Source organism: Clostridium sp. B9 (assembly GCF_050509515.1).
Classification (GTDB): Bacteria; Bacillota; Clostridia; order Clostridiales; family Clostridiaceae; genus Sarcina.
Genome location: NZ_JBNWKA010000003.1, coordinates 3628015 through 3680000, shown reverse-complemented (window position 1 = coordinate 3680000; position 51986 = coordinate 3628015). Strand labels below are relative to the sequence as shown.

The 51986-nt window shown below is 32.0% G+C and carries 48 protein-coding genes, 4 tRNA genes, 3 rRNA genes, 3 pseudogenes and 1 other annotated feature (2 of these 59 only partly in view); of the genes and pseudogenes, 51 read left to right on the top strand and 7 right to left on the bottom strand.

Annotated features, from left to right (window positions below):
• The 6 genes from ACQZHJ_RS16640 to ACQZHJ_RS16615 form a co-directional block, all read left to right on the top strand.
• A 23S ribosomal RNA gene (locus ACQZHJ_RS16640) occupies window positions 1-2279 on the top strand; it begins 626 nt to the left of the window's first position.
• 50 nt (window positions 2280-2329) lie between these two features.
• Window positions 2330-2447, top strand: a 5S ribosomal RNA gene (gene rrf, locus ACQZHJ_RS16635).
• A 7-nt stretch (window positions 2448-2454) separates the two neighbouring features.
• Window positions 2455-2529, top strand: a tRNA-Asn gene (locus ACQZHJ_RS16630).
• Between the two features lie 2 nt (window positions 2530-2531).
• A 5S ribosomal RNA gene (gene rrf / locus ACQZHJ_RS16625) occupies window positions 2532-2649 on the top strand.
• A 642-nt stretch (window positions 2650-3291) separates the two neighbouring features.
• Window positions 3292-3367: transfer RNA gene (locus ACQZHJ_RS16620), tRNA-Phe, on the top strand.
• A 5-nt stretch (window positions 3368-3372) separates the two neighbouring features.
• A tRNA-Cys gene (locus ACQZHJ_RS16615) sits at window positions 3373-3447 on the top strand.
• Between the two features lie 124 nt (window positions 3448-3571).
• Here ACQZHJ_RS16615 and ACQZHJ_RS16610 read toward each other — a convergent pair.
• On the bottom strand, window positions 3572-4450 hold the full coding sequence (locus ACQZHJ_RS16610) for a S66 peptidase family protein (protein WP_430486604.1): 879 nt from the start codon (window positions 4448-4450) through the stop codon (window positions 3572-3574).
• 90 nt (window positions 4451-4540) lie between these two features.
• On the bottom strand, window positions 4541-5485 hold the full coding sequence (locus ACQZHJ_RS16605) for a magnesium transporter CorA family protein (RefSeq protein ID WP_430486603.1): 945 nt from the start codon (window positions 5483-5485) through the stop codon (window positions 4541-4543).
• 278 nt (window positions 5486-5763) lie between these two features.
• Here ACQZHJ_RS16605 and ACQZHJ_RS16600 point away from each other — a divergent pair, with 278 nt between their 5' ends.
• A complete protein-coding gene (locus tag ACQZHJ_RS16600) occupies window positions 5764-6261 on the top strand; it encodes a hypothetical protein (protein ID WP_430486602.1) in 498 nt (165 codons plus the stop codon).
• 37 nt (window positions 6262-6298) lie between these two features.
• On the opposite strand, the gene ACQZHJ_RS16595 is transcribed toward ACQZHJ_RS16600, so the two are convergent.
• Window positions 6299-7468, bottom strand: a complete 1170-nt coding sequence (locus ACQZHJ_RS16595) for a M20 family peptidase (protein ID WP_430486601.1) — start codon at window positions 7466-7468, stop codon at window positions 6299-6301.
• Window positions 7469-7623: 155 nt separating this feature from the next.
• On the opposite strand from ACQZHJ_RS16595, the gene ACQZHJ_RS16590 reads away from it, so the two are divergent.
• From ACQZHJ_RS16590 to ACQZHJ_RS16550, 9 genes are all read left to right on the top strand, one after another.
• Window positions 7624-7800, top strand: coding sequence for a sigma factor G inhibitor Gin (locus tag ACQZHJ_RS16590; protein ID WP_430486600.1), 177 nt, complete (start codon window positions 7624-7626; stop codon window positions 7798-7800).
• 17 nt (window positions 7801-7817) lie between these two features.
• Window positions 7818-9242: an aminotransferase class I/II-fold pyridoxal phosphate-dependent enzyme gene (locus ACQZHJ_RS16585; protein ID WP_430486599.1), complete on the top strand. Its 1425-nt coding sequence runs from the start codon at window positions 7818-7820 to the stop codon at window positions 9240-9242.
• Window positions 9243-9476: 234 nt separating this feature from the next.
• Window positions 9477-10067, top strand: coding sequence for a guanylate kinase (locus ACQZHJ_RS16580; protein ID WP_430486598.1), 591 nt, complete (start codon window positions 9477-9479; stop codon window positions 10065-10067).
• 21 nt (window positions 10068-10088) lie between these two features.
• The gene (locus tag ACQZHJ_RS16575) at window positions 10089-10244 is read left to right on the top strand and encodes a hypothetical protein (protein WP_430486597.1); all 156 of its coding nucleotides are present in this window, start codon (window positions 10089-10091) and stop codon (window positions 10242-10244) included.
• A 135-nt stretch (window positions 10245-10379) separates the two neighbouring features.
• On the top strand, window positions 10380-10709 hold the full coding sequence (locus ACQZHJ_RS16570; RefSeq protein WP_430486596.1) for a cyclic-di-AMP receptor: 330 nt from the start codon (window positions 10380-10382) through the stop codon (window positions 10707-10709).
• Window positions 10710-10731: 22 nt separating this feature from the next.
• Window positions 10732-11655 (top strand): DNA polymerase III subunit delta', encoded by a 924-nt coding sequence (locus ACQZHJ_RS16565; protein WP_430486595.1) that lies wholly within the window; start codon window positions 10732-10734, stop codon window positions 11653-11655.
• A 2-nt stretch (window positions 11656-11657) separates the two neighbouring features.
• Window positions 11658-12563: a PSP1 domain-containing protein gene (locus tag ACQZHJ_RS16560; RefSeq protein ID WP_430486594.1), complete on the top strand. Its 906-nt coding sequence runs from the start codon at window positions 11658-11660 to the stop codon at window positions 12561-12563.
• 171 nt (window positions 12564-12734) lie between these two features.
• A complete protein-coding gene (locus ACQZHJ_RS16555; RefSeq protein ID WP_300346563.1) occupies window positions 12735-12905 on the top strand; it encodes a DUF362 domain-containing protein in 171 nt (56 codons plus the stop codon).
• A gap of 146 nt (window positions 12906-13051) precedes the next feature.
• Window positions 13052-14722: a Mur ligase family protein gene (locus tag ACQZHJ_RS16550; RefSeq protein WP_430486593.1), complete on the top strand. Its 1671-nt coding sequence runs from the start codon at window positions 13052-13054 to the stop codon at window positions 14720-14722.
• 40 nt (window positions 14723-14762) lie between these two features.
• On the opposite strand, the gene ACQZHJ_RS16545 is transcribed toward ACQZHJ_RS16550, so the two are convergent.
• Entirely contained in the window at window positions 14763-15416 is a 654-nt protein-coding gene (locus ACQZHJ_RS16545) for an MBL fold metallo-hydrolase (RefSeq protein WP_430486592.1), read from the bottom strand.
• Window positions 15417-15617: 201 nt separating this feature from the next.
• Between ACQZHJ_RS16545 and ACQZHJ_RS16540 the strand changes: the two genes are divergently transcribed.
• The 8 genes and pseudogenes from ACQZHJ_RS16540 to ACQZHJ_RS16505 all read left to right on the top strand — a co-directional run bounded on the left by ACQZHJ_RS16540 (window position 15618) and on the right by ACQZHJ_RS16505 (window position 23368).
• Entirely contained in the window at window positions 15618-16073 is a 456-nt protein-coding gene (locus tag ACQZHJ_RS16540; RefSeq protein ID WP_430486591.1) for a CtsR family transcriptional regulator, read from the top strand.
• Window positions 16074-16094: 21 nt separating this feature from the next.
• Window positions 16095-16631, top strand: coding sequence for a hypothetical protein (locus ACQZHJ_RS16535; RefSeq protein WP_430486589.1), 537 nt, complete (start codon window positions 16095-16097; stop codon window positions 16629-16631).
• On the top strand, window positions 16600-17616 hold the full coding sequence (locus ACQZHJ_RS16530) for a protein arginine kinase (RefSeq protein WP_430486588.1): 1017 nt from the start codon (window positions 16600-16602) through the stop codon (window positions 17614-17616). The genes ACQZHJ_RS16535 and ACQZHJ_RS16530 overlap by 32 nt, the downstream gene beginning before the upstream one ends.
• Window positions 17617-17639: 23 nt before the next feature.
• Window positions 17640-20084 carry an ATP-dependent Clp protease ATP-binding subunit gene (locus ACQZHJ_RS16525; RefSeq protein WP_430486587.1) on the top strand — a complete coding sequence of 815 codons (2445 nt, stop codon included), beginning with the start codon at window positions 17640-17642 and terminating at the stop codon, window positions 20082-20084.
• Between the two features lie 77 nt (window positions 20085-20161).
• On the top strand, window positions 20162-20509 hold the full coding sequence (locus ACQZHJ_RS16520; RefSeq protein WP_430486586.1) for a hypothetical protein: 348 nt from the start codon (window positions 20162-20164) through the stop codon (window positions 20507-20509).
• A 222-nt stretch (window positions 20510-20731) separates the two neighbouring features.
• On the top strand, window positions 20732-21670 hold the full coding sequence (locus ACQZHJ_RS16515) for an NAD(P)/FAD-dependent oxidoreductase (RefSeq protein ID WP_430486585.1): 939 nt from the start codon (window positions 20732-20734) through the stop codon (window positions 21668-21670).
• 2 nt (window positions 21671-21672) lie between these two features.
• Entirely contained in the window at window positions 21673-21906 is a 234-nt protein-coding gene (locus ACQZHJ_RS16510; RefSeq protein WP_430486584.1) for a glutaredoxin domain-containing protein, read from the top strand.
• A gap of 12 nt (window positions 21907-21918) precedes the next feature.
• Window positions 21919-23368: pseudogene (locus tag ACQZHJ_RS16505) on the top strand (NADP-dependent glyceraldehyde-3-phosphate dehydrogenase).
• A 137-nt stretch (window positions 23369-23505) separates the two neighbouring features.
• Here ACQZHJ_RS16505 and ACQZHJ_RS16500 read toward each other — a convergent pair.
• The gene (locus ACQZHJ_RS16500; protein ID WP_430486583.1) at window positions 23506-23733 is read right to left on the bottom strand and encodes a glutaredoxin family protein; all 228 of its coding nucleotides are present in this window, start codon (window positions 23731-23733) and stop codon (window positions 23506-23508) included.
• 122 nt (window positions 23734-23855) lie between these two features.
• A complete protein-coding gene (locus ACQZHJ_RS16495; RefSeq protein WP_430486582.1) occupies window positions 23856-24023 on the bottom strand; it encodes a hypothetical protein in 168 nt (55 codons plus the stop codon).
• Window positions 24024-24222: 199 nt separating this feature from the next.
• On the opposite strand from ACQZHJ_RS16495, the gene ACQZHJ_RS16490 reads away from it, so the two are divergent.
• The 4 genes and pseudogenes from ACQZHJ_RS16490 (at window position 24223) to disA (ending at window position 28374) form a co-directional block, all read left to right on the top strand.
• Window positions 24223-24945, top strand: coding sequence for a GntR family transcriptional regulator (locus ACQZHJ_RS16490; RefSeq protein WP_430486581.1), 723 nt, complete (start codon window positions 24223-24225; stop codon window positions 24943-24945).
• On the top strand, window positions 24942-25667 hold the full coding sequence (gene nagB, locus ACQZHJ_RS16485; RefSeq protein ID WP_430486580.1) for a glucosamine-6-phosphate deaminase: 726 nt from the start codon (window positions 24942-24944) through the stop codon (window positions 25665-25667). The genes ACQZHJ_RS16490 and nagB overlap by 4 nt, the downstream gene beginning before the upstream one ends.
• A 260-nt stretch (window positions 25668-25927) precedes the next feature.
• A pseudogene (gene radA, locus ACQZHJ_RS16480) lies at window positions 25928-27291 on the top strand (DNA repair protein RadA).
• A gap of 18 nt (window positions 27292-27309) precedes the next feature.
• Complete coding sequence (gene disA, locus ACQZHJ_RS16475) at window positions 27310-28374, top strand: DNA integrity scanning diadenylate cyclase DisA (RefSeq protein ID WP_430486579.1); 1065 nt, start codon at window positions 27310-27312, stop codon at window positions 28372-28374.
• 38 nt (window positions 28375-28412) lie between these two features.
• Here disA and ACQZHJ_RS16470 read toward each other — a convergent pair whose 3' ends face one another.
• On the bottom strand, window positions 28413-28814 hold the full coding sequence (locus ACQZHJ_RS16470) for a DUF1573 domain-containing protein (RefSeq protein WP_430486578.1): 402 nt from the start codon (window positions 28812-28814) through the stop codon (window positions 28413-28415).
• Between the two features lie 313 nt (window positions 28815-29127).
• Between ACQZHJ_RS16470 and ACQZHJ_RS16465 the strand changes: the two genes are divergently transcribed.
• From ACQZHJ_RS16465 to rpsG, 23 genes and pseudogenes are all read left to right on the top strand, one after another.
• Complete coding sequence (locus ACQZHJ_RS16465; RefSeq protein ID WP_430486577.1) at window positions 29128-30237, top strand: PIN/TRAM domain-containing protein; 1110 nt, start codon at window positions 29128-29130, stop codon at window positions 30235-30237.
• Between the two features lie 13 nt (window positions 30238-30250).
• On the top strand, window positions 30251-30928 hold the full coding sequence (gene ispD, locus ACQZHJ_RS16460; protein WP_430486576.1) for a 2-C-methyl-D-erythritol 4-phosphate cytidylyltransferase: 678 nt from the start codon (window positions 30251-30253) through the stop codon (window positions 30926-30928).
• A 359-nt stretch (window positions 30929-31287) separates the two neighbouring features.
• Window positions 31288-33000 carry a proline--tRNA ligase gene (locus tag ACQZHJ_RS16455; protein ID WP_430486575.1) on the top strand — a complete coding sequence of 571 codons (1713 nt, stop codon included), beginning with the start codon at window positions 31288-31290 and terminating at the stop codon, window positions 32998-33000.
• A gap of 107 nt (window positions 33001-33107) precedes the next feature.
• Window positions 33108-34508, top strand: a complete 1401-nt coding sequence (cysS, locus tag ACQZHJ_RS16450) for a cysteine--tRNA ligase (protein ID WP_430486909.1) — start codon at window positions 33108-33110, stop codon at window positions 34506-34508.
• 243 nt (window positions 34509-34751) lie between these two features.
• Window positions 34752-35162, top strand: a complete 411-nt coding sequence (locus ACQZHJ_RS16445; protein WP_430486574.1) for a Mini-ribonuclease 3 — start codon at window positions 34752-34754, stop codon at window positions 35160-35162.
• Window positions 35163-35177: 15 nt separating this feature from the next.
• Entirely contained in the window at window positions 35178-35915 is a 738-nt protein-coding gene (gene thyX, locus ACQZHJ_RS16440; RefSeq protein WP_430486573.1) for an FAD-dependent thymidylate synthase, read from the top strand.
• 21 nt (window positions 35916-35936) lie between these two features.
• The gene (rlmB, locus tag ACQZHJ_RS16435; protein ID WP_430486572.1) at window positions 35937-36818 is read left to right on the top strand and encodes a 23S rRNA (guanosine(2251)-2'-O)-methyltransferase RlmB; all 882 of its coding nucleotides are present in this window, start codon (window positions 35937-35939) and stop codon (window positions 36816-36818) included.
• Window positions 36819-36833: 15 nt separating this feature from the next.
• The gene (locus ACQZHJ_RS16430) at window positions 36834-37343 is read left to right on the top strand and encodes an NYN domain-containing protein (RefSeq protein WP_430486571.1); all 510 of its coding nucleotides are present in this window, start codon (window positions 36834-36836) and stop codon (window positions 37341-37343) included.
• 82 nt (window positions 37344-37425) lie between these two features.
• Window positions 37426-38073 (top strand): RNA polymerase sporulation sigma factor SigH, encoded by a 648-nt coding sequence (sigH, locus tag ACQZHJ_RS16425; RefSeq protein WP_430486570.1) that lies wholly within the window; start codon window positions 37426-37428, stop codon window positions 38071-38073.
• An 82-nt stretch (window positions 38074-38155) separates the two neighbouring features.
• Window positions 38156-38231 (top strand) — tRNA-Thr (locus ACQZHJ_RS16420).
• A 66-nt stretch (window positions 38232-38297) separates the two neighbouring features.
• Window positions 38298-39491, top strand: a complete 1194-nt coding sequence (gene tuf, locus ACQZHJ_RS16415; protein WP_430486561.1) for an elongation factor Tu — start codon at window positions 38298-38300, stop codon at window positions 39489-39491.
• A 181-nt stretch (window positions 39492-39672) separates the two neighbouring features.
• Window positions 39673-39822, top strand: a complete 150-nt coding sequence (rpmG, locus tag ACQZHJ_RS16410; RefSeq protein ID WP_003482374.1) for a 50S ribosomal protein L33 — start codon at window positions 39673-39675, stop codon at window positions 39820-39822.
• Window positions 39823-39873: 51 nt separating this feature from the next.
• On the top strand, window positions 39874-40098 hold the full coding sequence (gene secE, locus ACQZHJ_RS16405) for a preprotein translocase subunit SecE (RefSeq protein WP_430486569.1): 225 nt from the start codon (window positions 39874-39876) through the stop codon (window positions 40096-40098).
• A gap of 37 nt (window positions 40099-40135) precedes the next feature.
• Window positions 40136-40657 (top strand): transcription termination/antitermination protein NusG, encoded by a 522-nt coding sequence (nusG, locus tag ACQZHJ_RS16400; RefSeq protein WP_430486568.1) that lies wholly within the window; start codon window positions 40136-40138, stop codon window positions 40655-40657.
• Window positions 40658-40731: 74 nt separating this feature from the next.
• Window positions 40732-41157: a 50S ribosomal protein L11 gene (gene rplK, locus ACQZHJ_RS16395; protein ID WP_003452181.1), complete on the top strand. Its 426-nt coding sequence runs from the start codon at window positions 40732-40734 to the stop codon at window positions 41155-41157.
• 57 nt (window positions 41158-41214) lie between these two features.
• A complete protein-coding gene (gene rplA, locus ACQZHJ_RS16390; RefSeq protein WP_430486567.1) occupies window positions 41215-41904 on the top strand; it encodes a 50S ribosomal protein L1 in 690 nt (229 codons plus the stop codon).
• 57 nt (window positions 41905-41961) lie between these two features.
• Window positions 41962-42087 (top strand) — a sequence feature (ribosomal protein L10 leader region).
• Window positions 42088-42121: 34 nt separating this feature from the next.
• A complete protein-coding gene (rplJ, locus tag ACQZHJ_RS16385; RefSeq protein ID WP_430486566.1) occupies window positions 42122-42622 on the top strand; it encodes a 50S ribosomal protein L10 in 501 nt (166 codons plus the stop codon).
• Window positions 42623-42680: 58 nt separating this feature from the next.
• A complete protein-coding gene (gene rplL / locus ACQZHJ_RS16380) occupies window positions 42681-43046 on the top strand; it encodes a 50S ribosomal protein L7/L12 (protein WP_003452170.1) in 366 nt (121 codons plus the stop codon).
• A 301-nt stretch (window positions 43047-43347) separates the two neighbouring features.
• The gene (rpoB, locus tag ACQZHJ_RS16375; protein ID WP_430486565.1) at window positions 43348-47046 is read left to right on the top strand and encodes a DNA-directed RNA polymerase subunit beta; all 3699 of its coding nucleotides are present in this window, start codon (window positions 43348-43350) and stop codon (window positions 47044-47046) included.
• Between the two features lie 79 nt (window positions 47047-47125).
• Window positions 47126-50661, top strand: a pseudogene (gene rpoC / locus ACQZHJ_RS16370) (DNA-directed RNA polymerase subunit beta').
• A gap of 112 nt (window positions 50662-50773) precedes the next feature.
• Window positions 50774-51013 carry a ribosomal L7Ae/L30e/S12e/Gadd45 family protein gene (locus tag ACQZHJ_RS16365; protein ID WP_430486564.1) on the top strand — a complete coding sequence of 80 codons (240 nt, stop codon included), beginning with the start codon at window positions 50774-50776 and terminating at the stop codon, window positions 51011-51013.
• Window positions 51014-51071: 58 nt separating this feature from the next.
• Complete coding sequence (gene rpsL, locus ACQZHJ_RS16360; protein WP_003452165.1) at window positions 51072-51452, top strand: 30S ribosomal protein S12; 381 nt, start codon at window positions 51072-51074, stop codon at window positions 51450-51452.
• 160 nt (window positions 51453-51612) lie between these two features.
• Window positions 51613-51986, top strand: partial view of a 30S ribosomal protein S7 gene (gene rpsG, locus ACQZHJ_RS16355; RefSeq protein ID WP_430486563.1) — the 5' portion only. Its footprint extends 97 nt past the window's final position; 374 of the gene's 471 nt are visible here — the first part of the coding sequence; it begins with the start codon at window positions 51613-51615; its stop codon lies off the right edge, out of view.

The following is a 51986-nucleotide window of genomic DNA, read 5'->3' as shown; positions in this document are numbered from 1 at the left end:
TATGTAGCAAGGTTAAGTACTTAAGGTACGGAGCCGAAGGGAAACCGAGTCTGAATAGGGCGACTAGTTGCATGCCGTAGACCCGAAACCGGGTGACCTATCCATGGCCAGGTTGAAGCGAGGGTAAAACCTCGTGGAGGACCGAACCACGTTGCTGTTGAAAAAGCATGGGATGAGCTGTGGATAGCGGAGAAATTCCAATCGAACCCGGAGATAGCTGGTTCTCTCCGAAATAGCTTTAGGGCTAGCGTCGAGTATGAGTAGTGGAGGTAGAGCACTGAATGGGCTAGGGGGCATAGCGCTTACCGAACCTTATCAAACTCCGAATGCCACATACTATGAGCTCGGCAGTCAGACTGCGAATGATAAGATCCGTAGTCAAAAGGGAAACAGCCCAGATCGTCAGCTAAGGTCCCAAAGTGTAAGTTAAGTGGGAAAGGATGTGAGATTTCTAAGACAACTAGGATGTTGGCTTAGAAGCAGCCACTCATTAAAAGAGTGCGTAATAGCTCACTAGTCGAGAGATCTTGCGCCGAAAATGTAACGGGGCTAAACTTACCACCGAAGCTACGGGCTTGAATTTAATTCAAGCGGTAGGAGAGCGTCGTAATCGGGCTGAAGTCGTACCGTAAGGAGCGGTGGACTGATTACGAGTGAGAATGTTGGCATCAGTAGCGAGATGTGGGTGAGAATCCCACAGGCCGAAAACCTAAGGTTTCCTCAGGAAGGTTCGTCCGCTGAGGGTTAGTCGGGACCTAAGCCGAGGCCGAAAGGCGTAGGTGATGGACAACTGGTTGATATTCCAGTACCACTACCATCGTTATTATCGATGGCGTGACGCAGGAGGATAGTGTGTGCTAGCTATTGGATGCTAGTCTAAGCACTTAGGCAGTGAAAGTAGGCAAATCCGCTTTCATAATGCTGAGGTGTGATGGGGAAGGTTCCACGGAACCGAAGTACATGATTCCACGCTGCCAAGAAAAGCGTCTAGAGAGAGAAGTAGTGCCCGTACCGCAAACCGACACAGGTAGGTGAGGAGAGAATCCTAAGGCCGGCGGAAGAATTACAGTTAAGGAACTCGGCAAATTGACCCCGTAAGTTCGCGAGAAGGGGTGCCTACGAGAGTAGGCCGCAGAGAATAGGCCCAAGCAACTGTTTAGCAAAAACACAGGTCTCTGCTAAAGCGTAAGCTGATGTATAGGGGCTGACGCCTGCCCGGTGCTGGAAGGTTAAGGGGAATACTTAGCGCAAGCGAAGGTATGAACTTAAGCCCCAGTAAACGGCGGCCGTAACTATAACGGTCCTAAGGTAGCGAAATTCCTTGTCAGGTAAGTTCTGACCCGCACGAATGGCGTAATGACTTGGGCACTGTCTCAACTGTAAATCCGGCGAAGTTGTAGTGCGAGTGAAGATGCTCGCTACCCGCGATTGGACGGAAAGACCCCGTAGAGCTTTACTGTAGCTTAGCATTGAGTTTTGGTATTGTCTGTACAGGATAGGTGGGAGACTAGGAAACTAGGGCGTCAGCCTTAGTGGAGTCATCCTTGGGATACCACCCTGACAGTACTGAAATTCTAACTGGCGGCCATGAATCTGGTCACAGGACATTGTTAGGTGGGCAGTTTGACTGGGGCGGTCGCCTCCTAAAAAGTAACGGAGGCGCCCAAAGGTTCCCTCAGAACGGTCGGAAATCGTTCGAAGAGTGCAAAGGCAGAAGGGAGCCTGACTGCGACACCCACAAGTGGAGCAGGGACGAAAGTCGGGCTTAGTGATCCGGTGGTACCTCGTGGGAGGGCCATCGCTCAACGGATAAAAGCTACCTCGGGGATAACAGGCTGATCTCCCCCAAGAGTCCACATCGACGGGGAGGTTTGGCACCTCGATGTCGGCTCGTCGCATCCTGGGGCTGAAGTAGGTCCCAAGGGTTGGGCTGTTCGCCCATTAAAGCGGCACGCGAGCTGGGTTCAGAACGTCGTGAGACAGTTCGGTCCCTATCCGTCGCGGGCGTAGGAAATTTGAGAGGAGCTGTCCTTAGTACGAGAGGACCGGGATGGACTGACCTCTGGTGTACCAGTTGTTCCGCCAGGAGCACAGCTGGGTAGCTAAGTCGGGAATGGATAAACGCTGAAAGCATCTAAGCGTGAAGCCAACCTCAAGATGAGATTTCCCATAGCGTAAGCTAGTAAGATCCCTTGAAGAACACAAGGTTGATAGGTCGGGGGTGTAAGCATGGTAACATGTTCAGCTGACCGATACTAATAGATCGAGGGCTTGACCAAATTATAGTATTAATTATGTGCAATTTTGAAAGAACAATCTTTCTAAATCATCTGGTGATGATGTTCTTTAGGGTAACACCCGTTTCCATTCCGAACACGACGGTTAAGCCTTTAGAAGCCAATGGTACTGCACGGGAGACTGTGTGGGAGAGTAGGTGGTCGCCAGGTCTAATATTCCTCGATAGCTCAATGGTGGAGCACTCGGCTGTTAACCGATAGGCTGGAGGTTCGAGTCCTCTTCGAGGAGCCAAATCTAGTGATGATGCGTTTTAGGGTAACACCCGTTCCCATTCCGAACACGACGGTTAAGCCTTTTACGGTCGATGGTACTGCACGGGAGACTGTGTGGGAGAGTAGATGGTCGCTGGGTAAGATAAAGCTTGAATTTTATATTCAAGCTTTTTTATTTTGTTTAATTATAAATATCCACAGGAAAATAAATATTTAAAAGTTTATATTTTTCTGTGGATATTTTATTTTTGAAATTTATCCACAGGATTTATTGTGAAAATAATTAATGGTTCATTTGTGGATAACTTTTAGGATTGTTTTATACACAGAATAAATAATGAAATTCTAATAATTATTAAATTAATCTTTTAAAGTATATTTATAGTAAATAACCTTTCAAAATGATAGCTACTAATAAATATAAAACTTATTGTTTAAATAAAGATCATAAAAGTGTTATTAAACTTTTTTTATAAAAATACATTAACATGTGTAACAAATCTTTATTTAGTGAATAAAATAAATTATATATTTAGATTGAGTTAGAAATTTAAAAGAGTTAGTATTTTGGTTTAATAAGAATTACTTTATTAAATCAAATTAATTATTTAAATATAAATCGAGTTTTTATTTAATCCAAATTGTATTTTTTAGTAGATATTAATCGAATAAATATATTTTTATAAAAAAAGATATAAAATTTTTAAAAAATGTATTGACAGAATATCCATATATCTATATAATTAATACTTGTGAAGAGCATTTGTTCTTTAGGTGGTAAGGCTCGATAGCTCAGTCGGTAGAGCAGAGGACTGAAAATCCTCGTGTCGCTGGTTCGATTCCTGCTCGAGCCACCAGTTATGGCGCTATAGCCAAGTGGTAAGGCAGAGGTCTGCAAAACCTTTATTCCCCGGTTCAAATCCGGGTGGCGCCTCCATAAAAAACCTCAGTATATATACTGAGGTTTTTGCTTTGTAGCAAATTTACATATACACACTAAATTTTATTCCAAACACTAAAGATTAAGTGGATTTATCATTGATAAATCCACTTTTTTTATTTTAATATTTTATTTTAATACTTTCTTTTGATGGATCAAATATAAAGGAACCGCCTATAGGCAGTGTTAGATTAGGATAATCATGTCCGAAAGGGACTCCTATAATAATAGGTTTATTATAAGGTGTTAATATTGAAAGAATAGTTTCTAGAGTTTTAGGATTATAAGGTGTAAAATGACCAATTAAAAAGCCTTTACATGAATCTAATTTCTTAGATAGTTTTAATTGCATTAAAGCTCTATCTATAGCATAGTTTTCTTCATTTATATCTTCTAGCATTAGTACCTTATTTTTGGTGCTTATTTCATATGGAGTTCCTATAGAACTACAAAGCATAGTAAGGTTTCCGCCGCATAGAGAAGCTCTAAAGGGTGCTGGGTTTATTATTTTGAATTCATTGGTGGATATATCTATTAAATTACTATCATCTGTTAACATTGATAGTAAACTTTCTTCTGTTGATTTATCTGAGGTTATTTTTGAATTTATCATTGGACCATGAAATGTCGTTAATCCTGTTTTTTGAGAAATGCTATTTAATAGTACTGTGAGATCACTAAATCCACAAAGTATTTTAGGGTTTTTCTTTATTATGTTGAAGTCTAAGTAAGGCATCATTTTTATACAACCATATCCACCTCTATATGATATTATAGCCTTTACATCTTTATCTTCAAACATTTCCATTAAGTCTTTTGCTCTTTCCTTATCTGGAGCTGAAAGATATTCTTGCTTCTTTCTTAGATTTTTTCCTTCTTTAATTTTAAATCCTAGATTTTTAAATGACGATATATTATAGTTTATTACATCATTTTTATCACCGCTAGCTGGTGCAATTACACCGATAGTATCTCCTAATTTTATTTTTTGAAGCTTCATAAATTTCCTCCTAAAAAAATAGAGAGCAAATTTGCTCTCCTTAGTTTACAGTTCATTATATGCGCTTATTTTTCTATGTTTACTAAAAAACTAAAACATATCTTTTTTATATAATATGAATGCTATAAATGCACAAAGTGCTATTGAGAATGTCATAACTATATAGAATCCATATGGATGATTTAGTAGTGGCATATAGGCAAAGTTCATTCCGTATATACCTGATATTACAGTTAGGACAGACATTAGTATTGTAACTGAGGCTAATACCTTCATAACTATATTTAAGTTATTAGAAATTACAGATGCAAAGAAATCCATTGTGCTTCCTAATATATTACTGTATATATCAGTCATCTCTATTGCCTGCTTATTTTCGATTATAACATCCTCTAAAACATCCTTATCTTCTTCATATCTTTGAATAACATCTAGTTTAAGCATTTTTTCTAGGGTTATTTCATTTGATTTTAATGAAGTTGAGAAATAAACCAGAGATTTACTCAGAGAATGTAGTTGAACTAACTCTCTATTTTTCATTGATTTATGAAGACGCTTCTCTATCATTATACTTTTTTTATCTATTTGTCTTAGATATAAAAGATAGTAAGTGGAAACTCTATTTAGAATTTGTAGAATAAATCTTGATTTCTTAAATGAATAAAAATTTCTTACCTTATTTGAGGTAAAGTCTGTTAGAACTTTACTATTTTTTAGACATACAGTTATCAATTCATTTTTTGTATGTATTATTGCTAGTGGGTAAGTATCATATGTTAAAGAGTTATCCTCCATTTCTGTAAAAGGAATATCGACTATTATTAATATAACATCACCTTCTATATCTATACGAGATGTTTCTTCATCATCTAGAGGTGCTCTTAGAAAATCTATTGGCACTCCAGTTTTCTTTGCAATAAGAAGTAATTCTTCTTGTGAAGGTGCTATTATATTAATCCAACAACCTGGTTCAAGGGAGTCAATTTTCTTTAAAGTTCCATCTGTTTCATTTAAAGATTTATATATTTGAATCATTTTACCCCTCCCAAAGTAGTGAGTTATTTTGTGTTCAATTACCATTAAACAAGTTATTAAGAATAAAATCAAGAGAAATATATTAATTAATTAATTAATATATAATCAAGTAACTTTTAGAAAAAGAGAGGTACAAGCAATAGGTTTAGCATAAACTTAAAATATGATGAATTAAGAATAAAATTAATAGAATTTTGACTTTATGCTGGTAGATTTAATCTATGAAAATTAGTATAATGTGATTTGTTTATAATATTAAAAGTCGGGGGATTTTTAAAATGGGCACTATGCACAAGGAAGTAATTACAAAAAGAAGAGATGTGGCTATAGTCATTAGTATCATTGCTCTAAGTCTAATTATTAGTTTATCTAATGTTATTGGAAACATTAAGTTTGATTCTTTTAATGCGGAAATCATAACTGATCCAATATTTTTATTATTAACATTAGTTATATTTTTTAGAGAATATAGAAAATGTAAGACAAGCTATAGATATTCTATTGTAGCAAATCAATTAATGATTCACAAAATGAAAGGTAATGAGCAAGAAACATTAGAAAATGTTAAGATAAATAATATTGTTTATTTAGGAAAAGATAATTCTAAAAAGGCAAAAGAATTTAAAACATCATCTTGTAAGAAATATGTTTGTAGTTTATTAGATATGACAGGACATTATTGTTGTATTTATAAAAAAGAAGATAAATATTACAAATTCTATTTTAAGCCAAGTAAAGAACTTGTAAATAAATTAGAAAAAAACTTAGCATGTTAATTTTTATAAAGAAAAGAGAGTCGAAAGACTCTCTTTTTTAATATGGTTTTTCTTTAGAAAGATTAAATGTTTCTTTTATTTCTGATAATAGGAAATCACTTTCTATTAAATCTAAAGCTGTTGATATTAAGGCATATGAAGCTGAAAGTGCTTTATCTTGAGCAAATTCTGTTATTGTAGCATCTGCAAATGCCTTAGTTCCATATTCTATATTTACATTATCTATTATATTGACATATGGATGAATACATGGAACCTTATGACTTACTGCTCCTAGAGAAAGACCAGCATTTATATCACGAGGTTTTCCTATATTTATTATTCCATTCTCTTTTAAGTTGTGAGTATATAATCTATTTAATATTTGGTTTGATAAAAGTTCCTCACTCGGTGGTTCGTAAAGACATACAGAGGCCTCTAAATTCATAGAGTCAGCAACACAGCAAACAATATTTCTTATTTTTTGTTCTATGCATTTAGCTATTTCGGTATTTTGAGCCCTTATGTATAGTTTACCTTCTGATTCTGTTGGTCTTAGAAGTGGAGTAACACCACCCTGAGATAATATTGAGTTTATACTTGCTTTATTACAAAGTCCTTTAGATAAAGAGTTTATTATATTAAAAGTAAGCATTATACCATCAAGGGAGGTAAAGCTGTCAAAATCTAAAAAGCTTAATCCATCATTACCTTTAAAAGTTACTTTAAGAGGAATAATAGCTTTAGAAGTACCACTTTCAGAGGTAACAAGATCAGGATGAACAGTTAAAACTACATCTATATCATCGAATACACCTTGTCTAACAAATGTGGCTTTAGTTCCACCAAGATATTCTCCAGGACATCCTATTAAAATTACAGTTCCACCAGACTTTTCTATAACTTTACTAAGTCCTAAAGCACTTGTAACAGAAATAGTTGTAAGTAAATTATGACCTGTAATATGCCCTCCTTTAGATTTTATGGCATCATATTCGCATAAAAAGCATATTTTAGGGTAACCATTTCCTTTTTCAGCATAGAAAGCAGTATCTAAGTCTAAGAATCTTTCAAAGACAGTAAAATCTCTTTCTCTTAGGAAATTACTTATATATTTACAAGCGTCATATTCTTTATAACTTTCTTCTGGATTATCATGCAGAAATTTGCAAAGATTATATAAGTCTTGCTTTTCTGTAGATAAATAAGAAATAACTTCTTGTCTCATCGAAAAAACCTCCTAAATTTTTATAGCTTTAGTTTGTGCTACAATAAGAAAAATATTTATTTTTATTTACTTAAATATTTTTTTAGCATAGTATGTATAGAAAGCTACTATTTGGAAAGAAATATAGAAAACAAGAATTTTAAGGAGTGTTATCTATGAGTAAATCAATTTGTATAATTTGTGGAAAAGAAGGCTGTGGTATAATGATACGTGGTAAACTTATATGCACAGAGTGTGAAAAAAAAGCTATAAGTTGTGATATTAATAGTGATTTTTATGAATTCTATAAAAATAGATTAAAAGAAGAAGTTTACAAGAAAAAATTAGGATAAAAGAGGAGAGGATAGCGTTGAAAAATATTCCTATAATAAACGGAATATCAGAGTACTTAAAAGAAGAAATAATACCTTTCTCAATGCCTGGTCATAAAATGGGAAGAGGTTTTAAAGATATAAAAGAGATTCTTATAAATGGAGATTTAACTGAAGTTGATGGATTAGACAACCTTCAGCATCCAGAAGGAATAATAAAAGAAGCTGAGGATAAGCTTACTGAGTTGTATAAAAGTAAAAGAAGCTATTTTTTAGTAAATGGAAGTACATGCGGAAACTTAATAATGATATTTTCTTTATTTAAAGAAGGAGATAAAATTCTTGTAGAAAGAAACTGTCATAAGAGTATAATGAATGGAATAATAATGAGAAAGTTAAAGCCTATTTTCATAAACAATATATTTCATTCAAATCTTAAAGCACCAGTAGGAATAGATTTAAATCATTTAGAAAAGCAAATAAGTAAAAATAAAGATGTAAAAGGAATTGTATTAACTTATCCAAATTACTATGGTGTTGGAGTTAATATAGAAAAAACTATAGAAATAGCTAAAAATGCTAAGCTTAAGATAGGAATAGATTCAGCACATGGAGCGCATTTTGGATTTAGCAAATGCTTACCGAAAAGTGTACAAGAACTTGGTGCTGATATAGTTATAATGAGTGCTCATAAAACTTTACCAAGCTTAACTCAAACAGCATGGTTGCATGTTAATGATGAAAAATTTATAGAGGAAGTTGAGTTTTATAAAAATATATTTATGAGTACAAGTCCTTCATATATGTTTATGATGAGCCTAGATTACTCAAGAAACTTCTTAGAGGTTTATGCTGAAGAGGCTTATAAAAGCTTAGAAAAAATAATAGAGGATTTTAAAGAAGAGATAAAAGATATACCATATCTTAAAATTTTAGACAAAACTCTATTATTAAATGGATTAGAAAAAAACATTAAAATTAATGATATTAAAATAGATGAAAGCAGAGTTGTTATAAACTTAAAAGAAAACTTAAATGGAAATAAACTTTTAGACTATTTAAGAGAAAAGAAAATTCAATGTGAGATGAGCGACAATAAAAACGTGGTTTTAATACCATCACCTTTTAATACTAAAAATGACTTTGATGTTTTAGCAAAAGCTTTAAAAGAATGTAATACTAAATGTTTAGAGGATGAAGAAGTTGACTTTTACTTGACAGATTTGCCTAAAAAAGAGTTAGAACCATTTGAAGTCTTATATAAAGAGTATGAAAGAATTGAAATAGATAAAACTTTAAATAAAATTGTAGCTGAAAATATAGTTCCATATCCACCAGGAGTTCCTATGCTTATTACTGGTGAAGTAATAGAGGAAAAACACATAAAGCTTTTAAAAGAGTATATGAAAAATGGTGTAGATATAATAGGAATAAAGGATAATAAAATAAAAGTAGTTAAATAGAGATTAAAATCCAATTAGAATTTACTAATTGGATTTCTTATTTATATTAGATACTATTTTAAATTAATACGGATTTTAATATATATTAATATATTTTAAAAATAAGAAGTTTTTATTATATTTTCAACAAACTGCATAGAGTTAGTTTATATCAACTTTTATATATGAAAATTTGTTATAATAATTTTGTTGTACTTTAGATAAATTAATTAGTTTATATAGATTGGAGTAATTATGGGTAAGATATTTTGCGTAATTGGTAAGAGTGGTTCTGGTAAGGATACTATCTTAAAAGAAATAAATAGAATAGAAGGATTAGATCTGAAAACTATAGTTACATATACAACTCGTCCTAAAAGAAATAATGAGACTGATGGAGTTGAATATTTTTTTATAAATAAAGAGCAGTTGGATACTTTTAAAGATGAAGGAAAAATAATTGAATGTAGAGTTTATAATACTGTTCACGGAGATTGGTATTATTCAACAATAGATGATGGACAGATAGATTTAGAAAATAATAATTATATAGTTATTGTAACTTTAGAGGCATACTCAGAGTTTAGAAAATATTTTGGAGATGAGAAACTATTTCCACTATATATAAATCTAGATGATGGAGTTAGGTTAGAAAGAGCTTTAATAAGAGAAAAAGAGCAGAAGGAACCTAACTATAATGAGATGTGTAGAAGATTTTTGGCTGATAGTGAAGACTTTAGTAAAGAAAATTTAGAAGCAAATAAGATAACTAAGTATTATGATAATTATGAACTAGAAAAGTGTATAGAAGATATTGTAGAAGACATTAGAAAATATTCAAAGTAGTAATATGTGGGGGTGGAGAGAATGAAGGATGCTTTAAAGTTAACTTTATTAGGATTTTTAATAATCTTAATAGCAATATATTTAGCTGTTTCAATGGATAATTCAGATATGGTAAGTAAAGTTTTTGCTATAATTGGAGTTATTATTTCTGGAATTGGAATAAAAAAGATAAAGTAACTTTTTAATAAAGGGTTAATTATGAAGCTTATTAACTTAAACTGCTTATAAGATTTGGTTAAGTATAATAATTAATGATATAATTATCTAAAATATATTTTTGAAATTTAGGGTAGAGAGTAAGGAGGGCGTACTATGAAATTAGTGATATCTATAGTTCAAGATGATGATGCTTTAGATTTAGTAGATGCGTTAAATGAAAAAGGTTATAGCGTAACAAAATTAGCTACAACGGGTGGATTCTTAAAATCAGGAAACACTACGCTTTTAGCTGGAGTTCAAAAAGAGAAGGTTGATGACGTAATAAAAATAATAAAGAATATATGTGAAACTAGAAAAGGAGTTGTTAGTGCTCCAACAACAGTTTCAGAACCAGCAGGAGTATATATTCCATATCCAATGGAAGTTCAAGTAGGTGGGGCTACTATATTCGTTGTTGATGTAGATAAATTTGTGAAGATTTAAAGTAAGAAAGGAAAGTGCAGAAATGATAGGTCACAATAAAATTAGAGATAGATTTAATAAGAGTGTAAGCAAAAATGCACTTTCCCATGCTCATTTAATTATAGGTGAGGATGGAATAGGGAAAAGTCTTTTAGCTAAAGAATTTTCATATAAGATTTTAGGAATACCACCTCAAAATGAGCATGTAGATATTGTTCATTATAAGTCGGAGAAAGCATCTTTCGGTGTAGACTTAGTTAGAAGTATTATATCTGAGGCTAATAAAAAGCCTTATGAAGGTGATAGAAAAGTAATCATAATCCATGATGGAGAAAAGCTTACTGTGGCAGCACAGAACGCTTTATTAAAAACAATAGAAGAACCACTAACAGGGATTTTCATAATAATTTTAAGTAAAGATATTGATTCAATATTAGAGACTATAAGATCAAGATGTCAGATACATAGATTAGCACCTCTAAGTAGAGATGAAATAAATTTATATATAGAAGATAAGTATAGTAATATTGATTCAGAATTAAATAGAACTCTAATATCTTTCAGTGAAGGGATACCTGGAAGAGTAGATAAGTTTATGAGTGATGAAATTTTTAAGGATATTAGAAATACAGTTATAGAAATGCTAAAAGATATAGGTAATGGAAAGATTGATGTACCTATTAAATATGCAGATAAATTTTACAGCATGAAAGGGAATGAGCGTGAAGTTTTAGAGACTATAACTATTTTTGCAAGAGATTCAATTGTATTTAAAGAAATAGAAAATAACTTGTCCATTATCAATGGAGATAAAATAGAGGATATAAGAGAAATTGCAAGTAATTTATCTTATAATAAATTAAATAGAATAATAAAAGTAGTTAATGAGGCCAGAAATAATTTAAAGAGTAATACTAATCTATGGTTAACACTGGATAGCATGTTGATTAGTATATTGGAGGAATAAAGATGATTGAAGTAATAGGAGTCAGATTTAAAAAAGCTGGTAAAATATATTACTTTGGACCTAATGGTATAAAGATTAAAAAGGGTCAAAATGTAATTGTTGAGACTGCAAGAGGCGTTGAATTTGGTGAGTGTGTAATTGGAATAAGAAAAATAGAAGAGGAAGATATAGTTGCACCTTTAAAATCAGTGCTTAGACTGGCTACAGAGGAAGATATAAAAAAACATAAAGATAATAAAGCCAAAGAATCAGAAGCTTTTGAAATATGCTTAAAGAAAATAGAAGAGCATAAGCTTGTTATGAAATTAATAGATGTTGAATATACTTTTGATAATAATAAGGTAATATTCTACTTTACAGCAGAAGGAAGAGTAGACTTTAGAGAATTAGTAAAAGATTTAGCAACTATATTTAAAACAAGAATAGAGCTTAGACAAATAGGCGTTAGAGATGAGGCTAAAATGATAGGTGGACTTGGACCATGTGGAAGACCACTTTGTTGTTCAACATTCCTTGGAGATTTTGCTTCAGTTTCTATAAAGATGGCTAAGGAACAGAGCTTATCACTAAATCCAACAAAGATTTCAGGAATATGTGGAAGACTTATGTGTTGTTTAAATTATGAGCAAAACACATATGAGGAGATAAGAAAAGAACTTCCAAGGGTAGGGTCAATAGTTGAAACTGAGCTTGGAAAGGGAGAGGTTGTAGCTAACAACGTATTAAAAGAGTTAGTTAGAGTTAAGCTTCCAAGAAAGAATGAAGAATTCTTACAAGAATTTAAGATGTATGATGTAAAATTAATTTCTGGGGGATATGAGGGAGAAATTGAAGATACTCATATTAAACTAGAGGTTATTGATGAAAGTGATAAGGCATTAATTAAAAATTTAATTAAAGAGAACTAGCTCTATTTCAAGTTTTGTAATGATATTATATCTAATTTAATATTAATTCTAAATTTAGTATAATAATCTAAATATGTTTAAAACAGATATTATAATACTTTAAAAATTAATAGAAATGTGATAATATAAATATGGTATTTTAATACCAAACATTTTAGGAGGTGTTTTATTATGGCATATAAAATATTAGACACATGTGTAAGCTGTGGAGCATGCGCTGCTGAGTGTCCTGTAGAAGCAATATCACAAGGAGATACTCAATTCGTTATAGATGCTGATACTTGCATCGATTGCGGAAACTGCGCTAACGTTTGTCCAGTAGGATCACCAGTTGCAGAATAATATTATTTAAAGATCATCTTAGGATGATCTTTTTTTTTGCAGTCTTAAGGCTGCTTTTTTTATGTTTAAAATTAATTAAATAAGAAATTTATTGAATAAATATAGGCAGGTCATGGAAAAATAGAGTGGTAATAATGGTAGGAAGGGTGAATATTTTGAAACTTATAGATTTAAAAGTACTAGAGGGAAGAAATATTAAAGGTGATGGGAGATTAATCTATATTAATATAGGAGAATCGGAAAGAAAAAGGCTATATTGGCTCATAAATGATTATGAATTTATCTGTAGACAGATGAATATAGAAGGAAATTTGAGAGAAGTAATATATAATGAATTCGGTGGTGAAGCATGGCTTACTTATTTACATAAGGAGCTATCTGTATTTATTATTGAAAGTTTAGTTAGTGGAATGAGTGCAGATGACTTGTTAAATGAAGCTGTTTCAAAAAGAGAAGAACTTTGGGAGTATGAACTTATATATAAATGTAATAAAGAAGATATAGACTTTTTTAAAGTAAAAAATAATTCAGTAGTTATTGGCTACGGTGTTAACTCAAAAGTAATAACTAAAAAAGATTTTGAAGAAGAAAATTATGATTTAACTCTTAAAGATTATGGGGATATTCCTATAGTATCTATTACGGGTACTAATGGTAAAACATCAACGTCAAAATTAATATATAATACTTTTAAAAATTTAGGATACTTTACAGGATTAGCAAGCACTGGAGCTATTATTATAAATGATGAAGTTATAAAAAAAGGAGATACTACAGGATTTTATAGTGCTAAATCAGTTTTAACAAATCCTGATGTTGAAGTTGGAGTTTTAGAGACAGCTAGAGGTGGAATTTTAAGAAAAGGATTAGGATTTAAGCGCTCAAAGGTTGCTATAATAACTTCACTAACAGAGGATCATATAGGATCTGAAGGGATAAATACTTTAGAAGATTTAATGGATATTAAACTTATAACTGTGAGAGAAGTTGTACCAGATGGAAAAGTTGTTATAAAATCTGATAATAATCTCTATGACATATTGCAAACCAAGGATAATTTAGTGCTATTTAATTCTGAGAGAAATGAATGTATTGAAAGGCATATAGCTAATGGAAAAGAAGCGTGGTATGTTAAGGATAATGATATAGTCTGGTTTAATGGTGAAGAAGAAGTTAAAGTAGCGCCTATTAATGAGTTTAAATTTACTCATGGTGGTAAATCTAAAGCTAATATAAATAATGTTATTTCAACTTTGATAGCAGTGTTTGCGATACATAATAATTTAAAAGAAGTAGTCAACGCATTAAAGGTTATAGAGTGTGATGTCAATACTAATTTAGGAAGACAAAATATATTAAATATAGGAAAGTTTGATATGTTGTTGGACTATGGACATAATCCAGAAGCTTTTTCAGAAGTTTATTTTTTAGCACAGTCCTTAAAAAAAAGAAAGATAATTTCAATAATATCATCACCAGGTGATAGACTAGATGATTACATAAAAGAATTAGGAAGAATTACTGGACAAAATTCAGATTTGGTTATTATAAAAGAAACCTTTGATAGACGAGGAAGAAGTCCACTAGAGATAACTAATTTATTATGTGCTGGAATAAAAGAAGTAAATGATAAGGTGGAGTGTCTTTCTATTATTGATGAAAAGGAAGCTGTGAAAAAAGCTTTATTAAGTGCTAAGGAAGGAGATCTTATTGTTAACTTTAGTCAGCATTTGGATGTGATAATTCCAGTTATAAATGATTATTTGAAAAGTTTAGGTAAGGAAACAATAGATGTAGATTTAGAAGGGTTTCATTAAAATAAAAAACTTATTAAGCTTTGACTTAATAAGTTTTTTTCTATAATGCTTCTTCTTTTGAAATGTTTAGAATAATAATTTTTTGATTACAAGGAATAGTTTCTTTACTTAAAGACAATAAATCATTATGTTCCATGGCATAACCTTTCATTTTCATAAGAAAATTATCAAGTGTGTTTAAGTAGAAACTAAGATTTTGAGTTTTGTAATGCATGGGAATTATTACTCTTGGGTTTATATCATCTATAACTTTTATTAGATTATCTATAGATATTGTTAGGTGCTCACCAACTGGGACAAAGAGTACATCAATATGTCCTAAGTTATTTAGGGTTTTTCTTGATAGGATATGTCCTAAATCTCCTAAGTGGCAAAGGCTTATTCCATCACAGATTATTTTGAAAATGAAGTTTTTATCTCTTTTTAGACCACAACAATCATCATGAAATGAATGAAATGAATTTATTTTACAGAAGGTATTTTGATAGTCTACAAAGTCGTTTAATACTTTAGCATCTTCATTTATATAGGATGTACAAGAATGGTCAAAGTGCATATGGCTTATGGTTACAATGTCTACATCCCCTTTGTATGGTATGTATCCAATATCTAAATCAAATGGGTCCATTAATATTCTTTTACCTAATTCAGTTTTTATTAAGAAGCAAGAATGACCAAACCAATAAATATTCATTTTAATCCCTCCAATGAAAATTATTTATATTGTTGACACATATAATAAAATTAAACATAAAATATTAAAATAAATTTATTTAATTTAGATATTAATAAAAGAATTATTGAATAGATATATAGATTTGATTAAGTAGCTTAAATGTATTAATATAGATTGTATATTAAGGTCAGTAAAGGTCAGATTTAAGGAGTGATATATATGGCTAAATTATCTGATTCAATAGAATACTTTTTAAAAGAACTATTAGAAAAGACAGATGATAACAATTTAAGAATAAGAAGAAATGAGTTAGCAGATAAATTTAATTGTGCACCATCTCAAATAAATTATGTTTTAACAACAAGATTTACTTATGAAAAAGGATACTTAATAGAAAGTAGAAGAGGTGGTGGTGGATACATTGTTATAAAAAAAGTAATCCACGAAGTTCATGCAGATAGAAGAGATTTAATCTATGATGAGATTGGTACAGGAATTACATATCATAATGCAGCTGCAATCATAGATAGTTTATTTGAACATAATATTATAGATGATAAAACAGCCAATCTTACAAAAGTTGCAATAAATGATAGAACCCTTCAGAATTCTAAGAATATAAATGAAACAAGGGCAGATATTTTTAAGGCTATGCTTATGGTATTGTTGAAGTAATTTTATGGGGAGTTGAGGAGTTTGCTTTGTGAGAGGTGTAATAAAAATGAGGCTACTATACAATTAGTTAAGGATACTGATAATGGAAAAGAAAGTATAATGCTTTGTGATAAATGTGCGGTTGAAATAATGAATTCATCTTTGGAAGAGGAAATTACTTTAGATGATTTTTTGATGGATTTAAATAGTTATATAGAAGCTACAGAAAGTTTGCTTGAAATAGATGATGAAAGGTGCATAAGGTGTGGAACTGAGTACTGTGACTTTGAGGATACAAGGTTGCTTGGGTGTGAAAAATGCTATGAAAGTTTTAGTGTGAAAATAAGTGACTACTTTAGGTGGAAACAAGCTGGTAGAAAACATAGAGGAAAAACTCCTAAAAGCTTAAATTTATATTTTCAAAGTTCTGAACTTTTAATGCTAGAAGAACAACTTAAACTTAATATAATAAACGAGGAGTATGAAGAAGCAATTGTTACTAAAGAAAAGATACATGATTTGAAAAAAATTATGGAGGGAGATAGTAATGATGATTCAATGGATAAGTCCTCAGAGTAATAATAGTGTAGTTATAGCATCAAAGGTTATATTGTTTAGAAATTTAAAAGGAATTAAGTTTGCACAATTTTTAAATAAGGGTGAGAGCAAACAAGTTATAGATAGGGTATTAAACGCATTGAAGAAAAAGAACATTTTGGATAAATGTTATACTTCAAGATTAGATGAAGAAAAATACTTGTTAGAGTATGAGAAAGAGAATTTTGGAATTGCAAGAGATTTTATAAATATATCAAATATGGCTTTGATTACAAGTGAAAGTGGAAATTTTAGTATATTATTGAATGAAGAAGAACATATTGGGATAGAATCTACAAAGAGTGGATTAAATTTAAAGGAAGCTTATACTAATGTAGATAAATTAGATGATTTAATTGATGAAGAACTAGATTATTCATTTAGTGAAGAGTTTGGATATTTAACTTCAAATGTTAAAAAGGCAGGCACTGGATTGATAGCTAAGTCAATTATACATTTGCCTATATTAAGTCTTAATAATTGTATAAGAGAAATAAGAGAAAAACTATTAGATGAAGGAATTTCAATAAAAAGCACATATAGATTAGGAAGCAAAGAGGTTGGAAATATCTACGAGATAACAAATTTAAAGACTTTAGGATTAACAGAGATAGAGATACTAGATTCTATTACATCAATTACAAATAAAATTGTTCTTCAAGAAAAAAACGCAAGAGAAAAACTATTTAAAAATGGAGACCTAGAAATTAAAGATACTATCTTTAGAGCTTTGGGAACTCTTAAAAATGCATATATCATAGATATAAATGAAGCACTAAGACTTCTTTCATATGTAAGGCTTGGAGTAGAGACTGGGATCATAGAAGGAGTTAACTTAGAGGTTATAAATTCAGCAATGGTGGGTATTCAACCTGCAATAATAAATAAAACTTTAGAAACAAAGCTAAATATACAAAGTCTTAAAATAGAGAGAGCTAAAATTATTAGAAATGCTTTAAACACATAATATAGGGTATTGGGAGGTAAAAGATGCGTCTTGATAATTTTAATGAAAATTCCAAAATAGTAATCAATAAGGGAAAAGAAAGTTCACTAATGCTTAAGCATGGATATATGGGTACAGAACATTTATTAATAGGTTTAATTAATGAAAATGGACAATGTTCTAAAGTTTTGGAAGAAAATAATATAACTGAAGAAAAGGTGCTAAGTTTTATTAAATTATATGTTGGAATTGGAGAAGTAAATTATAGTTTGGATGAGGTTCCTTTTACGCCTAGATGCAAAAGAGTTTTAGATAAAAGTATAGAATTAGCAAAGGATGCTGGTCATGGCGATTCAAGACCAGAACACATATTGATGGCTTTAATAAAAGAAAATGATGGCGTAGCTAATTTGATAGTTAGAAAAATAGTAAAAGGTGAACTTAAAGACATAACAGATAAAATAAGCAATATACTTGGCAGACTTCCAAGTAAGGAAAGTAAAAGTGTTAAAGAAAAAGAGAAAATAAAAAGAAAAGATACTCCTACGTTAAATATGTATGGAATAAATTTAATTGAGAAAGCAGAGAAAGATAAATTAGATCCTGTAATAGGAAGACATGATGAAACTCAAAGACTTTTAGAAATTCTTTGTAGAAGAATGAAAAATAATCCTTGTTTAATTGGAGAACCAGGTGTTGGTAAAACAGCTGTAGTTGAAGGATTAGCTCAGAGAATTATATTAGGAGAAGTTCCTGATATGATTAAGGATAAGAAAATATATACTTTAGATGTAACTGCCATGCTTGCCGGAGCTAAGTATAGAGGTGAATTTGAAGAGAGATTAAAAAAAGTATTAAATGAAGTTAAAGATGCAGATGATATAATTCTTTTTATAGATGAAATGCACAATATAGTTGGAGCTGGTGGAGCAGAAGGCGCAATAGATGCTTCGAATATATTAAAACCAGCTTTAGCAAGAGGGGAAATCCAATGTATTGGAGCAACTACAACGGATGAATATAGAAAAAACATAGAAAAGGATTCTGCATTAGAAAGAAGATTTCAACCCATAGTAGTTAATGAACCTAGCAAAGAAGATTCATTATTAATACTAAAAGGTGTAAAGGATAAATATGAAACTCATCACAATGTTAAATTAACTGAAGAGGCAATAGAGGCTGCAGTTAATTTATCACATAGATATATAACAGATAGATTTTTGCCAGATAAGGCAATAGATTTAATTGATGAGGCTGCTGCTAAAGTAAGAATAGAAAGTATGTCTACTCCTCCGAACTTACAAGAAAAAGAGGATGAGATTTTAAAAATAAGAAAAGAAAAAGAAGAGGCTATAAAAATTCAAGATTTTGAATTAGCAGCTAAACTTAGAGATGATGAGGGAATTTTAAAAGAAGAATTAGAAGAGGAAATAGAACTTTGGAGAGAAGAAAATGCTTCAAAGGTTTATATAGTAGATAAAGAGCATATAGCCAAAGTTGTTTCAAAGTGGACTCAGATTCCAGTTGAAAGATTAACGGAAAAGGAATCTAGCAAGTTATTAAAATTAGAAGAGAAGCTAAGCCAAAGAGTTATTGGTCAATTAGAAGCTATAAAGACTATTTCTAAAGCTGTTAGACGGTCAAGAGTAGGATTAAAAGATCCTAAAAGACCAATTGGATCTTTTGCATTCTTAGGTCCAACAGGTGTAGGGAAAACAGAGCTTTGCAAAGCTTTAGCAGAAGCTATGTTTGGTGATGAAAATAAGTTTGTTAGATTAGATATGTCTGAATATATGGAAAAGCATGGAGTTTCTAGGCTTATAGGAGCCCCTCCTGGGTATGTAGGGTATGAAGAAGGTGGTCAACTTACAGAAAAGGTAAGAAGAAATCCTTATTCAGTAATACTTTTTGATGAAATAGAAAAAGCACATCAAGATATATTCAATGTTCTTCTTCAAATATTAGAAGATGGTGTCTTAACCGATGGTAAGGGAAGAACTGTAGACTTTAAAAATACAATAATAATAATGACATCTAATATAGGTGCTGATAAGCTAGATAAGAAAAATGCTGTTGGATTTAGTGCTTTAGAAGATAGAGAAAGAAATTATGATAGCATGAAAAACTTAATGCTAGATGAGTTAAAGAGAAGCTTTAAACCTGAATTTGTTAATAGATTAGATGATATCGTTGTATTCCATAGTTTAGAGAAAGAGCATTTGATAAAAATAGTTGATTTAATGATAGGGTCATTAAAGGATAGACTAAATGAGTTAGAATTATCATTGAATTTCTCTAATGAGTGTAAGGAATTTTTAGTTAAGAAGGGAACGGAACTAAAATATGGAGCTAGACCACTTAGAAGAGTAATAACTAAATATATAGAAGATAAGTTAAGTGAAGAACTTTTAAGTGGAAATATATTGAAAGGAAATGAAGTAGATGTATTTCTAGAAGATGATATTGTAAAATTTAAGAAAACTATTTGATTATAATGTATAATAAGGTTATATATGGTAGAATGTATATAACCTTATTTTTATTATTGTGGTTTGGGGGAGTTTGTATGGAAGTACTATTTATAGTATTAGGGTTAATAGCTTTTGGGGTAGCATTCTATGTTTGGAAAAATGAAAAGCTAGAATTATTTAAAATTGAAGAAGCGGCTATGATTAATATGACAGAAAAAGATAAAAGTGATGTAATTAAGAGTTTATCATCACCAATTGCTTTGTTAGGTGTTTTACTTATCTCTTTGGCTATTAATGCAGATAAATGGGGACTATCCTTTGTATTAGTAGTAATAGGAATAATAGGTTTGTTTATTGTTGTAGAAAAGAGAACTATTAATGGAATTAACACTACATTTAAAGCTAAAAAACTAAAAACAAAAATAAATAAGAAAAGAAGATAAAATTTGGCTCTATTGTATTCTAAATCACAGAATATTGTAGAGCTTTTTTGATAGAATTAAAATAAATATTAATAATCTGTTATAAATAATAATAATTATTGTTGAAAAGTTATTAAACAAGGAGTATAATAATAAAAAAACAGGTACCCTTAGGGGGTATATCGAATAATATAATTATATAATAGAAATAATAAAATTAACCTTATATAAGGATGTGTTAGTATGGGAAAAGATATTAAAGAAATTGATGTTATAGTAATTGGAGCTGAACCAGCAGGATTAACAGCCGGTATATATGCTTCAAGGGCAAATTTAAGTACTTTAGTCTTAGAAGATAATATTGTTGGAGGGCAAGTTAAATCAACTTATACAGTTGAAAATTACCCTGGCTTTACAGAAATATCAGGAAATGAACTTGGAGATAGAATACAAGCACAAGCAGAAGCTTGTGGAGCAATAATAGATGAATTTGATTTTATAGAGAATGTTATTTTAAGAGATGATGAAAAAATAGTTGAAACAGGGGATTATATTTATAAACCTAAGGTGGTAATAATAGCTACAGGAGCTACTCCAAGAAAGCTACCAATACCAAATGAAGCAAAATATTTAGGTAAGGGTGTTCACTATTGTGCAGTATGTGATGGAGCTGTTTACAAAGATGAGGTGGTAGCTGTTGTTGGTGGTGGAAACGCAGCTTTAGAAGAAGCTTTATATTTATCAAATATCGCTAAGAAAGTAGTGGTTATTAGAAGATATGATTACTTCAAAGCAGAAGGAAAAACTTTAGAGGCAGCAACTAATAAAGAAAATATAGAAATAATGTACAATTGGGATTTAGTTGATGTTGATGGAGGAGACTTTGTTGAAGTAGCTAAAATCAAAAATACTAAGACTGGTGAAGAAAAAGAAATAGCTATCAATGGAGTATTTGCTTATATAGGAACTGAACCTAAGACAGCTATGTTTAGAGAATTTATAAATATTAAAGATAATGGCTATATAGTAGCTGATGAAAATATGAGAACTAACGTAAAAGGTGTATATGTAGCTGGTGACGTTAGAGAAAAAATGTTTAGACAAATAACTACAGCAGTAGCTGACGGTACAATAGCAGCTTTACATGCTGAAAAATATATTGCTGATATGAAGGAGAGATAATTATGGTAAAAGTATATTCAGTAGCTTGGTGTGGACCATGTAATAAATTAAAAAAATACCTAGAAAAAATAGGTGTCGAATATGAGACAATAACAGTTGCAGATGGAAAAGAAGATAGAAATGAAGTTTTAGAAGTTTCAGGTCAAAGATCAGTACCAGTAGCAGTTATTGGTGACGAAGTTATCGTAGGGTTTGATAAACAAAAAATTGATGATGCTGTAGCAAAATTAAAGTAGAAGGTGTTAACTATGAATACTAAGGAAAATGTGTTTTATAATTTCATGGGTGGAGATTTCTATAAGAATGAAGCGGATAAATTTATAGATATAAAATCTCCATTAGATGGAAGTCTTGTAGGAAGAGTTCAAAGTCTTTCAAAGGAAGATGTTGATATAATAATAGAAAATGCTGAAAAAGCTCAAAAAGAGTGGAATTTAGTTCCTCTAAATGAGAGAGCACATGTTTTATATAAAACTGCTGATTTATTAGATGAACATAAAGAAGAATTAGCAGAAATAATGATAAGAGAAGTTGCAAAAGATAAAAAGAGTGCTTTATCAGAGGTTACAAGAACAGCTGATTATATAAGATTTACAGCTGATGCAGCTAAGAGTATGGATGGAGAAAGTATACCATCAGATAATTTCCCTGGATTTAATAGAAGTAAAATATCTGTGGTAACTAGAGAACCTTTAGGTGTTGTTTTAGCTATATCTCCATTTAATTACCCAGTTAATCTTTCAGCTTCAAAAATAGCACCTGCTATAGTAGCTGGTAATAGTGTAGTATTAAAACCAGCTACTCAAGGAAGTTTATCAGCTTTATATTTAGCTAAAATATTCCATGATGCAGGGCTGCCAGGAGGAGTTTTAAATACTGTAACTGGTAGAGGAAGTGAAATAGGAGATTACTGTGTAACCCATAAAAAAATAGATTTCATTAACTTTACTGGAAGTACTGAGATTGGTAGAAGAATATCACAAATAACAGTTATGAAACCATTGCTTATGGAACTTGGAGGAAAAGATGCTGCCATAGTTTTAGAAGATGCAGATTTAGACTTAACTGTAAGTAATATAATAGCTGGTGGATATTCATATTCAGGACAAAGATGTACTGCTGTTAAAAGAATATTAGTTATGAATTCAGTGGCAGATAAGTTAGTTGAAAAATTAAAAGAAAAGATAAGTAAATTAAAAATGGGAAATCCATTAGAGATAGAAGATGTAACAATAGTTCCTCTTATAGATAATAAGGCAGCTGATTTTGTAATGGAACTTATAGATGATGCTAAAGAAAAAGGTGCTAAGTTAGTTTGTGGTGGTGGAAGAGAAGGAAACTTAATTGAGCCAACATTATTTGATAATGTAACTACAGACATGAGATTAGCTTGGGAAGAACCATTTGGACCAGTTTTACCAATAATAAGGGTTGAAGATAAAGATGAGGCTATAAAGATAGCTAATGCATCTAAATATGGATTACAATCATCAGTATTTACTCAAAATATAAATGAAGCATTTTATATTGCTGATAAGTTAGAGGTTGGAACAGTTCATGTTAATAACAAGACTGAGAGAGGGACCAGACCACTTCCCATTCTTAGGTGTTAAATCATCAGGTATGGGTACTCAAGGAATAAGATATTCAATTGAGGCTATGTCTAGACCAAAGGCTACAGTAATAACAATAAGATAATAATTATTTAATTATAGAATAGCGTTTTGTAATCATTAATAAGAAGCTATAGATAGAGTAATCTATTTATAGCTTCTTATATTTTTATAATTAAAATATAAAAAAGAGAGGCTTTTTTAACCTCTCTTTTATTTTAATTATTCATTTAATGCTGTATCTATAGCGTTTTTATCAAAGCCAACAATTATAGTTCCGTTAATATCTAAAACAGGAACGCCCATTTGTTTGCTCTTTTTAAGCATATCTTCTCTAGCTTCCATATTAGTTTGAACGTTTAAATCTTCGAACTCAACGTTTTTTGATTTAAGATATTGTTTTGCTTTTACGCACCATGGACAAGAGTCTGTTGAATAAACCTTTACCATATTGATCATCTCCTATGTTAAATAAAATTCTTATCTTAATTTCATTTTTATAATATTATTTTAATAAAAATTTATGTATAAAATATGTGATTTGAATCAATTTTGCAAAATTAATTTAAAAGTTATTTTATTTGATTATCATCTAAATGATCATTAAAGATTAAATTATCTATTGTATCTTGGGAATGGTTACTCATAAAAGATGATAAATTTGTAAGTCCAGCACTTTGTGAATGTAATGGATTTTGTGAAACAGTAGAATTATTATTGAATTTATCTTTAATATTCAAAAGAATCCCTCCTAGCTTTTTATCTTATTATTTGATAAAAAAGCTATGTATATTCATTATTATTTATAAAAGTGGAAAATATTTTATAATAAATGATAAAATAAAACATAGACTAAATATAAAATATTTTAAAAAAGAATGTATAGTGGTCTAGACAAGTGAAAACCATTTGAGTATAATTTAATTAGGAGGAGAAATCATGATAGATAAAAATAGTCCAATACCGGTCTATTACCAATTGAAAGAAATGATAAAAGAAAAAATATCAAAAGGTATATGGCAAGTAGGACAATGTATAGCAAGCGAAAGAGAGTTAACAGAAACTTACGGTGTAAGTAGAATGACTGTCAGACAAGCTTTAGGAGAATTAGTACAAGAAGGACTTCTTGTTAGAGAAAAAGGAAAAGGAACTTTTGTATGTGAACCTAAAGTAAAGCAAGAAGATATGATGAGTTTCTCGGATATTATAAAAAGAACAGGAAGAAAGTTAATAACTAGAGTTTTAGAATTTGAAGTTATAAATACTCCTGATGAATTAGTTGATACTTTTGATGTTGATAAACTTTATAAAATAAATAGATTAAGAATAGTTGATGAAGAAGTTGTAGCAAATGAAGTTGTTTATATTCCTTGTGAATATTGTGGATTTGTTACAAAAGAAGATTTAGAAGGTTCTCTATTTAAGCTGTTAGAAGATAAAGGATACATAATTGAAAGTACAGAATCATCTTTGGCTGCTGTTATTATGGATGATGAATTAAAGAGATTATTTAATGTTGATAAACAGGTACCTCTTTTAAAAAGTCATAATACAGCATTAAATTCAGAAGATGAAATAATTTATGTTGAAGACGCAATTTATAGATCAGATAAATATATACTAGAGATTAATATCTCTAAAAGAGAGGGGAAGTTAAAATGAGATTAATTATTACTAAAAATTATGAGGAAATGAGTAAGGTTGCAGCAAATGAGATGGCAGAAAGTATAAAAGCAAACCCAGAAATTGTTTTAGGGTTAGCAACTGGTGGTACTCCAGTGGAAATGTACAAAAACCTTATAAAAATGTACAATGATGGAGAATTAGACTTCTCAAAAGTTACAAGCATAAACTTAGATGAGTATGTTGGTTTACCAGGAGATCATGATCAAAGTTATAGATACTTTATGAATACTAACCTATTCAATCATATAAACATAGATAAGAGCAGAACTTTCGTACCAAATGGATTAGCAGCAGATGTTGCTGAAGAGTGTAAATCATATGATGCTAGAATTCAAGAAATGGGTGGAATAGATGTTCAATTATTAGGATTAGGAGCTAATGGTCACATTGGGTTCAATGAACCAGGTGAAGAGTTAAGTGTAGGAACTCATTTAACAGATCTTAAAGAATCAACAATAGAGGCTAATGCTAGATTCTTTGATTCAATAGAAGATGTTCCAAGAGAAGCTATAACAATGGGGCTTGGTGGAATAATGAAAGCTAAAAAGATTATGGTTATAGCTAGTGGAGAAGGAAAAGCAGAGGTTGTTAAAGCTATGATGAGTGGAAAGATAACAACTGAGATTCCAGCAACTATGTTACAAATGCACAGCAATGTAGTATTAATAGTTGATGAAGCAGCAGCTTCATTATTATAATAGTTATTACTATCTCATGAATTAATATAAAGAACTGTCCGATATTAAAGAGTGAATTTCTTTGAAATTACGATTTAACTAACGGGCAGTTTTTATTATTATTTAAAATAATATTATTAAAAACTTTTATATTAATCTTTTTAAGAAAATAGTAATAAATAAGTATGTGATTAGTTATAATGATATGATATGATTATTTAAGGATATATTAGGAAATAATTAAAACTAAAAGAAAAACGAAGAAATATGGAGTTGGTAAAGTGGCAAAAGTTAGAAGTATATATGTATGTCAAAATTGTGGGTATGAATCGCCAAAATGGATGGGGAAATGTCCAGAATGCAATAATTGGAATACTTTGGTTGAAGAGATTAGAGATACTAAAAGTGCTCAAGTTTCAGCAAAAGTAGAAAGGCAGATTGGTGAATTAAAAAAAATAAAAGACATTAAATCAGGGGAAAAAGAGAGATACGATACGGGGATAGGAGAACTTAATAGAGTTTTAGGTGGAGGACTTGTTAAAGGGTCACTTACACTTATATCTGGAGATCCTGGTATTGGTAAGTCAACTTTACTTTTACAAACAGCCAATAATATTTCAAAAAAATATGGGAAAGTTCTATATGTATCTGGAGAAGAGTCAGAAGAGCAAATAAAAATAAGAGGTGATAGATTAGGTGTTGACGCAGAGGAACTTTTATATTGTTGCTGAGACAAATCTAGATATAATAGAAGCATATATAGATAAACTAAGCCCAGCTTTTATAATAATAGATTCAATACAAACTATTTATAGAGATACAGTTTCTTCGGCTCCTGGAAGTGTTTCACAGGTAAAAGAGTGTTCAAATGCTGTAATGAGAATTGCTAAAGGGAAAAATATACCTTTATTTATTGTTGCTCATGTAACAAAGCAAGGCGATTTAGCAGGAACCTAGAGTTTTAGAACATATGGTAGATACAGTATTATCATTTGAGGGAGAAAGAACTGAAGAATTTAGAATTTTGAGAACTATGAAAAATAGATTTGGAACTACAGCTGAAATTGGTGTTTTTGAGATGAGAGGAGAAGGGTTAATGCAGGTTTATGATCCTTCAAGTATGTTCTTAGAGGATACTAATTTTAACCAAGAAGGTTCTGTTGTTATTGGAGTAATGGAGGGTACTAGACCTATTCTTGTAGAAATACAATCATTAGCTTCAGAAACAAAGGCTGTTATGCCAAGAAGAACCTCTGTTGGAGTAGAAAATTCAAGACTTAGTTTAATATTAGCAGTACTAGAAAAGAAATTAAGAGTTCCTTTTTATAATACAGATGTTTATGTAAATGTAGTTGGAGGGCTTGAAATAGAGGGCACTACAGCGGATTTAGGTATTGCTATATCATTAGTATCATCAGTGAAAGCAACTGCTGCTAAGTTAGAAAAGCTTGTTGTTGTTGGCGAAGTTGGATTAACTGGAGAAATAAGACCTATAGCAAACTGTGACAGAATAATAAATGAAGCTGAAAAAATGGGCTTTTTAAACGCAGTTGTTCCATATAGAAGTTTAGAGAAATTAAAAGGTAGTAAGCTTAATCTTATAGGAGTTAAAACTGTAAGAGAAGCAATTGGAAAGATATTTTAAATGGATAGGTGTGAGTAAATGAGAACTGTACATGATGATGGTTTAAAGAAAATATTAAAATTAATGAGTCCTGGTACTTCTCTAAGAGAGGGGCTAGACAACATATTAAGAGCTAAGACAGGTGGGCTTATTGTTCTAGGAGATAATGAAGAAATATTAGATTTAGTAGACGGTGGCTTTAATATAAATTCAGAATATAGTCCTGCGTATATATATGAATTAGCTAAGATGGATGGTGCATTAGTGTTAAGTTCAGATAGAAAAAGAATACTTTATGCTAATGCTCAACTTATGCCAAATCAATCTATAAGTACATTTGAAACAGGAACGAGGCATAGAACTGCTCAGAGAGTTGCTAAGCAAACTAACAAGATAGCTATAGCTATATCTCAAAGAAGAAATATTATAACTGTTTATAAAGGTGATATAAAATATGTATTACGAGATAGTGGGGTAATACTAAGTAAGGCTAATCAAGCTATACAGACTTTAGAGAAATATGTAGCTGTTTTAGAGAGAGTAACAAACAATCTTAATATACTTGAGTTTCAAGATTTAGCTACACTTTTTGATGTTACTACTGCTATACAACGAACTGAAATGGTAATGAGAATAGTTGAGGAGATAGAAGGTTACATAATCGAGTTGGGTAATGAGGGTAGACTTATATCAATGCAACTAAATGAATTAGTAAGAAGTATAGAGCAGGATGGAGTGCTTCTTATAAGAGATTACTGCTATGACAGAATGGAATATAAGGATGTTTATAAAGAAATTCAAGAGTTATCATCTGAAGATTTATTAGATTTGGATATAATAGCTAAAGAATTAGGTTATGTGGGAAAATCATTAATTGACACATTGGTGTCACCTAGAGGGTATAGAATATCAAATAAAGTACCTAGAATACCTTCAAATGTAATAGAAAATCTTGTTGGACATTTTGGTAAGCTTAAATATATTCTTGAAGCTGGTAATGAAGATTTAGATCAAGTTGAGGGAATTGGAGAGGCAAGAGCGAGAGCAATAAAAAATGGGCTAAGAAGAATAAGAGAACAAGTAGCTTTAAATAAGAATTTATAATAAAAAAGAAGTGCCATTAATGTGGCACTTAACATTTATTATCTGAAAGTAAATTTACCTAAGGTATCCATCTTGTTATATTCTTTTAACAAGATATCAAATAGGTTTAAATCTAAGGCGTTACAAAGAGATGTTAAGTAGAATAGGTTATTACCTAGTTCTCTTTCGATAACTTCTCTGCAACTTTCACATAAGCTTCCTTTTATATGGGAGCTTAGGCAAGGATTTAGTTCGTCTAAGGATATGTCATTATCCTGTAGCATACTTTGTTTCTTAGCACAAATTTCTATGCAGCCGCAATTTGTAACAGCTTTACAGATAGCTCTGTTTGCTCTTGATTGTGATTCTTGATATTTACTCAATATATCTAATATGCTTTTGTGTCTCAGTAAAGAATTATTAACGCTATTTTGAAAATCGTCAAAAATTACGTCCTTCATAGTGTTTCACTCCTTATATACTAATCTTTGACCCTATAGTTAATTATAGAATTTTTTGGTTATAATTGTCAAATGATTTAGGTTGTAAAACCAAATATATGTTAAAAACTAATTAGCTTGTTAACTTGAGTATAATATAAATCAAATCTACTAAAATTTATAGGGGGTAATTTCTTAAATGTAATAATTGAAGAATATTTTGTAATTATTACGATACTTTAGTATGGTATAATTAAGTAAATATATTATAAATATTTTACAACTATGAATGATAAATTTTAAACATGTCAATAATTATATAGGAGGTGAGTTTGTGATAAAAAAACTTTTTAGAGTGATTTTTACTATTTTAGGATTATTGATTGGATATGTTTTAGCAGATGGATTAAGACAAAGTACATTAGGTAGGTCATATCTAACAAACATTTTTTTACTGGTATCATTTTATGTAATTTTAGTTGTTGTTTTTGGAATTATTTTATTTATTCTTTCTCCATATATTTATAAGTCAATAAGAAAACTTATAACATTTATAGAAAAGAGTATATCTAGACTATCACCAAGTGAAATAATATTTGGTGCTGCTGGTGCTATTGTGGCATTAATACTTGCTTTAGTAATAACATTACCTTTAAGTAGTTTCTTAAGTGGGTTAGTGAATGATGTGTTAGGTCCAATAGTATCTGTAATCATAAATGTAATAGCTATGGTTATAGGTGCAGATATAGCTGTAAAGAAGAGAGAGGATATCTCAGGTTATTTTGAAAATTTCAAAAAAGGTCAATCAAAGGAAAAGAAAGCTAAAAATGCTCAAGCTAAGAAGAGTGGTGCTACACCTAAGGTGTTAGATACATCTGTAATAATAGATGGAAGAATATTTGATTTATGCCAAACAGGATTTATTGAAGGTTCTTTAGTAATACCAACTTTTGTGCTTGATGAGTTAAGACATATATCTGACTGTTCAGATTCTTTAAAAAGAACAAGAGGAAGAAGAGGATTAGATATATTAAATAAAATACAAAAAGAGCTTTCAATAGAAGTCGAGATGTGGGAAGGAGATTTCCCAGAAATCGCAGAGGTTGATATAAAATTACTTAAATTAGCTCAGAAATTAAATGGTAAAGTCGTAACAAATGATTATAACTTAAACAAAGTAGCTGAATTCCAAGGAGTACCTGTATTGAATATTAATGAGTTAGCAAATGCTATAAAACCAGTAGTATTACCAGGAGAAGAAATGACACTTACTGTTGTGAAAGATGGAAAAGAATCTGGACAAGGAGTTGCATATCTTGATGATGGTACTATGATAGTTGTAGAAGGTGGAAGAAAGTACATGGGTAAAGAAATTACTGTTGTAGTAACTTCAGTCCTTCAAACAGCCGCTGGCAGAATGATTTTTGCTAAGTCTAAATCTTAAGGAGATTTAGTTTATGGGGAAGATAGTTAGTGTAATATTAGCTGGTGGAAAAGGCAAAAGAATGGGTGCTGAAGTTAGTAAGCAATTCATCGAAGTAAATGAAAAGCCGATAATATACTATACTTTAAAAACTTTTGAAGAATGTAAAGAGATTGATGAAATAGTGCTTGTATTACCTAAAGATGAGGTTGATTATTTTAAAAGTGAAATACAATCAAAATTTGATTTTAAAATATCAAAAATAGTTGAAGGTGGTAAGGAAAGACAAGATTCAGTTTATAATGCATTGAGTGTATTAGAGGATTGTGATGTTGTTTTAATACATGATGGAGCAAGAGCTTTTGTAAGCAAGAGGATAATACAGGATGGTATAAAGTATGCTAAAGAGTTTGGAGCAGCAGCTCCAGGAGTTACTCCTAAGGATACAATAAAGGTTAAAGATGAAAGTGGATTTTCAGTAAGTACACCAGATAGATCATCATTAGTAGCTGTTCAAACACCTCAATGCTTTAAGTATGACTTAATAAAAAAAGGTCATGATAAAGTTAAAAAAGATGGATTAATAGTTACGGATGATACTATGATAATAGATATTTTAGAAGAAGATGTTTATCTTTATGAGGGAGATTATAAAAATATAAAAGTAACTACTCCAGAAGATTTAATATTAGCAGAAGCATTTATTAAATAAGACACATAAGATAAATGATCAGTATATTGACATGTTATTTTTATAAGGATATAATTTTATAAGATTTAAGAAAATTTAATAGTTGTAAAGACTGTGAAAAAGATTAGTAGAAACGCTTATACAGAGAGAAAATCCAAGGCTGAGAGATTTTCAACTAGTTTTGAACCTACTTTGGAGTCGTAGCAAAAAACTAACCGGGTTTAATACCGTTAACAATGAAGAGAGTACAAATTTAGGTGGTACCGCGAAATACAAGCTCGCCCTAATGTTTTTTAGGGTAGAGCTTTTTTTATTTTCTTAAAAATGTAATTTAAAATAAATATTAAGATTATAACAGCTTAATGAGGAGGTAATATACTATGAAAATGTCAAAAATGTTAGTAGGAACATTAAGAGAAGTTCCAGCAGATGCTGAAATAGAAAGTCACAAGCTTATGTTAAGAGCTGGTCTTATGAGAAAGATGACTGCTGGGGTTTATAACTACATGCCTTTAGGGCTAAAAGTTATAGAAAATGTTAAAAATATAGTAAGAGAAGAAATGAATGCTGCAGATGCTCAAGAATTCTTAGCATCAGCTTTAATACCAGCTGAGTTATGGCAAGAATCAGGAAGATGGGATGCTTATGGAGCAGAGATGTTTAGATTAAAAGATAGACATAACAGAGATTTCTGCTTAGGACCAACTCACGAGGAAGTATTTACAGATATCGTTAGAAATGAAATAAAATCATACAAGCAATTACCATTAAATCTTTACCAAATACAAACTAAGTATAGAGATGAAAGAAGACCAAGATTTGGAGTTATGAGATCAAGAGAGTTCATAATGAAGGATGGATATAGCTTCGATAGAAATCAAGAAGGTTTAGATGTAGCATACGAAAAAATGAGAGAAGCATACGTTAATATATTCAATAGATGTGGATTAGACGCTAAGGCTGTTGCAGCTGATTCAGGTGCTATTGGAGGATCAGGTTCAGCAGAGTTCATGGTTAAATCAGATGTAGGAGAGGATGATGTAGTATTCTGTACAGCTTGTGATTATGCAGCTAACATAGAAAAAGCTCCATCAACTCCTGAAAAGGCTGAAGAAGAAGCATTAATGGAAGTAGAAAAAGTTGAAACACCAGCTGTTAGAACAATAGATGATTTAGCTAAATTCTTTGAATGTTCTCCAAAGAGAATAGCAAAAACTTTAATATTCCAAGCTGATGATAAAGTTGTAGCTGTAGTATTAAGAGGAGATAGAGAAGCTAACGAAGTTAAGATAGCTAATGCCATAGGTGAAGTTGCAGAATTAGAAATGGCTAGTGAAGAGGCTGTTAAAGAGGCTACTGGAGCTGCTGTTGGATTTGCAGGTCCTGTAGGAATAAAAGTAGATATGTTATTAGTTGACCAAGAGGTAGCTAATATGTATAACTTTATAGTTGGCGCTAATGAAACTGATATGCATCTAAAGAATGTAAACTACGGAAGAGACTTTGAGGGAGTAGTTGGAGATTTCAGAAACGTAACTATAGGAGAAAAATGTCCTGTATGTGGAGAAGAAATAACTATTTCAAGAGGAACAGAAGTTGGACACATATTCAAGCTAGGAACTAAGTATTCAGAGGCGATGGGGGCAACATTCATAGATGAAGATGGAAAAGCTAAACCATTCATCATGGGATGCTATGGAATAGGTATTACAAGAACTGTAGCTTCTATAATAGAACAACACAATGATGAGAACGGAATAATATGGCCACTAGAAGTTGCTCCATATCATGTTTCAGTTATACCAGCTAATGTTAAAAATGAAGAGCAAGCTACTAAAGCAGAAGAAATATATAATACTTTAAGAGCTATGGGAGTAGAAGCTTTACTTGATGACAGAAAAGAAAGAGCTGGAGTTAAATTCAAGGATTCAGAACTTATGGGAATTCCAATGAGAATAACTGTTGGTAAAATGATAGGTGAAGGACAAGTAGAATTTAAGCTTAGAAATGGTGGAGAAGTTGAAACTATCACTATAGAAGAAGTTTACGATAAAGTAAGAGATGAATTTAAGAAAGCAAATTTATCTTTATAATTTATAAGATTAACGGAATTGTATATAATTAGAATATAATAATTAAAACTCACCTTATATTTTGTAAGGTGAGTTGCTAATAATTTAAGGTAGGAGGGTCAAATATGATTAAAGTTTATAACACTTTAAACAAACAAAAAGAAGAATTTATTCCTTTAACGCCAGGAGAAGTTAAGATGTATGTTTGTGGTCCTACTGTGTACAACTTTTTCCACATTGGAAATGGTAGAACTTTTATAGTTTTTGATACTATAAGAAGATATTTTGAGTACAGAGGATACAAGGTTGATTTTGTTCAAAACTTTACAGATATAGATGACAAGATGATTAAAAAGGCTAATGAAGAAGGAACTACTGTAAAGAATATTGGTGATACTTATATAAAAGAGTACTATCAAGATGCAGATGCTTTAAATATAGAAAGAGCTACTGTTAATCCAAGAGCTACAGAGTTTATTGGAGAAATAATAAAGTTTGTAAAAGGCTTAGTTGATAAGGGATACGCATATGAAGTAGATGGAGATGTTTATTTTTCAACTAAGAAATTCCAAGGCTATGGAAAACTATCAGGTCAAAACATAGAGGACCTACAATCAGGTGCTAGAATAAGAGTTGATGAGAGAAAGAAAGATCCAATGGACTTTGCTATATGGAAAGCTCAAAAACCAGGAGAGCCAGCTTGGAACAGTCCATGGGGAATGGGAAGACCTGGATGGCATATAGAATGTTCATGCATGGCTAAAAAACTTTTAGGTGAAACTATAGATATTCATGCTGGTGGAGCAGATTTAACATTCCCACATCATGAAAATGAAGTTGCACAAAGTGAAGCATTAACTGGAAAACCATTTGCAAGATATTGGTTACATTCAGCTTTTGTTAATGTAAATAATGAAAAAATGTCTAAATCATTAAATAACTTCTTTACAGCAAGAGAAATATTGGAAAGATATGATGCTGATGTTATAAGATTTTTAATGTTATCAGCTCATTATAGACAACAATTAAACTTTAGTGAGGACTTATTAGAGTCAGCTAAAGCTTCTGTTGAGAGAATATACAATGCTATAGGAAACTTAGAAAACTTAATTGATGAAGTTTCAAGAGAAGAAATGAATGATAAGGAAAAAGCTTATTTAGAGTCATTAAACAAATATAAAGAAAAATATATTGAAAAAATGGACGATGACTTTAATACTGCTGATGCAATAACTGCTATATTTGATTTAATAAAAGATACAAATACAAATATAACAATAGATTCATCAAAGGAATTATCTGAAAAAGCTTTAGAGTTAATAAGAGAATTAGGATTACCTTTAGGAATGCTTCAAAAATCAACTAAAGGTGCAGCACTTGCAGAAGAAGTTGAATCTTTAATAGCTCAAAGACAACAAGCTAGAAAAGATAGAGACTTTGCGTTAGCTGATAAGATAAGAGATGACCTAAAAGAGAGAGGTATTGTTTTAGAAGATACTCCTCAAGGTGTAAGATGGAAGATGATATAGTTCTAAGTAATAAACTTGCAGAAGAAACTTCTTTTGCAAGTTATTATTTTAATTAAATTTATCTTGTAACTAATAAAGTTAAGGTGTAATATTTAAAAAACTGGGATTGAAAATTAAAAGTTAATTCTAAATTTAATATAAGAATTTAAGAAAAAGTAAATTTGAATTAACTTATGATTTATAGTTTAATAGTTTTAAATGATATAAGTTTTTATATAAACCTAAACAAAAGGAGATATAATATTGAAGAATTTATTATATAGAGAGTTTTCAGAAAAGGAAGCTAGAATGTTAAATCCACTTCAGTTAGCTTTAATTGGAGATGGCGTTTATGAAGTTTTCATAAGAAATTATATATTAAGTGAAAATGCCGGTTTATCAGCTCATAAAATACATGTTAAGGCTATACAGTATGTTAAAGCTAAGGCTCAAAGTGACATAATAAATACATTAGAGAGTGAACTAAATGAAGATGAACTTTATATTTTCAAAAGAGGTAGAAATGCTAAATCAGCAACTGTACCTAAAAATGCAAATGTTAGAGATTATAGAAATGCTACAGGCTTTGAGGCTTTAGTAGGATATTTATATTTAAGTGGTCAAGAAGAAAGATTAAATGAATTCCTGTTAAAGTGTATAGAAGTTGAACTTTAGAGGGGAGAATTATAAATGTTAAAAGTTAAGTTATTACAACACACACCAGAACCAGAAAAGACAATAGCAGCAGCAGCTAAGTTATGTTATAGTCCAGTAGGTGTAGATGATATATTAGAAAATTTAACTGATGAGAATACAGATAAATTTTTAAATATGCTTATGTCATATGGACATATGTCACCAATAGAGCATGTTTCATTTACTTTTGCTGTAGAGGGAGTTTCAAGAAGTTTAACTCACCAGTTAGTTAGACATAGAATAGCATCATATTCTCAGCAATCACAGAGATATGTTAAGTTAGATCAATTTGAATATATAATACCACCAGCTATAGCAAATGATGAAGTAGCTAAAAAACTATTTATAGATCAAATGGTAGGAGCTCAAAAAGCTTATGATGAAATAGTTGATAGATTAAAAGCTAAATACATAGAAGAAGGTATGGGAGAAAGACCAGCAGAGAAGAAAGCAATAGAAGATGCAAGATATGTTTTTCCTAATGCTTGTGAAACAAAGGTTGTATTCACAATGAATGCTAGAAGTTTAATGAATTTCTTCCATCATAGATGTTGTGATAGAGCACAATGGGAAATAAGAAACATGGCAGAACAAATGGTTGGAGAAGTTAAAAAAGTAGCTCCAATATTATTTAAAAATGCTGGACCAAGCTGTGTAGCAGGACCATGCCCAGAAGGAAAAATGTGCTGCGGAAAGCTTAAAGAAATGAGAGAATTATATCTTAGTAAATAAGGATTTTAAGGAGAGAACAAAATGACAAAATCAGAAAATAAATATAGACAATTAACTCGTAAGCAAAAATATGCTTTAGAAAGAGAACAAAGAGCAAGAGAAGAAAAGTATTCAAGAAATAACAGAAATGTTAGAAATGATGTTCAAGAATCAGAATTCCAAGGAAGAGAAGATCTAGTTGAAGGAAGAAATGCTGTTATAGAATTATTAAAATCAGATAAGACTATAGAGCAAATATTTATAGCTAATGGAAAAATGGAAGGTTCAATAAACAAGATATTAGGATTAGCTAAGGATAAAAAAATAGTTGTAAAAGAAGTTGATAGAAAGAAACTAGATTTAATGAGTGAAACTGGAGTTCACCAAGGTGTAATAGCTCAAATAACACCATTTAAATACAGCACAGTTGAAGAGATATTAGATTTAGCTAAGAGCAAAAATGAGGATCCATTTATAGTTATATTAGATGAATTAGAAGATCCACATAACTTAGGATCAATAGTAAGAACTGCTGAATTATGTGGTGCTCATGGAATAATAATACCAAAGAGAAGAAATGTTGGCGTAACTGGAACTGTTTATAAGGCTTCAGTAGGAGCTATAGAACATATGAAAATAGCTAAAGTTACAAATATAAACAATGCAATAGAAGAATTAAAAGCTAAAAATATATGGATATACGGAGCTGATATAGCTGGAGAAGAGTATAGCTATGAGACAAACTTCAAAGGTGCTTGTGGAATTATAGTTGGAAGTGAAGGAAGAGGAATGTCAAACTTAACAAAGAAAAAGTGTGACAAGTTAGTTAAAATTCCAATGGTTGGAAAAATAAACTCTTTAAATGCTTCAGTTGCAGGTGGTATAATGATGTATGAGGTTTTAAAATCAAGATTAATAAAATAGAAGAAGAGTGATAGAATGAGAGTTATATTTATAGATGGCTATAATGTTGTAAATAGCTGGCCTAATTTAAAAAAGGCAAAACAATATAGCTATGACATAGCAAGAACAGAGCTAACAGAAATGCTTGAAAACTATGCTGCTTTTAACTCTTGTAGAATATACTTGGTTTTTGATGCACATAAGGTTGCTGGGAATATAGAAAGTAAAGAGGTATCAGGTAATATAATTACTGTCTTTACAAAAGAAGGCGAAATCGCTGATGCGTATATTGAGAGAATGGTAGACGAACTTGGAAGAAAAGTAGAGGTTTTTGTTGTTACATCAGATAGATTAGAGCAACAGACAATATTCCAAAGAGGGGCAGTTAGAATGTCATCTATAGAATTCTACAATGAGGTATTAAAAGTTCAGGATAATATCAGGAAAAAGGCAGAGAAGAATAGAACCGAAAATGGTAAAAATTTTTTAGGTGATACCTTAGAAAAAAGTGTGTTAGAAAAGTTAGAAAAAATGAGAAGAGGGTAATATTGACTAAGTCAAATATAAATCTTATAATTTATTTGTAATTTATTGGGATATGAGGTTTTTATCTGGGGGTGTAGAGAATATGGGGATTACTTATGATTTAGCTAAACTTGATAATTACGAAGAGTTTAAGGATCTAGCAGATAAAGAAATTGTTATACTAGCTAAAAATGGTGAAATTAGAGCTCAAGAATATATAATAAGTAAGTATGAACAGTTTGTAAGAGCTAAATCAAAATCATATTTTCTTATAGGAGCAGATAAAGAAGATATTTATCAAGAGGGAATGATAGGGCTTTATAAAGCTATAAGAGATTTCAATCCAGAAAAGTTTGTTTCTTTTAGAAGTTTTGCAGAATTATGCGTTACTAGGCAAATAATAACAGCAATAAAGACTGCAACAAGGCAAAAACATATCCCACTTAACACTTATATTTCTTTAAGTAAGCCAATATATGAAGAGGAATCAGATAGAACTCTTTTAGATACAGTAGTTGGTATAACTATAACTAATCCAGAATCATTAGTCATAGGTAAAGAAGAGGTTGAAAATATAGAAAGTGCCATAAATAGTGTGCTTTCCGAGTTAGAATTAGAAGTGTTAAATTCATATTTGGATGGAAAATCATATCAAGAAATTGCCTGTGATTTGGATAGAGAAGCAAAATCTATAGATAATGCTTTGCAAAGAGTAAAAAGAAAGCTTGAAAAATGTTTGAACATTAAGTAAGCCAATTATCCAAAAGTATTGACAAAGAATTTTATTAGTAGTAAAATTTTTATGGCATAGGTAAATTAAATGAATGTAAGGTGCTCACGTAGCTCAGTCGGCAGAGCGTCGCCTTGGTAAGGCGGAGGTCGTCGGTTCAATCCCGATCGTGAGCTCCAATCCAAAATAAGGAAAACACAACACGCTAGGTAGAGTTTATTTGAATTTTAAAGGAGGAATTTGCAATGTCAAAAGCAAAATTTGAAAGAAGCAAACCACACGTTAACATTGGAACAATCGGTCACGTAGACCACGGTAAAACAACTTTAACAGCAGCTATAACAACTGTTTTAGCTCAAGCTGGTGGAGCAGAAGCATTCAAATACGATGAAATAGATAAAGCTCCAGAAGAAAAAGAAAGAGGAATCACAATCAATACAGCACACGTTGAGTACGAAACTGCTAACAGACACTACGCTCACGTTGACTGTCCAGGACATGCTGACTACGTTAAAAACATGATCACTGGAGCAGCTCAAATGGACGGAGCTATATTAGTATGTTCAGCTGCTGATGGTCCAATGCCTCAAACAAGAGAGCACATCTTATTATCATCAAGAGTTGGAGTTGACCACATAGTAGTATTCTTAAACAAAGCTGATATGGTTGACGACGAAGAGTTATTAGAGTTAGTTGAAATGGAAGTTAGAGAGTTATTAAGCGAGTACAACTTCCCAGGAGACGATATCCCAGTAATAAAAGGATCAGCTTTAGTAGCATTAGAAAACCCAACTGACGAAGCTGCAACAGCTTGTATCAGAGAGTTAATGGAAGCAGTAGATAGCTACATTCCAACACCAGAAAGAGCAACAGATAAGCCATTCTTAATGCCAGTAGAGGACGTATTCACAATCACTGGTAGAGGAACAGTTGCAACTGGAAGAGTTGAAAGAGGAGTTCTACATGTAGGAGACGAAGTAGAAATAATCGGATTAACTGAAGAAAGAAGAAAAACAGTTGTTACAGGAATCGAAATGTTCAGAAAGTTATTAGATGAAGCACAAGCTGGAGATAACGTAGGAGCATTATTAAGAGGAATCCAAAGAACAGACATCGAAAGAGGTCAAGTTTTAGCTCAAACTGGAACAATCAACCCACACAAAAAATTCGTAGGTCAAGTATACGTACTTAAAAAAGAAGAAGGTGGAAGACATACTCCATTCTTCGATGGATACAGACCACAATTCTACTTCAGAACAACAGACGTTACAGGATCAATCAAATTACCAGAAGGTATGGAAATGGTTATGCCTGGAGACCACATCGACATGGAAGTTGAATTAATCACTGAAATCGCTATGGATGAAGGATTAAGATTCGCTATCAGAGAAGGTGGAAGAACTGTAGGTTCAGGAGTTGTTACTTCAATAATCGAGTAGTTTTAAGCAAAATAACATAATTTTATCATAATAAGGACTGGGTTACATGACCTAGTCCTTTACATAGCCAACATTTGTTGACACCTGTGTATATTTATGATAATGTATTTTAGTAATTAACTAGCAGTGTATTGGTAGATAGAACTACTTTTAATATACAACAAAACTGGAGGTGCTGAACGTGAGAGTAAAAGTAACTTTAGCATGTACTGAGTGCAAGCAAAGAAACTACAACACTATGAAAAATAAGAAAAACGATCCTAATAGAATAGAGATGAAAAAATACTGCAAGTTCTGTAAGACTCATACTCTTCACAGAGAAACTAAGTAGTGTTTGAATTAAAAAAATTCTAATGCATTATGGTGTTAAGGATGTGAATTTATGGCTGCAAAGCAAAATGTAAATGAAAAAAGCAGAGGCTTTGGAATAACAAAGTTCTTTAGAGGGGTTAAGGCAGAAATCAAAAGAATAACTTGGCCACCAAAAGAAGAAGCTAAAAAGGCCATTATTGCAGTAATTGTATTTACTGTAATTTCTATTGCGCTAGTTGGCGGAATGGATTTTGTATTTAAGAACCTCTTTGAGTTAGTGTTTGGACTTAAATAATATAAAGGAGGTTTGGTGATTTATTCACCGGTATGATATGAGTGATAGAGCTAGATGGTACGTAGTACACACATATTCAGGATACGAAAACAAAGTAAAAGCAAATCTTGAGAAGACTATAGAGAACAGAAACTTAGAATCTCTAATCTTAGACATACAAGTTCCAATGGAAGAGTGTGCTGAGGAGAAAGATGGTAAGATAAAAGTTACTCTAAAGAAAAAATTCCCAGGATATGTTATAGTAAACATGGTTATGACAGACGAATCTTGGTATGTCGTAAGAAATACAAGAGGAGTAACTGGCTTTGTAGGTCCAGGGTCAAAACCTGTTCCACTTACCGATGAAGAGGTAGATTCTATGGGAGTAATGAAAACTGCTATGGAAATCGACTTGGAGGTAGGAGAAACTATAAACATTATTTCAGGAGCTTTAAGTGGCTTTGCTGCTGTAATCCAAGAAATAATTGTTGAAAAAGGCAAAATAAAAGCCTTAGTAGATATGTTCGGAAGAGAAACTCTTGCTGAACTAGATTTTAATCAAGTAGAAAAATTAGATTAAAAATCAGACTAACGTCTCGATCAAGTGGGAGGGCGTAAGTCCGATAATTACCACAGTATAGGAGGAATAAACTCATGGCTAAGAAAGTAACAGGAATGATAAAACTTCAACTTCCTGCAGGAAAAGCAACACCAGCACCACCAGTAGGACCAGCTTTAGGTCAACACGGTGTAAACATAATGGGATTCTGTAAAGAATTCAACGCAAAGACTGCTGATAAAGCTGGCTTAATAATACCAGTTGTAATAACTGTATATCAAGACAGATCATTCAGCTTCATATTAAAAACTCCACCAGCTGCAGTTCTTATTAAGAAAGAATTAGGCTTAGAAAGTGGATCAGGTGTTCCAAACAGAACTAAAGTTGGAAACATCACTAAAGAGCAAATCAGAAAGATTGCTGAATTAAAAATGCCAGACTTAAATGCTGCAACAATCGAAACTGCAATGAGCATGATCGAAGGTACTGCTAGAAGTATGGGTGTAGTAGTAGTAGAATAATTTTTTCAAATCGGTGGGAGGTAATGACCGCTAATACCACAAAGGAGGATTATATTAATGGGAAAGAAATATATTGAAAGTTCAAAATTAATAGATAAAAATGCATTATATACTCCAGCAGAAGCTTTAGAGCTTGCTGTTAAAACTGCAAAAGCTAAATTCGATGAGACTATCGAATTACACGTAAGATTAGGTGTAGACCCAAGACATGCTGACCAACAAGTTAGAGGAGCTGTTGTTCTTCCACACGGAACTGGTAAAGATGTTAAAGTTTTAGTTTTCGCTAAAGGTGAGAAAGCTAAAGAAGCTGAAGCTGCAGGAGCAGATTTCGTTGGAGCTGACGAATTAGTACAAAAAATTCAAGGCGAAAACTGGTTTGACTACGATGTAGTTGTTGCTACTCCAGATATGATGGGTGTAGTTGGTAGATTAGGTAGAGTATTAGGACCAAAAGGTTTAATGCCAAACCCAAAATCAGGAACAGTTACATTTGACGTAGCTAACGCTATAAAAGAAATCAAAGCAGGTAAAGTTGAGTATAGAGTAGATAAAACTGCTATAGTTCACTGCCCAATAGGAAAGAAATCTTTCGGAACTGAGAAGTTAGTTGAAAACTTCACAGCTTTAATGGATGCTTTAGTAAAAGCTAAACCAGCTGCTGCTAAAGGACAATACTTAAAATCAGTTTCAGTTTCAGCTACTATGGGACCTGGAGCTAAAGTTAACCCAGCTAAAGCTTTAGATTAATTTTAATAAAAATGCTTGACATAAGGTTAAGCAGATGTTAAAATAATTTTTGTTGAAAAAAGTGAATGAAAGTTTCCGTAGACAGTAGGTACTGTATGGTATAACGTAAAACAACCTACCGAGGACATTATATTGTATATAATAGTCTTCCTATGTCTACGGGAAGACTTTTCTTATTATATAAAGCAGTTAAATAAACTGTGAGGAGGTGGACACAGTGAACAAAAACAGACAATTAAAAGAAGCTAAAGTTGCAGAGATCAAAGAGAAATTAGAAAAAGCTCAATCAGTTGTACTTGCTAGCTACCAAGGTTTAACAGTAGAACAAGATACAAACTTAAGAAAGAACTTAAGAGAAGCAGGAATTGAGTATAAAGTTTACAAAAACACACTAGTTACTCTAGCTGCAAAAGAATTAGGTTTTGATGGAATAGTTGAATACTTAGAAGGTCCAGTTTCAATAGCATTCGGTTACGAAGATGCTACTGCTCCAGCTAGAATCCTTAACGATTTCGCTAAGGAAAACAAAAAGCTTGAGTTAAAAGCTGCTATAGTAGAAGGAACAGTTTACGATAAAGAGCAAACTGAGCAACTTGCTGCTATACCTTCAAGAGAAGTTTTACTTGCAAAACTTCTTGGAAGTATCAAGTCACCAGTATCAAATTTTGCATACTTATTAAGTGCAATAGCAGACAAAAAAGAAGAATCTGCTGAATAATTAATAAAAATAAAACAAATTTAAAAAAAACAGGAAAGAAAATTCGGAGGTGCGAATCATGACAAAAGAGCAAATCATAGAAGCTATAAAAGAAATGAGTGTTTTAGAATTAAACGAGTTAGTTAAAGCTTGTGAAGAAGAATTCGGAGTAAGCGCTGCTGCTCCAGTTGCTGTTGTAGGCGGAGCTGCTGCAGGTGCTGCTGCAGAAGAAAAATCAGAGTTTGACGTAGTATTAACAAACGCTGGTGCTAACAAAATAAAAGTAATCAAAGCAGTTAGAGAATTAACTGGATTAGGATTAAAAGAAGCTAAAGAAATAGTTGACGGAGCTCCTAAGACATTAAAAGAAGCTGTTGCTAAAGAAGAAGCTGAAGACATGAAAGCTAAATTAGCTGAAGTTGGAGCTGAAGTAGAGCTTAAGTAATTAAAGCTTAATTAAAATATTAAAAGAGGTACTGAGTAGTGCCTCTTTTTTTTAACTCATAAGATTGAAGAATAAAAAAAGTTAAAGTAAATTTTTTAAGAATATTGACAACGGGTATTGCCTATGATACCATAAGTAAATGTACTATTGTGTAATAGTATAAAGTTGAATATGAATTTTATGTATACTACAGGAAAAAATGGGTATACTAAAAAGATGATATTGTATGTAATCCGAAAGCATAGGTCCCTAGGGAAAGTATGCTTTTGGCTATTTTAGTTTATACAAGGGGTGAAAGTTGATGGTACATCCTGTCCAAGTTGGAAAAAGAACGAGAATGAGCTTTGCAAAAGTCAAAGACGTGGCTGAAATGCCAAACCTAATTGAAATTCAATTAGATTCTTACAAATGGTTTTTAGATGCAGGACTTTATGAAGTTTTCGATGATATTAATCCTATCTCAAACTTCACTGGGAATCTTGTACTTGAGTTTGTAGGATACACTTTAGACATGGATAACATAAAATATTCAGTTGAAGAGTGTAAAGAAAGAGACACTACTTATGCAGCACCGCTAAAAGTAGCTGTTAGACTTCAAAACAAAGAAACTGGAGAAATAAAAGAACAAGAGGTATTCATGGGAGATTTCCCATTAATGACAGAGCAAGGAACTTTTATAATTAATGGTGCCGAAAGAGTTATTGTTTCTCAGTTAGTAAGATCACCAGGTGTTTATTATAATTTCAATATAGACAAAACTGGTAAAAAGCTGTTTTCAGCAACTGTTATACCTAACAGAGGTGCTTGGTTAGAGTATGAAACAGATTCAAATGATGTTATCTATGTAAGAATAGATAAAACAAGAAAACTTCCTATAAGTATATTAGGAAGAGCTATGGGCTTTGGAAGCGACCAAGAACTTTTAGAGTATTTTGGTGAAGAAGAAAGATTCAAAGCTACTATAGAAAAAGATAATACTAAGACTAAAGAAGAAGCATTATTAGAAATCTATAAGAGATTAAGACCAGGTGAGCCACCTACAGTTGATAGTGCAGTTAGCTTAATAGATTCTTTATTCTTTGATGCTAAGAGATATGACTTATCAAGAGTTGGTAGATACAAGTTTAATAAAAAGCTTGCAATCGGCTTAAGAATAGCTAATCAAATAGCAGCAGAAGATATAATAGATGAATTAACTGGCGAAGTTTTAGTAGCAAAAGGTGAAAAAATTTCAAGAGCTAAGGCTGAAGAAATCCAAAGCAAAGGAATAAATTCAGTTGATGTTCTAGTTGAAGACAGAGTAATTAGAGTTATAGGTAACCACTTTGTAGATATACATAAGTGTGTGGACTTCGATTTATCAGATTTAAATATCAGAGAATTAGTTCACTACCCAACATTAAGAGAAATCTTAGATAACTATTCTGATGAAGAAACTATCAAAGAAGAGATCAAAAAGAATATAACAAGACTTATTCCTAAGCATATCGTTAAAGATGATATATTCGCTACTATAAGTTACCAAATTGGTTTAGCTTATAACATAGGATATAAAGATGATATAGATCACTTAGGAAATAGAAGATTAAGAAGTGTTGGAGAGCTTTTACAAAACCAATTCAGAATTGGTTTATCAAGAATGGAAAGAGTAGTTAAAGAGAGAATGACTATTCAAGACCAAGAGGCTATTACTCCTCAACAATTAATCAACATAAGACCTGTAGCAGCTGCTATAAAAGAATTCTTCGGAAGCTCACAGTTATCACAGTTCATGGATCAAACAAACCCATTATCTGAGTTAACTCATAAAAGAAGATTATCAGCTCTTGGACCAGGAGGTCTTTCAAGAGAAAGAGCTGGTTTCGAGGTTAGAGACGTTCACCACTCTCATTATGGTAGAATGTGTCCTATCGAGACTCCAGAGGGACCAAACATAGGTCTTATAAACTCATTAGCTACATATGCTAAAGTTAATGAGTATGGATTTATAGAAACACCTTATAATGTTGTAGATAAAGAAACTGGTAGAGTTACTGGTGAAATAAGATACTTTACAGCAGATGAGGAAGACCAATACCTAGTAGCTCAGGCTAATGAACCATTAGATGAAAATGGATACTTCATAGATAAAAAAGTAACTGTTAGAGCTAAAGGTGAGGTATTAGTTGTTCCAAGTAAGGATGTTGACTTAATGGACGTTTCTCCAAGACAGCTAGTATCTGTTGCGACTGCAATGATACCATTCTTAGAGAATGATGACGCATCAAGAGCCTTAATGGGATCAAACATGCAACGTCAGGCGGTTCCATTATTAAAACCATACGCTCCAATCGTTGGTACAGGAATAGAATACAGAGCGGCAGTAGATTCAGGAGTTCTTCCTAAAGCTAAAAATGCTGGTGAAGTAGTTTATGTAAGTGCTAATGAAGTTAGAGTTAAAAGAGAACTAGATGGTGGTGTTGATACTTACAGACTTCTTAAATTCAAGAGAAGTAACCAAGGTACTTGCATAAACCAAAGACCTATAGTTGCTAAAGGTGATTGGGTACTTAAAGGTGAAGTATTAGCAGACGGACCTTCAACTGATTTAGGAGAAATAGCTTTAGGTAAAAACATAAGAATGGGATTCATTACTTGGGAAGGATATAACTACGAGGATGCTATGCTTATCTCAGAAGAGTTAGTTAGAGAAGACGTATTTACATCAATCCATATAGAAGAGTATGAGTGCGAAGCTAGAGACACTAAGTTAGGACCAGAAGAAATAACTAGAGACATACCAAACGTAAGTGAAGATGCTCTAAAGGACATAGATGAAAGAGGAATAATCAGAATCGGTGCTGAAGTAAGATCAGGAGATATCTTAGTTGGTAAAGTAACACCTAAGGGAGAAACTGAGCTTACTGCTGAAGAAAGATTATTAAGAGCTATATTCGGTGAGAAAGCTAGAGAAGTTAGAGATACTTCATTAAGAGTTCCACACGGAGAAGCTGGTATCATAGTTGATGTTAAAGTATTTACAAGAGAAAACGGAGATGATTTATCACCTGGAGTTAATGAACTTGTAAGATGTTACATCGCTCAAAAAAGAAAAATATCTGTTGGAGATAAGATGGCTGGTCGTCATGGTAATAAAGGGGTTATCTCAAGAGTATTACCAGAAGAAGATATGCCATTCTTACCAGATGGTAGACCACTACAAATCTGCTTAAACCCACTAGGGGTTCCATCTCGTATGAACATCGGTCAGGTACTAGAAGTTCACTTAGGATGGGCAGCAAGTGCTTTAGGATGGCACATTGCTACACCAGTATTCGATGGTGCTACTGAGACTGATATAGAAGACTGCTTAGAAAAAGCTGGTTACAATAGAAATGGAAAGACTCCTTTAAGAGATGGTAGAACTGGTGAAGAGTTTGATAACGAAGTAACAGTTGGTATCATGTATATCTTAAAACTTGCTCACTTAGTTGATGATAAGATTCACGCAAGATCAACAGGACCTTACTCATTAGTAACTCAGCAGCCACTTGGTGGTAAGGCACAATTCGGAGGACAAAGATTCGGAGAGATGGAGGTTTGGGCATTAGAAGCATACGGTGCTGCTCATACTCTTCAAGAGATACTTACAGTTAAGTCAGATGACGTTGTAGGTAGAGTTAAGACTTACGAAGCTATTGTTAAAGGTGAAAACATACCTGAGCCAGGTGTGCCAGAATCATTTAAAGTTCTTATTAAAGAGCTTCAAGCTTTATGCTTAGACGTTAAAGTTTTAAATGATGACAACCAAGAGGTTAAATTCAAAGAATTAGCTGAAGATGAAGAGCCAGAAGTATTAGAAGTTAATATTGAAGGTACTGAAGACTCAACAACTGAAGTTAAAGAAGAAAAAGGGGAAGCATACATCCCAGCAGAAGAAATTGAAGAAGAAATAGACTATGAAAACATAGACTTATTAGACTTCACAAGTGATTTAGACATAGAAGATGATTTTAACTAGGATATAAAGTGTTCCCTTACTCTTATGAGTAAGGGGATATTTAAAAATTCACATTAAACTATGAAGGGAGGACACACCCTTGTTCGAATTAAATAATTTTGATGCTTTACAAATCGGGTTAGCATCTCCAGAACAAATTAGAGAGTGGTCTAGAGGAGAAGTAAAGAAACCTGAAACTATTAACTATAGAACATTAAAACCTGAGAGAGATGGATTATTCTGTGAAAGAATATTCGGACCTATAAAAGACTGGGAATGTCACTGTGGAAAATACAAAAGAGTTAGATATAAAGGTATTGTTTGTGACAGATGTGGTGTTGAAGTAACTAAATCTAAGGTTAGAAGAGAGAGAATGGCTCATATTGAGCTAGCTGCTCCGGTATCTCATATATGGTATTTCAAAGGAATACCTTCAAGAATGGGATTAATTCTTGATATGTCACCTAGAGCTTTAGAGAAAGTTTTATACTTTGCGTCATATATAGTTATAGATCCAAAAGAAACTTCATTATTAAAGAAGCAACTTCTTAATGAAAAAGAATATAGAGAAGCGTGTGACAAATATGGTGAAGAGAGCTTCGTAGCTGGAATGGGTGCTGAGGCTGTTAAAACTTTATTATCAGAAATAGACTTAGAAAGAACTGCTGCTGAGCTTAAAGAAGAATTAAAGCAAAGTACAGGTCAGAAAAAAGTTAGAATAATAAGAAGATTAGAAGTTGTAGAATCATTCAAATCATCAGGAAATAAACCTGAGTGGATGGTAGTAGATGTAATACCAGTTATACCACCTGATTTAAGACCAATGGTTCAATTAGATGGAGGTAGATTCGCTACTTCAGATTTAAATGATTTATACAGAAGAGTTATAAACAGAAATAACAGACTTAAGAAGTTATTAGATCTTGGAGCTCCAGACATTATCGTAAGAAATGAAAAGAGAATGCTTCAAGAGGCTGTAGATGCTCTAATAGATAATGGTAGAAGAGGAAGACCGGTTACTGGCCTGGAAACAGACCTCTTAAGTCATTATCAGATATGCTTAAAGGTAAGCAAGGAAGATTCAGACAAAACTTACTTGGTAAGAGGGTTGACTATTCAGGAAGATCAGTTATCGTTGTTGGACCTGAATTAAAAATGTACCAATGTGGTCTTCCAAAAGAAATGGCTTTAGAGCTATTCAAACCTTTTGTTATGAAAAAACTAGTTGAAGACGGTGTTGCTCATAACATAAAGAGTGCTAAAAGAATGGTTGAGAGAGTAATGCCACAAGTTTGGGATGTACTTGAAGAAGTTATCGCAGACCACCCAGTATTACTAAACAGAGCACCTACTCTACATAGATTAGGTATTCAGGCTTTCCAACCTGTATTAGTTGAAGGTAGAGCTATAAAACTTCATCCACTTGTATGTACAGCATACAACGCTGACTTCGATGGAGACCAGATGGCTGTTCACGTACCTTTATCAGTTGAAGCTCAAGCAGAGGCTAGATTCTTAATGCTTGCAGCTGGTAATATCATGAAACCTTCTGATGGTAGACCAGTTTGTGTACCTACTCAGGATATGGTTCTAGGTTCATATTACTTAACAATGGATAGAGATGGAGCTAAAGGTGAAGGAAAATACTTCTCAACATTTGATGAAGTAATAATGGCTTACCAATTAAAAGAAATAGATGTTCATGCTAAAATCAACGTTAAAGTTTCTAAAGAAATAGACGGTGAAATTAAGTCAGGAATAATAAAAACAACTCCAGGATTTATAATATTTAACGAATGTATACCTCAAGATTTAGGTTTCGTTAATAGAGAGAATCAAGATGAGATGTTTGATTTAGAAATAAACTTCTTAATAACTAAAAAGTCATTAGGAAAAATAATAGATAAATGTTACTTAAAGCATGGTCCAACTAAGACATCAATAATGCTTGATAACATTAAAGCTACTGGATATCATTATTCATCAATAGGAGCTGTTACAGTTGCTGCTTCTGATATGATAGTACCTCAAAAGAAATATGAGTTACTAAAAGATGCAGATGAGACAGTTGATAAGATTGAAAAAATGTATAGAAGAGGTCTTATATCTGAAGATGAAAGATATGAAAGAGTTATAGAAAAGTGGACTGAGACTACTGAAGAAGTTGCAGATACATTAATGGATAGTTTGGATAAATTTAACCCAATATTCATGATGGCAGATTCAGGAGCCAGAGGATCTAAGTCACAGATTAAACAGTTAGCTGGTATGAGAGGACTTATGGCGAGTCCATCAGGTAAAATCATCGAGTTACCAATCAGAGCATCATTCAGAGAAGGTCTTGACGTATTAGAGTACTTCATATCTACTCACGGAGCTAGAAAAGGTAACGCCGATACAGCACTTAAGACTGCTGACTCAGGTTACTTAACAAGAAGACTTGTTGACGTAAGCCAAGATGTTATAGTAAGAGAACACGATTGTGGAACTCAAAATGGTATTTACGTTGAAGAAATAAAAGAAGGTTCAGAAGTAGTTGAACAATTAGCTGAAAGATTAACTGGAAGATATACTGCTGAAGATGTTTTCCACCCAGAAACTGGAGAGCTTTTAGTTGAAAAAGATACTTATATGGATCCTATATTAGCTGAAAAAATAGCTGACACTGGAATTCAAAAAGTAAAAATTAGATCAGTATTTACATGTGATTCTAAGGTTGGAGTTTGTACTAAATGTTACGGTATGAACATGGCAACTTCATACAAAATTAATATTGGTGAAGCTGTTGGTATCGTAGCTGCTCAATCAATCGGAGAACCAGGAACACAGCTTACAATGAGAACATTCCACACAGGTGGAGTTGCTGGAGCCGACATAACTCAAGGTCTTCCAAGGGTTGAAGAGTTATTCGAAGCAAGAAAACCAAAAGGATTAGCTATAGTAAGTGAAGTTCAAGGTACTGTAAGAATTGAAGAAACTAAGAAAAAGAGAACTGTATGTGTTGTAACTGATTCTGGTGAAGAATATAGCTACGATATACCATTTGGATCAAGATTAAAGGTTAAAGATGGTATGGCTATTGGAGCTGGAGATGAGATAACAGAAGGTTCAGTTAACCCACATGATATCATGAGTATCAAAGGTGTTGACGGTGCAAGAGAATACTTACTTTCAGAAGTTCAAAAAGTTTACAGACTTCAAGGGGTTGATATCAACGATAAGCACTTAGAAGTTGTTGTTAGACAGATGACTAGAAAGATAAAAATAACAGAGCAAGGTGATACTAATTTATTACCAGGTGTAATGATTGATATATTTGATTTCAGAGCTGAAAATGAAAGAGTTGAAAGCTTTGGAGGAGAAAAAGCTCAAGGAGATATAGTTCTTCTAGGTATTACTAAAGCAGCTCTTGCTACAGATAGTTTCTTATCAGCAGCATCATTCCAAGAGACTACAAGAGTTCTTACTGATGCAGCAATTAAAGGTAAGATTGATCCACTTGTAGGATTAAAAGAGAATGTTATAATCGGTAAGTTAATTCCAGCTGGTACTGGTATGATGAAATACAGATCAATGAAATTAAACACTGAAAACAATAATCTAGAAAATGAAACAACAAATGACATTGAAGAATAAGATTAATTTTGTTGACAGTAGTATTCTTAGATGATAAAATACAGTTTGTGTGATTAGCAAAGTACTAAGGGATTAACTTGTCTACATGATTATTTACAATGGAGGTAATCTTATGGTAGACGGACTTTTAGGAAAAAAAGTTATTGGCATAAAACAATCCACAAAAGCTATGAAAAACGGTGAAGGAAAAATTTTGTATGTTGCAAAAAATGCTAACGAAAAAATGGTTGCTCCATTAGTAGAATTAGCAAAAAAATGTGGAATTGAAATAAAACATGTTGAAAGCATGAAGATTCTAGGGGAAATGTGTTGCATAGATGTAAAATCTGCTGTAGCATTAATCTTAGACTAGCGCGTTAACATCTAAAAATTTATATAGATAGTTAAATAATTTATCAGGAGGTGAAAGTATGCCAACTATAAGCCAATTAGTAAGAAAAGGCAGAAAAACAGTAGCATCAAAATCAACTGCACCAGCTCTTAAAGAGTGTCCACAAAAAAGAGGAGTTTGTACTGTAGTTAAAACAACTACTCCTAAGAAACCTAACTCAGCGTTAAGAAAAATCGCAAGAGTAAGATTAACAAATGGATACGAAGTAACTGCTTACATTCCTGGTGTAGGCCACAACTTACAAGAGCATAGTGTTGTTCTTATAAGAGGTGGAAGAGTTAAAGACCTTCCTGGTGTTAGATACCACATAGTAAGAGGAGCTTTAGACTCAGCTGGAGTAGCTAACAGAATGCAAGGAAGATCAAAGTACGGTGCTAAGAAACCAAAGCAAAAGAAATAATCATTGCTTAAACTTAGTTTAAGTGCTGTGTCTTCAAGTTTAGATATATAACTGTACGAAGTTTTAAATATAGATTATGAAGCAAGCACTTTACGACAATCGATTAAGTTATGTCGAGTACCGATGAACTTAAACAAAAATTGTTAAGGAGGGAAGAAAAGTGCCAAGAAAAGGACATATTGCAAAAAGAGATGTATTACCAGATCCAGTGTACAATTCAAAAGTTGTTACTAAGTTAATAAATAACGTAATGGAAGATGGTAAAAAAGGAGTAGCACAAAAAATATGCTACGATGCTTTCCAAATAATCAGTGAGAAAACTGGTAAAGATGCTATAGAAGTATTCGAGGAAGCAATGAACAACATAATGCCTTTATTAGAGGTTAAAGCTAGAAGAATAGGTGGTGCTAACTACCAAGTTCCAATAGAAGTAAGACCTGAAAGAAGACAGACTTTAGGATTAAGATGGCTTCTTGCAGCTTCTAAAAAAAGAGGCGAGAAGTACATGAGAGAAAGATTAGCTGGAGAATTAAT

What these genes read in the sequence shown, in the direction of transcription:
- ACQZHJ_RS16610 (WP_430486604.1), bottom strand. Translation starts at nt 4,450, where the DNA reads ATGAAGCTTCAAAAAATAAAATTAGGAGATACTATCGGTGTAATTGCA.
- ACQZHJ_RS16605 (WP_430486603.1), bottom strand. Translation starts at nt 5,485, where the DNA reads ATGATTCAAATATATAAATCTTTAAATGAAACAGATGGAACTTTAAAG.
- ACQZHJ_RS16600 (WP_430486602.1), top strand. Translation starts at nt 5,764, where the DNA reads ATGGGCACTATGCACAAGGAAGTAATTACAAAAAGAAGAGATGTGGCT.
- ACQZHJ_RS16595 (WP_430486601.1), bottom strand. Translation starts at nt 7,468, where the DNA reads ATGAGACAAGAAGTTATTTCTTATTTATCTACAGAAAAGCAAGACTTA.
- ACQZHJ_RS16590 (WP_430486600.1), top strand. Translation starts at nt 7,624, where the DNA reads ATGAGTAAATCAATTTGTATAATTTGTGGAAAAGAAGGCTGTGGTATA.
- ACQZHJ_RS16580 (WP_430486598.1), top strand. Translation starts at nt 9,477, where the DNA reads ATGGGTAAGATATTTTGCGTAATTGGTAAGAGTGGTTCTGGTAAGGAT.
- ACQZHJ_RS16575 (WP_430486597.1), top strand. Translation starts at nt 10,089, where the DNA reads ATGAAGGATGCTTTAAAGTTAACTTTATTAGGATTTTTAATAATCTTA.
- ACQZHJ_RS16570 (WP_430486596.1), top strand. Translation starts at nt 10,380, where the DNA reads ATGAAATTAGTGATATCTATAGTTCAAGATGATGATGCTTTAGATTTA.
- ACQZHJ_RS16565 (WP_430486595.1), top strand. Translation starts at nt 10,732, where the DNA reads ATGATAGGTCACAATAAAATTAGAGATAGATTTAATAAGAGTGTAAGC.
- ACQZHJ_RS16560 (WP_430486594.1), top strand. Translation starts at nt 11,658, where the DNA reads ATGATTGAAGTAATAGGAGTCAGATTTAAAAAAGCTGGTAAAATATAT.
- ACQZHJ_RS16555 (WP_300346563.1), top strand. Translation starts at nt 12,735, where the DNA reads ATGGCATATAAAATATTAGACACATGTGTAAGCTGTGGAGCATGCGCT.
- ACQZHJ_RS16545 (WP_430486592.1), bottom strand. Translation starts at nt 15,416, where the DNA reads ATGAATATTTATTGGTTTGGTCATTCTTGCTTCTTAATAAAAACTGAA.
- ACQZHJ_RS16540 (WP_430486591.1), top strand. Translation starts at nt 15,618, where the DNA reads ATGGCTAAATTATCTGATTCAATAGAATACTTTTTAAAAGAACTATTA.
- ACQZHJ_RS16530 (WP_430486588.1), top strand. Translation starts at nt 16,600, where the DNA reads ATGATGATTCAATGGATAAGTCCTCAGAGTAATAATAGTGTAGTTATA.
- ACQZHJ_RS16525 (WP_430486587.1), top strand. Translation starts at nt 17,640, where the DNA reads ATGCGTCTTGATAATTTTAATGAAAATTCCAAAATAGTAATCAATAAG.
- ACQZHJ_RS16520 (WP_430486586.1), top strand. Translation starts at nt 20,162, where the DNA reads ATGGAAGTACTATTTATAGTATTAGGGTTAATAGCTTTTGGGGTAGCA.
- ACQZHJ_RS16515 (WP_430486585.1), top strand. Translation starts at nt 20,732, where the DNA reads ATGGGAAAAGATATTAAAGAAATTGATGTTATAGTAATTGGAGCTGAA.
- ACQZHJ_RS16510 (WP_430486584.1), top strand. Translation starts at nt 21,673, where the DNA reads ATGGTAAAAGTATATTCAGTAGCTTGGTGTGGACCATGTAATAAATTA.
- ACQZHJ_RS16500 (WP_430486583.1), bottom strand. Translation starts at nt 23,733, where the DNA reads ATGGTAAAGGTTTATTCAACAGACTCTTGTCCATGGTGCGTAAAAGCA.
- ACQZHJ_RS16490 (WP_430486581.1), top strand. Translation starts at nt 24,223, where the DNA reads ATGATAGATAAAAATAGTCCAATACCGGTCTATTACCAATTGAAAGAA.
- nagB (WP_430486580.1), top strand. Translation starts at nt 24,942, where the DNA reads ATGAGATTAATTATTACTAAAAATTATGAGGAAATGAGTAAGGTTGCA.
- disA (WP_430486579.1), top strand. Translation starts at nt 27,310, where the DNA reads ATGAGAACTGTACATGATGATGGTTTAAAGAAAATATTAAAATTAATG.
- ACQZHJ_RS16470 (WP_430486578.1), bottom strand. Translation starts at nt 28,814, where the DNA reads ATGAAGGACGTAATTTTTGACGATTTTCAAAATAGCGTTAATAATTCT.
- ispD (WP_430486576.1), top strand. Translation starts at nt 30,251, where the DNA reads ATGGGGAAGATAGTTAGTGTAATATTAGCTGGTGGAAAAGGCAAAAGA.
- ACQZHJ_RS16455 (WP_430486575.1), top strand. Translation starts at nt 31,288, where the DNA reads ATGAAAATGTCAAAAATGTTAGTAGGAACATTAAGAGAAGTTCCAGCA.
- thyX (WP_430486573.1), top strand. Translation starts at nt 35,178, where the DNA reads ATGTTAAAAGTTAAGTTATTACAACACACACCAGAACCAGAAAAGACA.
- rlmB (WP_430486572.1), top strand. Translation starts at nt 35,937, where the DNA reads ATGACAAAATCAGAAAATAAATATAGACAATTAACTCGTAAGCAAAAA.
- ACQZHJ_RS16430 (WP_430486571.1), top strand. Translation starts at nt 36,834, where the DNA reads ATGAGAGTTATATTTATAGATGGCTATAATGTTGTAAATAGCTGGCCT.
- sigH (WP_430486570.1), top strand. Translation starts at nt 37,426, where the DNA reads ATGGGGATTACTTATGATTTAGCTAAACTTGATAATTACGAAGAGTTT.
- tuf (WP_430486561.1), top strand. Translation starts at nt 38,298, where the DNA reads ATGTCAAAAGCAAAATTTGAAAGAAGCAAACCACACGTTAACATTGGA.
- secE (WP_430486569.1), top strand. Translation starts at nt 39,874, where the DNA reads ATGGCTGCAAAGCAAAATGTAAATGAAAAAAGCAGAGGCTTTGGAATA.
- nusG (WP_430486568.1), top strand. Translation starts at nt 40,136, where the DNA reads ATGAGTGATAGAGCTAGATGGTACGTAGTACACACATATTCAGGATAC.
- rplK (WP_003452181.1), top strand. Translation starts at nt 40,732, where the DNA reads ATGGCTAAGAAAGTAACAGGAATGATAAAACTTCAACTTCCTGCAGGA.
- rplA (WP_430486567.1), top strand. Translation starts at nt 41,215, where the DNA reads ATGGGAAAGAAATATATTGAAAGTTCAAAATTAATAGATAAAAATGCA.
- rplL (WP_003452170.1), top strand. Translation starts at nt 42,681, where the DNA reads ATGACAAAAGAGCAAATCATAGAAGCTATAAAAGAAATGAGTGTTTTA.
- rpoB (WP_430486565.1), top strand. Translation starts at nt 43,348, where the DNA reads ATGGTACATCCTGTCCAAGTTGGAAAAAGAACGAGAATGAGCTTTGCA.
- ACQZHJ_RS16365 (WP_430486564.1), top strand. Translation starts at nt 50,774, where the DNA reads ATGGTAGACGGACTTTTAGGAAAAAAAGTTATTGGCATAAAACAATCC.
- rpsL (WP_003452165.1), top strand. Translation starts at nt 51,072, where the DNA reads ATGCCAACTATAAGCCAATTAGTAAGAAAAGGCAGAAAAACAGTAGCA.